Source organism: Stenotrophomonas sp. SMYL41, from assembly GCF_036319965.1.
GTDB classification, from domain to species: Bacteria; Pseudomonadota; Gammaproteobacteria; order Xanthomonadales; family Xanthomonadaceae; genus Stenotrophomonas; species Stenotrophomonas maltophilia_R.
On record NZ_JAWIRX010000003.1, the window covers coordinates 170930 to 227906 of the forward strand.

Here is a 56977-nt window from a genome sequence, read left to right on the forward strand (position 1 = left end):
GGCTTCGCCGGCTGGGCCAATGCGAACGGCTGGGATGTGAAGGCATTGATGGAGTACGTCGGCTGGCGTGACGTGCACTCGGCCATGCGCTACCTCGATGGCGGCGACCCGTTTGCGCGCCAGCGCATCGAGGCGAGCCTGCCACCGCCGGCGTTACCCGCACCCTGACCGAATGAGGCTTCAATGGCGTCGATCGAACGGACCGCGTATCCCCAGTTCAAGCGCAATCCCGTCGTCCGGGAACTGGTCGCCGCCTATACGCCGACCGACGCCGAATTGGCCTTCATCACCGACAATGCTCGCCAACCGGGCCATCGATTGGCGTTGGCACTGCTGCTGAAATCCTTCCAGCGACTGGGCTACTTCCCCGCAATCGATGAAGTGCCCGCTGCGGTCGTCCGGCACCTCCGCAACGCGCTGCGGTACCGGGTCCAGACCAAGCCCGCCGACATCGCGCCGAACAAGCGCTACCGCTATTTCCAGCGCATCCGGGATTATCTTCAGGTTCGGGCTTACGCCGACGGCGGCCTCGACGTGGCCGCCCGCGCCATCCATGAAGCCGCCGCAGTCATGGACAATCCGGCCGACCTGATCAACGTGGCGATCGAACAGCTTGTCCGCGATCGCATCGAACTGCCTGCGTTTTCCGCGCTGGATCGCCTGGGGCGCCGGATTCGCACCTTGGTCAATGGCCGTTACTTCGCCCTCATCGACGCGCGGTTGACGTCGGAGGAGAAGCAACGGCTGGACGATCTGCTGGTCGTCACCGACGCTCGCATCAAGAGCCCGCTGCAGGCCATCAAGCGGTTGCCAAAACGCTCCTCGCTGCAGCACTTCCAGGAACTAATCGACCATATCGCGGCGTTGGACGAACTGGTCAGCAGCGAACTGCATCTGGCGGACGTACCGGAACTCAAGCGCAAGCACTTCGCGGCCGAAGCCCGGGTGCTGGACGCTGCCGAGTTGCGCGACTTCGGCCCGGCCAAGCGACACGCGCTACTGCTGTGCCTGATCCATCGCGCCCGGGTGCAAACCCGCGATGACCTGGCGGAGATGTTCATCAAACGCATGGGCAACCTCCATAACCGCGGCAAAGAGGAACTGGAGCGACTACGTGCGCGCTATCGCGAGAAGACCGAGGCCATCGTCGCCACGATGTCGGATGTGATCCAGGTGCTCGACCGTCACCCGGGCGACACCGATGCGGGGCGGGAAATTCGCCGGTTGGTCAGCACACGCGGGGGCGTTCAGACCCTGCAGGCCGATTGCGACGCGATCGCCGCACACAGCGGCGACAACCATCTACCACTGCTCTGGCCGTTCTATAAAAGCCACCGCGCCACCATCCTGCGCATGGTGCGCATGCTGGACCTGGAATCCACCACCGAAGACCGTTCCTTGATCAACGCGATCGAACTGATCCTGTCGCAGGAGCGCGCCCGCGGCGACTGGCTCGACGAACCGGTCGATCTGGCGTTCACGACCCAGCTTTGGCGGAAGACCATCACCCATCGCACCGAGCAGGGCGAGGAGCGCATTCGCCGCCGTCTGTTCGAGGTATGCGTGTTCTCGTCGCTGGCGAACGAGCTCAAATCCGGTGACGTGGCCGTGCGTGGTTCGGAAACCTACGCCGATTACCGCGAACAGCTGCTGCCCTGGGAGCAATGCGAACCGCTGCTGGACGACTACTGCCGCCAGGTGGGCTTGCCGACCTCTGCGGTGGGATTCGTCAATGCCTTGCAGTCCAAACTGATACAAGTCGCGGACCTGACCGATCAGGGTTACCTGGAGAACGGCCAGGTGATCATCGGCGACGACGGGTTGCCGGTACTCAAGCGCCACAAGGCCAAGGACATGAGCAGCGGTGCCCGCGCTTTGGAAACCGCGATTCTTGCTCGCCTGCGCGAACGCAGCGTCATCGAGATCCTGTGCGACGTGGCCCACTGGACCCGCTGGCCACGGCATTTCGGACCGCTGTCCGGATCCGACACCAAGATCGACCAGCCCACCGAACGCTACGTGCTGACGGCATTCACCTACGGCTGCAACCTCGGCCCGGCCCAGGCCGCCCGGCACCTCCGTGGCGCCGCTTCCGCGCACATGCTGTCGTTCGTCAATCGTCGTCACGTGGATGCGAACAAGCTGGCAGCGGCCTGCCGCGACGTCATCAACAGTTACGCCGGCCTGCAGCTTCCCAAATTCTGGGGCGATGGCAAGCGTGCCGCAGCCGACGGTACCAAGTACGACCTGTACGACCAGAATCTGTTGGCGTCGTACCACATCCGCTATGGCGGCTACGGTGGCATTGCCTATCATCACGTCTCGGACACCTATGTGGCGCTCTTCAGTCACTTTATTCCGTGCGGCGTCTGGGAAGCGGTGTACATCATCGACGGACTGCTGAAGAACACTTCCGACATCCAGCCCGACACCGTTCACGCCGATACCCAAGGTCAGTCGCTGCCGGTCTTCGGGCTATCGCACCTGTTGGGCATCCAGCTGATGCCGCGCATCCGCAACTGGCGCGATTATCGGTTCTTCCGTCCGGACGAGGACAGCCGCTACGAGCACATCGATGCGCTGTTCCGGGAGGACATGGACTGGGACCTGATCGAGACCCACTGGAAGGATCTGATGCAGGTGGTGCTGTCGATCAAGTCCGGCAAGATCGCCGCCTCGACGCTGCTGCGAAAACTGGGTAACTACAGCCGCAAGAATCGCCTGTACCAAGCCTTCCGGGCGCTTGGCGCCGCAGTGCGCACGTTGTTCCTGCTGCAATACATTTCTGACCGCGAACTGCGTGAGCAGATCACGGCCTCCACCAACAAGGTCGAAGCCTATAACGGGTTCTCCAAGTATTTCTTCTTCGGTGGAGAGGGCGTCATTGCCGATAACGATCCCCTCGAACAAGAGAAGGCGGTCAAGTACAACGACCTAGTCGCCAACGCCGTCATCTTTCATAACGTGGTCGAACAGACCCGCATCATCAAGACGCTGATGCGAGCAGGTTGGAAGATCACCCCGGAGGACGTGGCTGCACTCAGCCCCTACGTGACCAGCCACGTGAAGCGCTTCGGCGATTACCTGATCGACGTGGACGCTCTTCCGGAACCGTACGAAATCGAATTGGCCTTGGCCGCGTAGCGTGGGTCAACTTGTACTGCCGCAGCAGGGGCTGTGTTGCTGGATGGGCGGGCACGGCACCGTGCCGTAGGAACAGAACACACAGCAATCGCCTTCCTTGGGGCGCAGCAGAGTATGGCAAGCCGTGCACTCGTAGAAGAATTGACACGCCGTGGTGGGCATGGTCTCGGTCGCCTGGTGCCCGCATGCCGGGCATGCCAGCGTGCTTTGCAACTTCACCTCAGCCACCGTTCGCGTCCGCCTTGGCGGTGGCCGGAAAGCCAGCATCGGTGATGGCCTTCGCGATGGCGGCCGCGTCGGTGCGCTCGGCATCGAAGGTCACGGTCACGGTGGCGCCCTGAGTGTCGACACGGCGCGCCGTCACGCCCGGCACGTTGTCCAACGCCTTTTCGATCGTGATGCTGCACGCCGGGCAGGTCATGTTTTTCACTTGTAGGACAACTTGCTTTGGGGTAGCCGCCCAAGCCAGGCCCATCCATGCCGTGAATACCAAACCGAGAAGGATCTTGCGCATGGAGACTCCTACAGGAACCAGCCGATGTAATAAGGGAAGAGCAGCAGCATCGCGATCAATCCTGTGGCAATCCATAACCAGCGCCGACGGCGTCGCAATTGCATCGGATCGACGCAGGCTCCGTCGTTCCGGCAACGTGACGCCGGGCGATACAGCGTCCAGAACGCCCAGCCCAGGCACGCCAGCGTGGCAACGCTGAACCAGGGACGCCACGCATCCAAGGCGGTGAGGTTGGCGATCCAGGCCCCGCTGACACCCATCAGGACCAGCACCAAGGGCACGACACAACACACGGACGCGCCAATAGCCGCGACCGCGGCGCCCAAGAGGGCAGGTAAGGAGGACTGTGCGGGACGTTGGGCCATACCCGCATGTTAATCTCCGTACCTGAGTACGGAGTCAAGCCGATGGCCACCCACGTAATGACGATCAGTCGGCTGGCCGCGGCCGCTGGTGTGCATATCGAAACGGTCCGTTATTACCAGCGGCGAGGCCTGCTGCCGGAGCCTGAGCGCCCAATGGGCAGCGTGCGCCGGTACGGCCCCAACGAAGTCGGCCGGCTTCAGTTCATCCGTCGAGCACAGACGATGGGATTCAGTCTCGACGAGATAGCGGGGCTGCTGGAGGTCAAAGGCCAGCGCGCCTGCGAGCAGACGCGGCAACTGACCGAACAGAAATTGGCCGAGGTGCGCCGACGCCTTGACGAGCTAAGACAATTGGAAGTCGACCTTGAGCATTTGGTGGAGGAGTGTCGCCACGTGGTGACAGGCGCGCCATGCCCGACGCTCGATCTGTTGGCGCAACCAGTCGAGAAGAAAAATATCGGCTAACTCATTACCCTGAAAGAATTATTTGAGTTTTGTGGGGCATTTTTACACGTATCTCGGCTGAACCCCGGGTTGTTCTGCACAAACGGCGCCTTCTTATCGAGCACGTTTTCAACGCCGGCGGAGATATCCCATTTCTTCTTAGTGCCGTAGCTCAGTTGCAGGTTGTGGTACACCACGCTGGACACATGCGAGCCGATCGTGCCGGGCACGGCGATGATGTCGTCCGCGCTGCCGATGTACTGCGCCGAATAGACGCCGGTCCAACGGTTCTTGCCCATACGCAGTGAGCCCAAGCCACGCCACTGGGTGTAGCTACCCAAGCCGCTGGTGATCTTGCCGGCGTACTCAATGGTGGTGGCCCCGGGCGTGAGCGCCCCCAACCCACGCGGGGTGAGTCTGGAGGTCCTGGAAGCCCTGCTGGATCTGGTCATGGCGTCGGGCAAGGTACGTGTGGTCGACGTGGCGGAACTGTGTCCGCCCCTGGATCCGGATCAAGCCACCGCACGTGTGGCCGCGCGTTTGATCCACCGCATGGTCAGCGCGCAGGCTCAGTGGGGTGACACCGGCTGGCAAAAGGCAGTGAGCTAGCGGGAGCGCTCAGCCAGAAGTTGTTTCATCTGGGCGATCTCCTGCTTCTGCGAGGTGATGATCTCCTGGCAGAGCTTGACCAGCTCGGGATCCTTCAGGCGGTTTTCCTCGCACATCAGAATGGCGCCGGCATGATGGGGAATCATGGAGCGGATGAACTGCCGATCTGTCACCGCGGCCTGCGTGCGAATTCCCCACCAGCAGAACAGCATGAACACCACGGTCACGCCGGCCAGGATCAGATTGCGCCGACGATCGGGGTACATGCTGGACATTAGCCAAAGCTCGATCAACAGCATCGGCGCGGCCATCAGCCCTGCCATGTAGAACTGGTTGACGTTGTGATAGACGTTGGCCAACTGATCGACCATGGCATACATCAGGGCGTACATGGCCAGGAACGACAAGGCCATCATCAGCAGCAGGCGACCGTAGTGGCCCTGATGCGTCTGACCGGAACTTCCGTGCGAGGCGTGTTGCTCTGAATGCTGCGTGTGCGTGCTTTCGTGCTTACCGTGCGAAGAAGACATGTCGATCTCCGTGGGAATGGCAGAACATCGCCGAATCCCGGGAGCCAATGAACCAGCCCCCGGGGAGATAGCAGTTACATACCCTTGCCGGCAGCGAATTCCTGCGGGCTCAGCTTGCCGTCCTTGTTGCCATCAAGCATGCCGAAGTGCGGCGCGAGCTTGTGCTTGGCCAGTTCTTCCTTGGACAGCGCGCCATCCTTGTTGGTATCGAGCTTGGTGAAATCGGCATCGGCCGCGGCCGGCTTGTGCTGACCATGCTCCTGCTTCTTGTGGTCCATCGGCTTGTGCTGACCGTGGTCGGTGGTGGGCGTGGTGGTCTGGCCGCCGGCGAAGGCCGCGCCCGCCATCAGAAACAGGGCCATCATCGAGAGGGAGGCATAACGCTTCATTGCAGTACTCCTTGTGGGATATGAGCCATCAGTGACAGGAATGGCCGCGCGCAGGCTCATCGGCGCGGTCAGGGGGGGAGGTGGCAACAACGGTGGAGCCGGACAAACGCAAGGCATTGGTGACCACCGAAACCGAGCTCAGGCTCATGGCCAGGGCCGCCATCATCGGACTGAGCAAAAGGCCGAAGCTGGGATACAGCAGGCCGGCGGCGATAGGCACGCCGATGGCGTTGTAGACGAAGGCGAAGCCCAGGTTCTGCTTCATGTTGGCCACCGTCGAAGACGAGATGGCACGGGCTTGCACGATGCGCCTCAGATCACCCTTGACCAGGGTGAGCTGGGCGCTGGACATGGCCACATCCGTGCCCGTCCCCATCGCGATGCCCACATCGGCTGCCGCCAGGGCCGGCGCATCGTTGATGCCGTCGCCAGCCATGGCCACACGACGACCCTGGGCTTTGAGTTGCTGGACCAGTTCGGCCTTGTCCTGAGGTTTGACGCCGCCACGCACATCCTCGATGCCCAGCGTGCGCCCCACGGCCTCGGCCGTCGCCTGTGCGTCACCAGAGGCCATCACCACGTGCAGGCCATCGGCACGTAGCAGGTTCAAGGCAGGCAAGGTCGTGGCTTTGATGGGATCTGCTACCGCAATGGCGCCGGCCAATCGTCCATTGACCGCCAGGAACATCACGCTGGCGCCTTCCTTGCGCAGACGCTCGGCGCTGCTCTGCAAGGGCGCAACATCAGCCCCTACCGATGCCATCAAGCTTTGGTTACCAAGCACGACATCCTGATCGGACACGCGCCCGCGAACGCCTTGACCGGTGAGCGAATCAAAATCTTGGGCGGTCACCAGGATCAAGCCACGTCGCTGGGCTTCAGCCACGATAGCCTCGGCCAAGGGGTGCTCACTGCCCTGCTCCAAGCTGCCAGCCAAGCTGAGGATCTGATCAGCATCGAAGCCGGCGTAGGAGAGCGTGTCGCGAAAGGCTGGACGCCCCTCGGTCAACGTACCGGTCTTGTCCACGATCAACGTGTCGATCAGACGTAGCTGTTCGATCGCCTGAGCATCGCGGAACAGGACCCCGACCTGCGCAGCGCGGCCAGTGGCGACCATGATCGACATGGGGGTAGCCAAACCCAAGGCACACGGGCACGCAATGATCAGAACCGATACGGCATTGAGGACGGCAAAAGTCCAGGACGGTTCGGGTCCAAACAGGCCCCATCCGAAGAACGTGAGCACCGCCGTGGCCAGCACGGCCAGGACAAACCAGTACGCCACCTTGTCCGCCATACGCTGCATCGGCGCGCGGGAGCGCTGGGCTTGGGCTACCAACTGCACAATCTGCGACAGTACCGTCCCGGATCCGACTTTGTCCGCCCGGATGACCAAGGCGCCCGTCCCGTTGAGCGTGGCGCCTATAACGTGATCACCGACAGCCTTCTCCACCGGAATGGGTTCACCGGTCAGCATCGACTCATCGACACTGGTGCGGCCTTCGATGACTTCCCCATCGACCGGCACCTTCTCGCCCGGTCGTACGCGAAGCAGATCACCCACGTGCACGTGATCCAGCGCAACGTCCTCTTCGCCCCCATCGGGTTTGACGCGGCGAGCCGTCTTGGGCGCCAATCCCAGCAGGGACTTGATGGCCGCCGAGGTTTTGGAACGCGCCCGCAGTTCCAGCAGCTGTCCGAGCAGGGTGAGCGAGACGATGACCGCTGCCGCCTCGAAGTAGACCCCTACCCGTCCATGCTCGCGGAAAGAGTCCGGAAACAGGCCCGGTGCCACGGTGGCCACCACGCTGTAGCCAAACGCGGCGGCCACGCCGATGCCGATCAGCGTCCACATGTTGGGGCTGCGATTGCCGATGGACTGTAGGCAGCGCTCAAAGAAAGGCCACCCCGCCCAGAGCACCACCGGGGCGCTCAGCACGAGCTCAATCCAGGTGCGTGCCTGCGTGGACAAGCCGGGCAGACGATGTCCCAGCATGGCCAAGACCAGGACGATCAAGGTCAAAGGCAACGTCCACCAGAAGCGTCGGGTGAAATCGCGTAACTCCGGATTGTCGTCCTCCTCCAGCGAGGGCATCTCCGGCTCCAGCGCCATGCCGCAGATCGGACAGGTGCCGGGACCTGGCTGACGAATCTGCGGATGCATCGGGCAGGTGTAGACCGTGGCGTGGGTACCGCTGGGTTGGGCCACCGCTGCTGGGGCGGTCACTTCAACTTGCTGGGGAGCATCGTCCGTATAGCGGACGGGATTGGTGATGACCCGTCCATCCGCAGCCTCGACAGGGGCTGCGCCTGCAGAATGGTGATGGTCATGGGACGACGGTGAGTTCATGCCGATGCTCGCTTTAGTGGGGATGGACTGCCAAGGCAGTGTGCCATTGCGGGTTACACAGCTATTCGGGGCTGAGCGTCCCGAGCACTGAAACAACAATCAGGATCAAGATGGCCAGCGCGGCCTCAGCCGTAACACTCTGCCGCAAAGCCCGCACCTCCTGCGCGGGATCTCCGCTGGTCAGCGCTCGTTCCAAGCGCGGCACCAGCGTCCATCGGTGCAGCGCTCCCAAACCCAGCATTCCAGCGAACAGGGCCAGTTTGAAAAGCAGCAACTTCCCGTAGGTGCTCTGGAACAGGGCCGAAAACGACCACGCGGTGAGATCCCCGTAGTGCGCGATGCCGGACACGATGAGCGCACCAACGAAGATCGTTCCCAGCGTCGAAAAACCATGCAGAAAGTCATGCGTTGATCGCAGACGCCCGCTGCCGTTCGTCTCTTTGCCGCGCAGCAGCATGGCAAGGAACATCAGGACCGCTGCGATCCAGCCGCCTGCCGCGAGAAGATGGACGATGCCTGCAGCAAGCCGGACCGCGCCTGCCAAGCCCTCGCCAGCGGCGGCGTGGCCGTTCCATGCCAGCGAAGCGAGTGCGCCGCCCGCCAGCATCGCCCCCAGCGGGAAGGCGGTCTCCACCTTCCCGCGGCGACGATGCCATCCGAGCACGAACATCAGAGCGACCAGCAGCGCGCCTCTCGCCATGGCTGCCCGGCCCGCGGACGTCTCGAGCAGATACCAGCCAAGCGATGCGCGATCAACCTCGGCAAGCGGCATTCCCATGATGCCCGCGGTCTTGAAGACGACATCGAGCCCGGTGAGCACGAGACCGGCTACGGCACCCGCCAATAGAACGCCCATGAGTGACCACCCGGCCAAGGCGTCGGCGAGTGCCGATCGACGCGACCCGTACCAACCGAAGAGTGGAACCCCGAAAAGAACCATGATGACAAGGTATTCCAAGAATCTCAGTGCATAAGCCGACAGGTCGAACATTCGCGACTCCTCAGCGCACCGTGAAGCTGAAGCTGCCCGGCATGGGGTGGTTGTCACCACCGACGGCGCGGTATTCCACGGTATAGACGCCCGGAGCCAGCGGTCCAGGCAACTTGGCACGCAGGGTCTTGCCGTTGTTGACGATCTCGGTCGTGAAATTCTCGATCGGCATGGTGGAACTGCCGTGCTTCATGAGCAACTTGAGACGCGACGCCCGCGGAATCAATGTCTCGTTGAACACGAGATCGATCTGGCCTGGCGAGGCCACCACCGCATTTGCCGCCGGTGTGGACTGCTGCAGCGCGGCGTGGGCGTGCGCGACCTGCAGCGAAAACTGCCCGGCCGCGATTGCGAGGACGAGCGCGAAGGAGCGAATGACGTTGGACGACTTCATATGGATAAATCCTCATTGGAATGTGATGCAAAGCCCGTTCGGGAGGGGCCGCGCTGTGTTCGATGCGACAAGCGTTAGATGTCGGACTGTCACTGAAACCACGATTTGTCGGATTTTCTTGATACTTCCGCTTTCGCGAGACGAGGATCCCACCGGCTCAGGCGGGATCCTCGACGCATTACGCTGCCATGGCGCTGCAGCTTTCCGCGCAGCGGCGACAAACTTCGGCGCAGCGCGTCATCTCAGGGTCGTTCATGGCGTCGCATGCATCGGCGCACTGGCGGCAGATCTCCGCGCAGGCACCGCAAACCACGTCGTGAACGCTGGCACCGCGCAGCATCGCGTCGGCACTGGTTGCGCAGGTATCGGCACACGTCGCCAACAGGGCGATGTGCTCCGGGGCCGCGTGAACACCTCCTTTGGTCAGGCAGTAGTTGATGGTCTCCAGGCAGATCGCATGGCATTGCGTGCAGTTGTCGATGCACTCGTTCATGGCCTGGGGCCGGTGTGCTGCGGAATGGTGAGTCATGTAGTTCTCCTTCTTCCTCGCGGGCGAGAATCGGCGCGCCCGCAACACCGTCCCCTGTTGCTGCGACGGATCAGTGCTGTGCGAACGGTTCAGTGGTTCCGTCGCGATGGATCAGCTCGACCGTGAACGGCTGCTGGCGTCCCTCCGGGACCTCCATGCCCGGAGAACCAAGCGGCATCCCTGGGAGGACCAGGCCGCGTGCGTTCGGCTTTTCTTCGAGGAGACGCTTGATGTCCGCGGCCGGAACGTGGCCTTCGATGACGTATCCGCCGATCTCGGCCGTGTGGCAGGAGCCCTTTGCATAGGGGACACCCAACCGCTCCTTGACCAGACCCAGGTCATCCATGTCGTGCACATCCACGGTGAATCCCGCCTTCTGCACGTGGTCGATCCAGACACCGCAGCACCCGCAGGTCGGGGTCTTGTGGACGGTCATGCGTGGCAGGGCTGCTGGAGTCGCGTCGGCTGATTGGACGACAACCTGTGCGGAGGGCGAGGTTGTGGGTTGCGCGGATGAAGCATCCTGGGTGCAAGCACCCAGACCAGCCACGGCAAGGACCACAAAAGTCAGACGGTGCAATGTGAGCGTAGTCATTTCAATCTCTCGACTCAGCGCTTGGTCCGCGAGGACCAGTGGATGTGGACGATCCGCCAGCCGTCCGCGGTCTCCTTCAGCACCATCGTCTCGGCGCTCTGGACGGTCAGTGGCTGGCCGTCCTTCTGGGCATGCAACTCGCTTTCGGTTCCGACCCACGCGAACTCGCCAGCGGCTCGTGCGCGCTGACGGAGCAGCTGGCGATGGGCGCCCTTGAGGAACGCCGCATCGCTGACTGCGTGATGGCCCATGTATTCCTCGCGGCTGCGTTCGGCGCCCCCGGACTCGAGGATGAGAACGTCGGCAGCGAGCAGGGCTTCGACCGTGGCCAGATCGCCGCTAGACAGGGCCCTGTTGAAACGCTCCGCTACGGCGACCGCGGCCTCTGCAGTGACTGGGACGTCGACGTCCGCAGATGCCGCGGCAGCGGGGTGATGTGCGTGCGGCTGTGTCGCCTGCGCCATTGCGGGGGACACGACGGCCAGTGCCAGTGCGAGGGTGAACGAGATTGCTGTTGCGTTCATTGCGTGGGCTCCAAGGAGATCAATGGGTGTGCGCATGGCCGTCATCGGCCACGGGCGTGTGTGGTGCAGGGTGCGACTCCACCTTGCCGTCGGGATGGCCGTGGCTCACCAACCCGACTTCCGTGTCGCTGGGTGTCGGGCCGTGGTGATCGTCGTCCACGCCCGGCTGGTGCGCATGCGGCATGGAGTTGTTGCCCGGCTCGAATAAGGCAGGGTGATCCTCGGCCTTTTCGTCGTCATGGTGGCCTTGCGTCTCGCCGCCGCCATGCGAATGGCCCTCGCTGCTGTCGACAAGTTCCTTGTACGCAGTCGCGTCCAGCGTGGGCAACTTCTGCAGGAAGGCCGACATGTTCCATATGAACTCATCGTCCATGCTGCCGCCCCAAGCGGGCATGCCGCTGGCCTTGATGCCGTGCTTGATCACCCAGAACGCCTCAGCTGGAGCGACCGGCTGTTTGCTTAGGTTCGGTGGCGCGGGGTATACAGGCCCTTGCTCATCTCGGTGGCCGCCGCGTCTGGTGAAAGATGGCAGGTCACGCACATGGCGTTGTAGTTGCCCGCACCCTGGCGGATACGCTCAGGATCATCAAGGTTCGTGGGTAGCTGAAGCTTGGCGGCGCGCACCTCAATGGAACGCTCGCGCGCCGTTTCAAGTAGCGCATACACCGGGCGACTATGCGGATCGTCGGCGGCCACGTTGTACACGCCCAGAGAGACCGTGGCGGTTGCGACCACCGCAACCAATCCCAAGCCGGCACCGAGCCATACCCACATCTTCTTGTTGGATTTCATTGTCAGTTCCCCTTAGAACCAGGTACGAAGGCCGATGACCAAGCGCGTGTCTTCAAAGGACTCGCCATGCTCGCGTCGCATGTCTGCGGTATTGCCAAACGCGCGCTCGTACACCACGCCGATGTAGGGAGCGAACTTTCGGGTGAACTCATAACGAAGTCGTAGCCCCGCCTCAGCGGTACTCAGACCCGAACCTATCCCGCGCAATGGATCGTTCTTGCCATAGGCGGTGACTTCCACCAGCGGCTGCAAGATCAGCCGGTTGGTTAGCAGCAATTCGTACTCGGCCTCGACATTGGCGGCCGTCTGGCCCCCTTCGCCGAGATAGGCTGTGGCGGACACTTCGAACTTCATCGGCGCCAAGCCCTGTACACCGATAGCGGCGAAGTTCTGCGATGCCCCAGGCTTGAAGTCATGACGCACACCGGCCACCACATCCCACCATGTGGAGATACTGCGGCCGTAGAGCACTTCCAGATCAGCCGACTCGGTCTGACCATCCGTGCGTTCGCCTTCACTGCGGAGCCAGACGCGATTGAGGTCCGTACCGATCCAGCCCTGGGCCTCCCAGCCCAGCCCGGTGCCCGGATCGGCATCCCAGGTTTCCAGGCGATTGAGCAGCACATAGCTTTTGATCGAGTTGTCATGCACCGGATGCGCGTGTTCCGGCGCGATGGCCGCCTTGCGATCCGCGTCCGTCACCGCGGGAATCGGGGTGCGCGGCTGCGTTGGCGCTGCAGGCCCGTGTCCCATCTGACTGTGGTCCATGCCCTCCATTGATTGCATTCCCGCTTCTGGTGTAACGGGCGCGGGCGAATCATGGTCCATCTGCGAATGGTCCATCCCCTGCATCGCAGGCGTGGCCGTGCCGGAGGTGTCGGCCGCCGCGGGCTGTGCCATCTGACTGTGATCCATGCCCTGCATCGACTGTGTCTGCGCTTTGGGCGTTGCGGGTGTGCTCGGAGGCGCGCCGTGCCCCATCTTGGAATGGTCCATCCCCTGCATCGCAGGCGTGGCCGTACCAGAGGTGTCGGCTGCAGCGGGCCGTGCCATCTGACTGTGATCCATGCCCTGCATCGACTGCGCCCGTGCTGTGGGCGCCGCAGGTGTGCTCGCGGGCGAGCCGTGCCCCATCTGCGAATGGTCCATGCCCTGCATGGCAGGCTCGGCTGCTTTAGCCGGCGGCGCGGCGTGGCCCATCGCCGCATGATCGATCGTCGCTTCGCTCGTCTTGGCCGGTGTTGCAGGCGTTTGGGCTGGCGCAGGTTTTGATGTAGGCGCCTGATGTGCAGAGTGATCCTGAGTCTGCGCGCCCTGCTCCATCGGCATGGAGCCGTGCTGCATGGATTGGGCGCTGGCCGCATTGGCCAGGGCCAGCGAGATAGCCAGCGTCAGCGCAGTCAGGGTGGTATCGCGTCTATTGATGTTCATTCGTCGACCCTCACCGTGCGCATCATTCCGGCTTCCATGTGATAAAGCAGGTGGCAATGGAACGCCCAGCTGCCCAACGCATCGGCTCGCACGCGATACGTCCGTCGGCTACCCGGCGGCATATCCACCGTGTGCTTGCGCACCATGAAGTTGCCGTTGTCGTCCTCCACGTCACTCCACATCCCGTGCAAATGGATGGGATGGGTCATCATCGTGTCGTTAACCAATACGATGCGCATACGCTCGCCGTAGTTCAGCCGCAGCGGCTCGACATCGGAAAACTTCTGACCGTTGAAGCCCCAGGAAAATTTCTCCATGTGTCCGGTCAGATGCAGCTCGATCTCGCGACCGGGGTCGCGTCCGTCAGGGTCTTCAAAGGTGCTCTTGAGCATGGAATACGTCAGTACATGACGGCCGTTATCGCGCAGGCCATTACCCGGATCATCCAAGCGCGAACTCACGCTCATGGCCTGGTTGTCCAACAGGGGATTGTTGGTCTCGCTGGCCGGGTGTGATTGCATGCCCCCGTGCTGCATGCCTGCCATGGCACCATCGCCGGCGGCGGGCATCGCATGGCCTGCATGGGCCGAGGTCGCGTTACCGCTGGCAGGTGGGGTCATGCCAGGCATGCCCATGGCCGCACCACAGCCGCCTTCCATGCCCTTGCTGCCGCCAGCCATATCCATCGATCCATGATCCATGCCCATGTCTGCCATCGTCAGCAGCGGCCGGGGATCCACAGACGGAACGGGCGCGCGTAATCCTTCGCGCACGGCGAGCGTGCCGCTGACGTAGCCGGTGCGACCGGAGTCTTGGGCAAAGATGGTGAATGCGTCCTGCCCGGAGGGCTCCACGATCACATCGAAGGTTTCTGCGACCGCGATGCGGAACTCGTCGACGGAAACCGGATGGACATACAAGCCATCTGCCGCCACCACGGTCATCTTCAGCCCCGGAATACGCACATCGAAGTACGTCATGGCAGAGCCATTGATGAAACGCAGGCGCACCTTCTCGCCACTGCGGAACAAACCGGTCCAGTTGCCCAGTGAGGTCGTGCCGTTCATCAGGTAGGTGTAGGTGTTGGCGTTGACGTCGGACAGGTCTGTGGGCGTCATCCGCATCACGCCCCACATCTTGCGATCTTCCAACGTTGCCGACAGGCCGTTGCGCTTCACATCGCGCGCAAAATCGCCGACCGTGCGCTTGTAGTAATTGTCATGGCCCGGCATCTTCTTCAAACGATCGAACAGGGCCGTCGGGTCCAGGTCTGTCCAATCGCTCAGCATCACGACGTAGTCGCGATCGAAGCTGAAGGGCTCCGGCTCCAATGGGTCGATGACGATCGGGCCATAGAGCCCGGCTTGTTCCTGGAACCCTGAGTGGCTGTGGTACCAGTAGGTGCCGCCCTGATGCAGGGTGAACCTGTAGTGGTAGGTCTCACCACGTCCGATACCGTCAAAGCTCAGGCCCGGCACGCCGTCCATGTTGGCCGGCAAAATGATGCCGTGCCAATGGATGGAGGTGTCCGCGCCATGGATGGAGTTAGCGGGCAATGCATTAGAGACACGCAAGTTGACCGTGGTGCCTTCCCGCCACCGCAGCAACGGCGCCGGAACGGACCCGTTGACCGTGATCGCGGTGCGGGTCTTGCCGGTGAAGTTCATCGGCGTCTCGCCAATGGTCAGGTCGAACTCGGTGCCCGACAGTACGTTATGTTGCCCCGGCCCCTTGAGCGCCCAACTGGCTTTGGGCCAGAAACCTAATCCTGCGACTGCGCCTCCCAAGGCCAAGCCTTGGACAAATCGCCGCCGCGAAGGCAGCAGCGGTCCACCGAGTGGACCACGAAAATCATCATGCGACATGAGAATGCTCCAAGCGTCGTGTTGCCACCGGCGGGCGGTGGTACAGAGCGGGCGGCTGGCCTAAACAGGCATGCCACACCAGCAGCGCCATCGCGGCGCCTAGGGACGCTTAGCCGATCGGTGGTCGGATCAGATGAGGCAAGGCAGGTGCCGCATGCCCGAGGGGCAGCGGCATGACATCCAGGCCCAAGGCCAGTTGCACCGAAACATGCAGGCGCGCAGGAAGTGCGCTCGCGCAGGCGTGTACGCAGGCGCACCGGCACGCAGAAGACTTGCAACAGTCGGGACCGGCATGGTCGCCATGCCCAGTGCCAGCCTTTTCAATCGATGTGGCATCGGGATGATGCTCAGCACTGTGATGGGCGATGCAGTCTTCGACCACTTGCACCGCGGCAGCCACTTCGCTGGCTTGCTCTTCCATGACCGGGCTCATACTGACGGACGCAAACGCCGACCACGCGCCGTTGAGCACGAGCATGGCGATCAGAAGCAGTCGCAGTAGTAGTGAGGAGGCTGACACGGGCGACATGGTAAACCACTTTAGACAAGGCGCGCGTGTATCGGTCGTGAACAAAATCTCAAGCAGGACTGAGATGCCGCGACTTGTCAGTCGCACTAGCCACGGCTATTGCAGTTCCCTCCAAGAGCACCCGAAGGGCGGATTGAGGCGAAGAGTTGCCCATAGGGCGAGCGCTTGTTCGGTTTACTTCTCGGGCGTGGCCTCGATCAGCGTCACCAACTCGCGCTTCTGCTGCTTGCTTAGCGAGCCCCAGCGCAGGAGCAACTTGGCCAGCAGATCATCGTCGGTGTAAAGGAAGGCGGCGGGGATCCCCAACGCTTGGGCCAACCGCTCAGCAGTCTCCAGCTTGGGCTCGTGCTTGCCACGCTCGTACTGGTTGATTCGGGGGCTGGCTACGTGAGGATCCAGACCGGCCCGGATGCCCAACTCCTTCTGCGACAAACCCGTGTGCAGGCGGGCTTGTTTGAGGCGTCGAGCGAAGGTCGGTGTTGAGTCGACGGACAAAGTCACGCGCGCACCCCATGGAGACCCCATAAGGATGGCGGATGTACCCTGGCTTGCATACTAAGATATTCTTAGCTTTGAGGCAACCGGCGACACCGGTAGCGCCGTCACCGCCAGGAGCCACGCCGCTCCCTCATCCCCGGAAACCGAATGCCCGGAACCTCGTCAATGACGCCATCTGGGGGCGCCAGCATCGAGGAGTTGGGCCTTCGTGGCACCCTTTTCCTGGCCGCACTGTTGGCCGCGCAGCTACGACGCATACCGGTGGCGCCCACACGCCGCTCTACCTTGCTGGTGCTGGACGCGCTGCGAGACTTGGCCTTGATCCAAGTTCCCTGGCCAGCGGATCGATGGCAGATCCGACCCGATGCTGAGGTCACGCCCATCGAAGATCTGCAATGGGCTTTCGCCTGCCTGCCGGTGCTGCCGATCTGCAAGCACGACGTCAGCGGCTGAGCCAGCGGTTAGAACCGCTGGCCAAGCGCCGCTCGCATCCTACCGATGCGGCCATGGCACACACCCATCTTCTGCGCTTGGGCTTCCTAGCCGATCCGCACGATCCGCAACGGCAAGCCGAGATCGTCAAGGGGTTCAATACGTTGCTGCGTGAAGTCGAGAGGCTGCCCGATTACCCGGTGGAGTCGCTGTGCGAGACGATTTCCGTGTTTGCCCAACTCCCGTTCACGGTTGAGGGGATCGATGCCATCGCCGATCGTGCTGGCGAGTTGGTGGGCCAGCGCCTCGGCGCGCACGCTCAAGCGCGCCAGCTATTGGACCGCGCAACACACAAGGTAGAGAAGAAGGCGCCGGAGGAGGCCTTGCGCTTGCTGGGGCGTGCTATTGGGCTGCTGCAGCGACAGCACTCCCGTGAGCTTTACCTAGAAGGAGCCTGGATCGCCTCCCAAGCGTATTGCGAGGTGGGTTTGTTCTGGGCAGCCCGCGCGCACTTGCTGCTGGGCCTGAGCCGTTCGTTGCGCAGCGTGATCGAGGATGCGGAGATCTCTTTCGACTCGCTCAACTTCGCATTGCGGTTAGCCTGGGTGGAGTTGGCGGCCGGTCGCTTGCCGCTGCTGCTGGAAGCCTTGGCGTACGCCGATGTCATGGCCAGTGCACTGGACTTGTCCGACCACGCCAAGACGGCTTACTTCGACGAACGGCAAGCCATCGAAGCTCGCTTGGCCTGGGCAATCGCACAAGCCACACCTGAGCACGCGCGCGCTATCTCAATCGCACCGCCTATCCTGGCCGAACGTCAACTGGACTTGGCCGAGCAGGTCACCTTGGCGTTGCTTGGTCACCCGCAACAAGCCTTGAAGGACATGACCGATGGGACCGACTTGGCCGCGATCCAGGCGATGGATTGGAAAGCCGACGCAGGTCGCATCGAGTGGGAGGCAGGCCTCGCCCAGACGCTGCGCACACGCATCGTCGGGTGCGAAGTGATCGCTGAAGGTGTCACCACGTACGAATCGCATGCATTGGTGATGGCGATTTTCGCAGCCCTGGAAGGATTTGCTGCCACGGCCTTTGCTGATCGTCTGGCCCCAAGCAATGATCGCCTGCTGGTCAAGGTGGATGACTCCCAACATTCACGCTCGCTATCTGTGTCCCTGGACGAGGACGAATGCGGTGATCTAGTCCTGAGACTGGGCTTTGCCCGCGGGACGCTGTCGTCCTATGCAACTACAAAGGAGTTTCAGAAAAAGGCAGTCGAAGCGGTGGCGTACATCATCGTGCATGTTTGCACACCGGTTGGCCGCACCGACATGAAGCGCATGTTCTCCCAGGACGCCGTGCACGAGCGCGCCTTCAACCTGCTGCAGGCCGTGGCCTTGGACGACAGCTCTCTCCGCTCACCGGGTCTGGCCGCGCTCTGCCCGACGGATTGCGCGCCGGTGGAACTGCTAGATGGCGGCCGCTTCAAGGCGGCGGCGGATGCGGCGAGCGAGAAAGGCATGTGGGAGGTACCGATGCAGACCGACGCGCCTCCGGCTTACCTGCTGCAGTTCAACCATCGGCAAACGCGCATGGTGGGGGTGATCAACAGTCCTCTCGGCGCTGCGTCATTTCGAGATCGAATGGGGCGGCCACCTGCCCGCCACACCCGACAGCGTCGCCCGCTACCTGGCTGAGCAGGCGCCCTTGCTGGCCATCAACACCCTCAAGCAGCGTCTGGCGGCGCTGGCGCATTGGCACGGCGAACACGGCTTCGTGGATCCGACGCGTGCCCCCCTGGTACGCAAGGTCCTCAAGGGGATTCAGACCCTGCACCCACGTGTGGAGAAGCAGGCTACGCCCCTGCAGTTGAGCCAACTGACCCAGGTAGCCGACTGGCTGGATGCGTCCATTCTGGCCAGTCAGGGCCGCAGCGACCAGGCTGGCGCCTTGAGGGCCATGCGTGACCGGGCTCTGGTGCTGCTGGGCTTCTGGCGGGGATTTCGCGGCGATGAGCTGATCCGCCTGCGGATCGAGCACCTGACCATCGTGCCCAACGAAGGCATGATCTGTTTCCTGCCCCGCAGCAAGGGCGATCGGCAATCCCAGGGCAACACCTACAAGGTCCCCGCCCTATCGCGCTTGTGCCCGGTCACTGCCACTTCGCAATGGCTGCAGGCCTGCGCCATCACCTCCGGTCCCGTGTTTCATGGCGTCGACCAATGGGGACATCTCGGCGAGAAAGCGCTGCACCCCAACAGTCTGATCCCGCTGCTACGCGATCTGTTCACCTGCGCCGGACTGGAGGCGGTGGCGGGCTACAGCAGCCATTCGTTGCGACGTGGGTTTGCCGGATGGGCCAACGACAATGGCTGGGATGTGAAGGCCTTGATGGAATACGTGGGATGGCGTGATGTCCACTCTGCCATGCGTTACATCCAGGGTCGTGACCCGTTTGCACGGCACAAAATGGAGGCTGGCCTGCAAAGCCCCCCAGGCACTACCGTGGCGTTGCCTGGTCCGGCGGCCGAACCACCGCCGCAGATCACCCTCGTACTGCGTCTGCTGCTGACCCCGTTCACGCCCAAGGGACGCGGCGTTGCCAAGGCCCGAGCCCGGATGGAAGCCATGACGTTGGCACCTTACCGGGCGCACCGCCTGGACATGGACGGCACCCAGTACCAGCTGACCGCATCACCCGCCGACCCGCACCTTGGCAGTCCTCCAGGCCGAAGGCGTAGAATTGAATCCGGAAGTGTTAGGGGGCCTGTCCCCTTACCGGACCAGTCATATCAACCGGTTTGGCGACTACACCCTGGACCTTGAGCGAGAGGTGGCACCGCTTGAGTTTACCGAGATTATGATCGAACCAACGCTCAAATAGACTCTGACAACATTGAAGCGATTACAGGTGACGTATGCCGAAGAATGAGAGAACCGGGGCGAAAGTGGCCAGCAAGGCGTCCAAGACCCTGCGAAACAGTGCTGCGTCGAAGACCACCAAGTCTCTTGCCGGCAGTGCGCTGTCTCAATCGCGCACCAAGAACAAGTCTTCCGAACGCGCAGCATCACTGGCATCCAAGACGCTGACCAGCAAAGGCAGCTCCAAGAGTGCGAAAAGCTTAGCCGGCAGCGTGCTGACCCAGCGTTCGGCAAGTGCGTTTCCGGTCAAGTCCTTCGCCATCATCGGCAGCACGCTGTCGAAGTCAGAGCGTAGCGCTGCGGTCCGGAAAGTGGCCAAGAAGAAGTAGCCGACCATGGCAAGGACTAAGGCAGCAATCAACCCTGACTACGTCTTCATCAATTGCCCTTTCACGACAGACTATCGCGCCCTGTTTGATTGCATGGTCTTCACTATCCTGGCATGTGGCTTCCAACCGCGCTCCGCGCTAGAGGCGGCTGATGGCGGGGATGTCAGGATGGATAAGATTGTGCGTCTTATCAAAGAGTCGACCTACAGCATTCATGACTTGTCGGCGGTGGCGCTTGACGACACAAACAACCTACCCCGATTCAATATGCCGTTTGAGCTTGGGATGGTAATTGGTTGCAAGAAGATCGCTGGTCGCGCCTATGCCTCACGCTCGGTGCTTATCCTCGAACAGACAAAGTACACGAGTCAGAAATGTCTTTCGGATATCGCGGGCCAGGATCTGAAGGCCCATGGCGGCCAGCCGCAAACGCTGTGCCGAATCGTTCGCTCGTGGCTGGTGGCCGAGTCAGGCAGGTCGAAGATTCCTGGGCAAACGGCAATATTCAACGCCTATACAAGATTCTCCGCAGAGCTTCCCGACATCTGTGGCGCCGCAGATCTGGAGTACGAGGAACTGATTTATCCGGACCTCGTGGGCTTGGCCCAGCAGTGGCTGCAAGAACAGGCCAAAGCTTGAGGGCGTTCGCACTAGAGATGCGATTTACTGGGATCGAAGTGCGCAAGAATCCAATCGAATCAGCTAGTTGAGCGCAACTAGGCTGTTTTTCTCACGAATCCCTGCCGACCCTCGGACGTGCCTGCCGCGCTTACGCAGCGAATGGAAGGACTGATGGAAGGTGAAGGCGCGGCCCAGCGCGTCAATGGAGATATGCGTCCCACCCTGCGTTGCCTGTTTCACGGCCTCACCGACCTGAAGCGGCGTCAGACCAGTAGCATTGATTGTGAACTGGGCTCCCTCTTCCTTTGCCTTTTGAAGCTTGCGGTCATCGACATCTACGGCGACCACCAACGCGTCACTCGCACTGGCGATCTGCACTGCAGACAGTCCAACACCACCACAGCCATGAACTGCCACCCACTCGCCCGGTCGCGCCCTGCCCTGCGCCTGAACAGCGCGATGCGCCGTCATGTATCGACATCCCAAGGCCGCAGCAGAAACCGTGGATACCTCGTCAGGAAGCTTGATGCAGTTGAGATCAGCAGAGGTCACCGTAACGTATTCTGCCCAGCCACCATCGCGCATAACCCCTGCTACAACCCCGTTGTCGCACAGGTTCTGGAGACCTGCGCGGCAGTGCGGGCAGGTGCCGTCGGATTCATGAAAGGGAGCGGTCACACGGTCGCCGACCTTTACACTGCGCACCTGGTTCCCTACCTCAACCACAACGCCACCGATTTCATGTCCGGTGTTCGCGGGCAGTCGCAGATTGAGGCCGAGCCATGTCATGTCCTGGTTCCAGAAGTGCCAGTCGCTACGGCAAATGCCGCTTGCCTCAATCTTGATGATGGCCCCGTCTGGACGGGGACGCTCGATCGGCATCTCGATGACGTTCACGCCCCCCCCGGAAGGCGGTCATTTGCGCAATCCGCTTACGGCTTGTGCCGGCAGTAGCCTGCGAAGTGTGTGCGCCGCTTCCCAAGCCGTTATGGTTCCTAGGCGTTGCTTGAGCCAGCACGGCGGCTGCGGGCGCGGCGAGGAGGCCGGCCCCTACCATTTTTAGGGTCTGCCGGCGTCCGGCCTGGGTTGTTTCTGTCGCAGTCTCTGATGGGTTGTCGCTGGAGTTGTGCATTGTTGGCCATCCATTTAGGGCGATTGACGTATCAGGCGCTCAAGGCGCGCGACACCACGCTCCGAGCGTATCCATTCGGCCGCACCCATTACATGCCGTCATTGCGAATAGGCTGCTGAGTCAGACCGATGAATCACCGCGCCGCCCCCCTCGTGCAACCGGGGGCGATTCAGTGACGGCGCCTATTTATCAGGATGGCTCAGTAGTGAGTCCTTGCCTGCGGGCTTAATCCCGTGACGACAGCCTCTTAGGATCATCTAAGCCGCATAACGTCGGCTCCCCCTTCTACGGACGATCCATATTCGATGTCGCACGAAGATTCCTGCCAGCGTGAACGCACATGCCTCGGCGATGGGCCGGAAGCGGGCCGCAGCACAACGGCCGTTGAGCAGGAGCTGAGGGTCCTCCTGATCCTTAGTGCATTGATGTCGTTTGCATCAATCTCAACAGATATTTACCTTCCCGCGCTCCCGAGTCTGGTGGATGCGCTGCACACTACCGCAGCTTCGATCGAACTGACGTTCTCCGGCTTTTTGATTGGATTCAGCCTAGGCCAACTGATATGGCCCTTTGAGTGACCGAGTGGGCCGTCGCCGCCCTACTGCTGTTGGTTTGGGTCTGTTCGTAGTGGGCTCCGCGGGATGTGCCATGTCTACTACTGTTGAGCAGTTGACGGCGTGGCGCGTACTTCAGGCGTTGGGAGCCTGCGTGGGGCCGGTTCTATCAAGGGCGATGGTTCGCGACCTCTATGGCCGCGAGCAGGCTGCCAAGAAGCTGTCCACCCTAATCTTGATCATGGGCATTGCGCCGCTCGCCGGACCATTGGTCGGCGGTCAGGTGCTGGCGCTTGGCTCCTGGCACGAAATTTTTTGGCTACTTGCGGGAATTGGGCTGGTCACGGGTGCTTCGCTGTTCTGGCTTCCGGAAAGCCTACCTCCCCACCGGCGAGCACGCGCGCCATTGGTGCACGCCCTGAAGGACTATTGGATCCTCATCCAAGACCCAAAACTAGTCGCGTATGCGATGTCTGGAGCATTCTTTTATAGCGGCGTGTATGCCTTTATCGTCGGGACGCCGTTTGCGTATATTGATTTCTACGGCGTGTCTGCCCAGGCCTATGGCTGGCTGTTCGGCATCAATATTGTAGGGATGATGGCCGCGAACATGGCTAATGCCCGGTTGCTGCCACGTTTTCACAGTGATCAGATTTTCCGCGTGGGCGTAACCATACTTCTCGCATCAGGCGGGGCAATCGTAATTACCGGTGTGACCGGGATTGGGGGGCTGGCCGGCTTGGTGATTCCAGTACTCGTATACGTATCGATGAATGGCCTGATCGTGGCCAACTCCGTCGCCTGCGCCCTGGCAGATCACCCTCAGCGCGCCGGAGCGACGTCCTCGCTCTTAGGGGCGCTTCACTACGGGAGTGGAATATTCAGCGCCGCCTTGGTGGGGTGGTTCTCCGATGGGACCCCCGCGGCCATGGCGATAATCATGGGCGCAGCGGCCGTGGGGAGCTCGGCGTCGCTTGTTGTCCTGCTCGCCCTAACGTGGATCCACCGTCGAGCCTGCCAATAACAGACACGTGTAGAGCGATGGGTCCTGAAATGTCCTCGCTTACCAATTTTCAACGTAAATCAATCCAGGATAAGTAACATGCCCAGCATTAAATTGAAGAGCGCCGCGCTTGCCGCGGTACTTGGTGCAACGACCATGAGCGTAGACGAAGCCGACTACCGCAAGAATCCCTTTACCCTGGCCTATGAAGGAGCCATCACGGATAATGCACCTGGAAAAGTGAACATGTATCCGGTCAGGTACGTGCTTAATGGCCTGGAAATTGCGGCAAATGTGTACACTCCCGTAGGTTATGGGCGCGACCGCAAGTATCCGACAATCGTTGTCGCGCATCCAAATGGAGGTGTAAAGGAACAAGTGGCTGGGCTCTACGCGCAGCGTCTTGCTGAGCAAGGGTACATTGCCATCACGGCCGATGCCGCATACCAAGGCGGTTCTTCCGGCTCTCCGCGCTATGTCGACAAGCCGAAGAATCGCGTTGAGGACATCCATGGCATGGCAGACTTCATCTCCAATTATGCCGGCGTGGACGCATCACGCTTGGGATTGCTGGGTATCTGTGGTGGCGGTGGCTACTCGCTGAAAGCTGCCGAGTCGGACAAGCGCTTCAAAGCCGTTGCCACGATCAGCATGTTCAATTCCGGCCGCGTTCGCCGGAATGGATTTATGGACTCGCAGATTCCTACCATTGGAAAGAGACTGCAGGAGGCTGCCCAGGCGCGAGCGACTGAGGCTGCAGGTGAGGAAGTCCCATATGCGAATGCCGTTGCACTGACCGACGAGCAGGTTGCCAGGTTGCCGTTTGAAATGTACCGGGAGGGGATCGTGTATTGCACCAAGACCCATGCGCACCCAAACTCTGAGGCTCGCTACACGCTTAGCAGCATGATGGACCTGATGACGTGGGATGCAACTGATCAATTGGAGCTTCTTGATCAGCCGCTTCTCATGATTGCAGGCAGCCGGGCCGACAGCCTCTACATGTCCGAGGAGGCGATTCAAAAGGCCACCGGCACCAAGGACAAAGAGCTTGTCCTCATCGACGGTGCCTCGCATATCCAAACGTACTGGGTGCCGGAGTATGTTGATCAGATCTCGGATCGCCTGAAGAGCTTCTTTGGGCGAACCCTCTGATTGAATAGCCGTGATCGAGATACGTTGGCTTTCCGGTGCTTCTCAGTGTCAGAACAGGAAGGCAAAAGAACTGGGTCAACGCAATCGAGCTCAGCAGGAGTCTTGAGCGAGATTCGACAGGCCTACGGGGATCGGGTCTTAGGACCGGGTCCTCCGTTCCAGGGCTGTGAAGGCGTTATGTGGATGGTCCATCGATCGATTCGATTGGCCAAACTCTGATCTGCACTCCATCGCAGCCAGCTATCTCCATGCCCCTTAAAGTGAGGCGTTAGTTCGTGCGACTTGGCGTTTCACGTCGCAAGTCACAGCAAACTTGAACGGCTGTTGGCTCCTGAGATTGGTTGGATTGCAGGAGGCCAGAAATCTTCCTGGCGTGGAAGACATGCACAAGAAGCTCGAGAGTTCAGGCCCGTGGCCCGAGCCTCTCTTAGCAGCAGTGCCCCAGAGTGGCTGCACGCAGGTCATGTTGTCGACTTTGGCGCGTCTCTTACCTGATCACAATGTGGTTCGTGGATGCACTGCATTATCATTCTGCAAGTGCTCTGTCGCCGCTAGAACCATTCGGCGCAACGTCAAGTTGGCTGCTCCCCTGCTCCCCTGCCCCCCGGCAGGCAAGCGTCAAGCTTCGCCCGGATGAAGGCTGCGCGCCCAGAGCTCTATGAATTCCTCTTGAGCTCTGGTCTCAACTGCGCCGGGCCTGGCGTGTCGCACCATGTGGATGGCATCCGACGCCTTCTTAGCCTCTCCAGACTGTAGCAAAAGCATGGCAGCCACCGTTCCAGCGCGTCCGAGTCCGCCCTTGCAGTGGACCACGACCTTTTGTCCACTTCGCATGTCGGCGACGAACTCTGTACTTAGTTGTAGCCAATCTTGGAGAAGCCTGTCATCTGGTGCTGCTCCATCAGTGATTGGCAATCCATACCATGAGATGCCCTTCGCCGCCGCTACCTCCGGTAAGCTCTCGATTCGAAGGTCTTTGAACTCCCAAGGTTCAAGCAGGGAGATCAGATGCTTAGCACCCCAGTGGCGAATCGCCAAGATGTCCGCTTCTAGGTCTCTCGCCCACGCTCCAGTCATGGATACTTCCTGGTACTTGCCGGGCGCAAATGTCACGCCAATGCCCCCTCCGCAGGCCCCGACGGGGAGTCCTGCAATCAGTAGCGGGTGGCTCAAACTGGTGCGCATCATATCGGCTCTCCCAACCTGCCTGAACGCGTTGCCTTGTGCTTTGGAGCGTTGCAGTCCATTAGCACCACAGCAAGGATATCGTAATTGCAGATATCGGAGAACCAGATGGAGTTGATGACGCTGCGTATCGGAAAGTCAGATAGACAGGCGGTGGGCAGGTTGATATCCTGACGGTTGGTATCGCGATTTGAGGGCTCTGTGGCCTATGTCGTTAGCCAACCGACCCTCATCCCGCCTTGGCCTGAACTGGACAATTTCGTTCGTTCAATAGGCCCCTTTCTTGCGTGCGCGTGGTGCGCGCTAGAACGCTCGAGAACCGCGAGTTCACCAATAGCTGCTGAAGGATTGGCCTCGCAGGCGCTTGACACGCTTGCGACACTGCGCGTGCTTCATCGGGTGCCAATCGAACGTTCTCGGCTTGCTGCAAGATCTCTGTATGAACCCCTAGCGTGGTCCTACAGGTCTCCGTGGTCTAGCAGTGACTTAAACCTCGAAGCGGCATTGACCAGATCACTGACCCAGTGGTCGGCCGAGTGCGCGCCCGATGTGAGGAGGAGTCTGGGTGTTTCAATCGCATCCACTGAAGCTCGAGCGTATTTGGCAAACCTTCTGCGGAAACATCGGCTGGAACCACAGCTTGGAGACAGGCTTCAGTCAGTTGGATCGCCTGAATGGCACGCACTCAGCTTAGGGCGAAAGCGCTACGTACTGTGGGCGAGCATGCGAAATTCTGCGTCGGAGTTCATACAAAGCGGTCTAGATGAAGATGCCGCGAGGCGAGCACTGGATCGCGAGATCAAACGCAGATGCATCTGGTTGGCTGGACGAGATCAAGCTGGAACCCTCGACCTGAAGGATTTTTGCTTCTTGCCAGGTCAAGGTTGGCGACGGCCGTTGATCCTGGATGTTGCGATGGAGACTTTCCTGCCGTTGGGCATGAGCTACTGGCTGGAAGCTAGCAGCAGCTGGAAGCTCTAGTGCTGGAGGAAATACTCCAATCCCGGGGGTGCGCCAAGTACCCAGGAATTTTGGCTAGTGGTGTGAGGAGCCGACTTGCTGTCGATGCGACGTATGGGGGGGCTTAGGCCACGATTGCCGTGGGTATAACACCCCATTCTGCATTGACGGATTTCCTGCGTAGCGTTGGATCTTGCTTGAGCCTGTTTGGCCTTGGAGACCTATCGTCCACGGTATGCAAGGGAGCCTTGGCGTCGTCGAGGATCAGCTTGCGGCTCTGCAGGCAGTGCCTGAGCCACTCCATGTACTCGGACACCACCGTGATCGTGCCGGTGAACGGCGCCGGTCGCTCGCTTCGGCGATATCGGCTGCTCCCCGGCAAGCAAGGGACACAAAGCAAGGCCGTGAGGAACCACTGCCCCAAGCAAATCGTACGCAGCGAGGTCCTCGGGATTAAGGCGATGTCTGCGCAAGGGCTACTGAACCTAGCTCATGAATGCGAGCGGTTCTTTCAGCCTCCACTGGCGCGCCGATCGCGCGCCGCGCGTCGCCTTCGCGCGCACAGCAGCCGCTCGGCGTGCACCAGGTCGTCCAGCGAATCGATGTCGCACGCGATGCCGGCATCGCTCAGCGGCAGGTCCAGCACCTCGCCGTGTTGTCTGCACGCGCGCACGATCGCCGCAGCGCCTACGTCGCCCGACAGGCCTACCAGCGACTCCAGGTATTCGCGTCGGAAGCCGACCGGGTGTCCTGGGCGCTGTCGATGGTGGGGGACGACGATGGCGTGGTCTTCCAGGGCGCGGGCGACCCGCTGCAGCGACGTCGCGCGAACCAGCGGCAAGTCGCCGGGCAGAACGAGCCACCCGAAGGCGCCGGCCGTCGCCCGGACGCCCATCGCGATCGAATCGCCCATGCCCGCGGTGCGTCCAGTCGGGCGCACTAGGTGCCAGTCGAGGCCCGAGGATTCGACCGCACGCAGGACGTGCCACAGCACGGGCTTGTCATCCAGCAGCGCATCGAGCTTGTGCGTCGTCGCGCCCGAGGCGAGGAATCGCTCGCCTCGCCCCGCGGCCAGGACGATTACGGTGAGTCCGGTGGCCGTGGCCGGCGCGGGCATCAAAACGCCTCTGTCTTGCCGGGGACGCCGTTTCGCGCCGCGGCCACGTCGGCTAGGACGGACAGCGCCAGCGAACCGGCGTCACGCGCCTTGGGGAAGATGCCGATCGGCGCCTTGATCCGGGCAATGTCCTGCGCGAGATAGCCAAGTCCGGCCAGCGTTCGGACGCGCACCTGGTGCGTCCGGTGGCTGCCGAGCGCACCGATGTAGAACGGCATGGCCGCCAAGGCGGCCTGCAGGATGGGCAGCTCGCGGTCAAGGTCATGGAAGAGCAGGACGACGGCGGTGTCCGCGTCGATCAGCGCAGACAGGGCGCCCGGTTCGGCGCCGTCACTGGCATGGACCTCGTAGCCGGCGGCCTGCGCCAGCCTGGCGGTCACCTCGGCTTCGGCGGAGCGGCCGAGGATCAGCACACGGGTGCAGGGCCGGTAGCCCACCTCGAAGCGCTGGCCCTTCCAGCCGGTGCCCACACCGTGAGCCAGGCTTTGCAGGGTCTGCTGCGCGGGATCGTAGCGCAGGCCTGCTGGCCTGCGCTGTTCCGCCGCCGCCAAGACCGCCCACAAGGGTTGCGCGCAGCGCAGCCTGTGCAGGCTCAGCGTGATGCCGCCGCCACAGGGCAGCACGATGTCGATGTACGGTGACCCCTGGCCGTAGCGCATTTGCCGGTCGCCGCCCAAGGCGATGACGTCGAGGGCCTCGAAGGCGACGGCGCGCTCGACGCAGCCACCCGAGACGAAGCCGCAGTACAGGCCATCCTCCCGCACGGCCATGTGCGCACCCAGCGGACGGGCTGCGCCGCCGCGGATCTCCACCAGGGTCACCAGGACCGTCGCCACGCCGCCAGCGAAGGCATCGGCGGCGAAGCGCAGCACGTCGAGGCTGTCGTCGGTCAGGAACGCTGGATGTGGCGTAGGCGCTGGCAGATCGTGGTTGGCCATCTCGGCCGGGGCTTGTTGTGGCACTTCATCACCGTTGGCACAGCGGACGCTCGGGGCATGACGGCATGCGCCATCGTGCAGGCCGGTTGCGGGTCGGCAATCGGCCGGCGAGAGCATCGGTGGAGGTTGGTACGCGAACCGCCGCGCACGTCGTCGGCGCGACCGCGGCGCACGCGCCAGCCACGCGCATTGCAGGGCCCCAGGTGTGGCGGAGGCTGCGCCCAGGGCCACGTCGCTCAAGCGAAGGTAGGCATCCGCTTGAGCAGCTTGTCCAGCGTCACGGGGTAATCGCGCACCCGCACGCCGGTGGCGTTGTAGACCGCATTGGCGATGGCCGCGCTGACGCCGCACAGGCCGAGTTCGCCCACGCCCTTGGCCTTCATCGGCGAAGATGCCGCATCGGCCTCTTCGAGGAAGATCACCTCCTGCTCCAGGATGTCGGCGTGGACCGGGACTTCATAGCCGGCCATGTCGTGGTTGACGAAGAAGCCCAGCCGCTTCTCCACGGCCAGTTCCTCCATCAGCGCCGCGCCCACGCCCATGGTCATCGCGCCGATGACTTGGCTGCGCGCGGTCTTCGGGTTGAGGATGCGGCCGGCAGCGCACACGGCCAGCATGCGCCGCACGCGTGGCTCTCCGGTCGCCATGTCCACGCCGACCTCGACGAAGTGCGCGGCGAAGGTCGATTGCTGGACCTTCTTGTCCAGATCCCCGAACTCGATCGAATCCTCGACGGTGATCGTGCCCGCACCGGCGGCCTGGGCCAGCGGCACGCTGCGGCCGCCGACGCGCACCTGCCCGTCGGCGAACTCCGCCTGCTTGGGGTCGAAGCCAAGCCGCTGGGCCACCGTTTCGCGCAGCTTGACGCAAGCCGCGTACACGCCTGCGGTGGAGCTGTTGGCCCCCCATTGGCCGCCCGAGCCGGCCGAGACCGGGAAGTCGGAATCGCCCAAGCGCACCACGACCTGCTCCATCGGCAGGCCCATCATCTCGGCGGCCGTCTGCGCGATGATCGTGTAGCTGCCAGTGCCGATGTCAGTCATGTCGGTGTCGACCGTTACGATGCCACGCGGGTCCAGATGCACGCGCGCGCCGGACTTCATCACCAAGTTGTTGTGAAAGCCCGCGGCCACGCCCATGCCGACCAGCCAGCGCCCGTCGCGCACCTGGGCCGGCCGGGGATTGCGCAGGTTCCAGCCGAAACGCTCGGCGCCGGTGCGCAGGCACTGGACCAGCTGGCGCTGCGAAAAGGGCCGGTCGGGATTCGACGGATCGACTGGGTGTCGTTGCGGATGCGAAACTCCACCGGGTCCAGGCCGAGCTTCTCGGCCATCTCGTCCATGGCCACTTCCAGCGCCATCAGGCCCGGCGCCTCGCCTGGCGCGCGCATCGCATTGCCCTCGGGCAGATCGAGAACTGCCAGGCGCAGCCCGGTCAGGCGGTTCGCGCCGGCATAGAGTAGATCGGTCTGCTGGACCGCGCTCTCCGGCTTGCCGCCGGGCAGGTTACCCGACCAGCTTTCATGGGCGATCGCGGTGATCTTGCCGTCCTTCTCAGCGCCGATCCGCAGGTGCTGGATGGTGGCTGGCCGGTGTGTGGTGTTGTTGGCGACGAACGGCCGCGGCAGCGCCAACTTGACCGGCCGCTTCGCGGCGCGGGCGCCGAGGGCCGCCAGGACGGCATCGCTGCGCAGGAACAGCTTGACGCCAAAGCCACCGCCGATATACGGCGAGACCACGCGCACGTTCTGCTTGGCGATGCCCAGCGTGGTCGCCAGCTCGCTGCGGCACCAGTCGATCATCTGGTTGGAGGTGCAGACGGTGAGTTTGTCGCCGTCCCAGGCGGCCGTCGAGGTATGCGGCTCCATCGGAATGTGCGACTGGTCGGGCGTCGTGTAGGTGGCGTCGAGCTGGACCGGCGCGGCGGCGAATGCCGCGGCGAAGTCGCCCAGCCGGTTATCGGGTGCGCGCTCCTGCGGGCCGGTGACGGTGGGCTTGGCCTTGGCCAGATCGTAGGCGCCGGGTTCGCGGCGATAACGCACGCGCACCAGCGCGGCGGCGGCGCGCGCCTGCTCGAAGGTCTCGGCGACGACCACCGCGATGGCCTGGTGGTAGTGCTGGATCTCCGGGCCGCCGAGCAGCTTGGCGGTGTTCATCGCCCCCTTGTCCAATCGGCCGGCGTTGTCGGCGGTGACGATGGCGAGCACGCCGGGCGCGCGCCGGGCGGTTCGCACGTCGATCGCGTCGATGCGGCCCTTGGCGATGGCCGAGCCGACCACGTAGCCGTATGCCGCGTTGGGCACCGCGTCGTGCCATTCGTAGGCGTAATGGGCGGTGCCGGTGGTCTTGAGCGGACCGTCGATGCGATCGTGGGCGCGGCCCACGACCTTGAGCTGGTCGATGGGGTTGTCGGTCGCGGGGGTGTCGAATTTCATGGGCATGGGCTCACCCCTTCGCCTGCGTCAGCACCGAGGCGAGCGTGCGCTGCGCCAGGATCAAATTGAACTCGTTCTCGTGGGTCGGGCGGGCGCCGGCAAACAGGCGCACGCTCGCCGCCTGCGCGCCGCGCGGCAGTTCGGCCTCCGCCGCCTCGACCCGCCAGGGCTTGTGGGCGACCCCGCCCAGGGCCACACGGCCGCTGCCATCGCGTTGCACGACGGCGGCCACCGACACCAGTGCGAAGGCATAGGACGCGCGGTCGCGCACCTTGCGATAGACGTGCGTGCCGCCCAGGGGGCGAGGAAGCGTGACCGCGGTGATCAGCTCGCCCTGCGCCAGCACGGTTTCCCGATGCGGCGTATCGCCCGGGGCGCGGTAGAACGCGATCGGCACCTTGCGCTCGGTGCCGTCCGGGCGAATCGTCTCCACGACGGCATCGAGCAGCCGCATCGCCACCGCCATATCGCTGGGATGGGTGGCGATGCAGGCCTCGCTGGCCCCGATGACCGCATGCTGGCGGCTGAAACCGCCGACCGCCGCGCAGCCGCTGCCGGGGTTTCGCTTGTTGCAAGGCTGGTTGGTATCGTAGAAGTAGGGACAGCGCGTGCGCTGGAGCAGGTTGCCGGCGGTCGTGGCCTGGTTGCGCAGCTGGCCGGAGGCGCCGGCGAGCAACGCCCGCGAGAGCACGCCGTAGTCCCGGCGGATGCGCGCATCGGCGGCCAGATCTGTGTTGCGCACCAGCGCGCCGATGCGCAGGCCGCCGTCCGCCATGGGCTCGATCTTGTCCAGCGCGAGGCCGTTGACGTCGATCAGGTGCGCCGGCGTCTCGATCTCCAGCTCCATTAGATCGAGCAGATTGGTGCCGCCGGCAATAAACCGGGCGTCGGGTGTGCGCCTGGCGCTGGCGGCGGCTTCGGCCGGGGTGCTTACGCGCTCATAGGTGAAGGGCTTCATGCGCGGCTCCCGGCGACTTCGGTGATCGCGGCAAGGATGTTGGCGTAGGCCCCGCAGCGACAGATGTTGCCGCTCATCCGTTCGCGCAGTTCCTCTGCCGTCACCAGGGGTTGTGCGACCAGGTCGGCGCTGACGTGGCTGGGAATGCCTTGCTCGATCTCCTTGAGCACTGCCACGGAGGAGCAAATCTGGCCCGGCGTGCAGTAGCCGCACTGATAGCCGTCGTGCTTGACGAACGCGGCCTGCATCGGATGCAGCTTGTCCGGCGTGCCGAGGCCTTCGATAGTGGTGACCTCGGCCCGCTGGTGCATGACCGCAAGCGTCAAACAGGAATTGAGGCGCCGGCCATCGACCATGACCGTACAGGCTCCGCATTGGCCGTGGTCGCACCCCTTCTTGGTGCCGGTGAGGTGCAGGTGCTTGCGCAGCGCGTCGAGCAAGGTGGTGCGGGTGTTCAGCTCCAGTTCCTGAGTAGCCCCGTTGACCTTCAGGGACAGGCGCGACATCTGCGGCGGTGGAATGGGAACCGGCCCGGTGGCCGCCAGGGCGACGGGCGCTGCCAAGGCCGCGGCCGACACCGCGCCGGCCTTCAACAGTTCGCGCCGGGACAGGCGCAGGTCAAAGGAGCCTCCGTCATCTGCAAACTCGGTCAAATGGTTGGCTGCCGTGCGCAGATGCCCTTGGTCGGCATCATCGCTTTGGTTGCTCATGCGAGGACTCCAGTTTGAAAATTTAAGAATTGGCTGCGCTGGACCTCTACCGCTGATGATGCGGTTCCAATACGTCTTTCTGATACTAGGCTGGGTTCTGGCTCACAGTAACTACCTCAGCCTGCAAGCTCTATTGAGCTGAACTCATAAATGACGCCAATCCAGCATTCGCAAACTGAATCCCTGCAGCGCAGCTATGGGCTGGCCCCTGGCTTATCGGTAGTCGGCGCTGGCCGTCAGCTCGCTCCAGGTGTTCAGTTCTTCGGTGAGGCTGCGCAGCTTTTCGCCCACCAGCTGCAGGCCGTCAGGCGGCACAGGGCGCGAGTCGCACCGGAGCACAAGCAATGGCCAATCAACAGGAAATCATCGACCTCTCCAGGCAGAAGTGGCTCTGGATGTCCCAGCGCAATCTCGACGAGTTGTCGAAGCTCTTCCATGACGAGGCGGTGTTCGTCCACATGGGCGCGACGTTCTCGAAGGCGCAGGAACTGGACGTCATAAAGAGCGGGTACATCCAGTACAAGCACGCGGAGATATTCGAGACGTCCGTGCGCTTCATCGGCGACACGGCCATCCTGCTGAACCGCATCCGCATGGACTCGATCGTCGACGGGAAGGAAGTCAGCAATCCTTTCCAGGTGACCGAGGTGTACGTCAAGAATGGCGGTGCCTGGACGCTGGGATCGCTCTCGTTCACCCGCTTGGTCACGCACTGATCGGCGTGGGCATTCGGTCGCGGCCCCCTGGACGCGGCCGGACTGCTCGGCCCACCTCGCTGGCGATCTGCGCGGATCGCGTCCGCACGTTCGCCGCGAAAGGTAGCCGGAAATGAAGCGCGCGCACCAGCGCAGCATAGAGGGGGGGGGCGGCGATGCTCACAGCATCTGACTCCGTTGGAGATTCCTACGCTGTGGACGATGTCCCTAGCACTCGTTCAGTCGGCTGCGGATTGCCTCCATGGCATCGTCTAATCCGGCATCATCCTCCAGGTAGGGAGAACAAAAGAGTTGCACTGGGATCCAGTAGTGCTCCTGTCCCGGATGGACGTAGGGGGCGTAATCGTCCAATAGCCATGCAGAGCCGATGGCCGGGGAGACGTTTGACAAATCCTTCGTCTGCCCAGCCCAGTCGATGTATGGCAAGTTGGCAAACCATCCGGGGACTGCTCCTTCGCGAGTCAAGAGATCGGCGATTTCACGGAATCTTGATTCTGGGACTGTGGTGAAGATGACCAGCGCCTCAAAGAGCGTTTTTGCCGACTCGAGAAATTCGTAGAGGCCCGGGCGCGGAATCTGGCTTACCGCGTTGGAGATCAGCGTTCCTTCTAAGTCCATGGCGAGGATGGTCGGTCGCATTGATTGAGGTCTCTGTTAGATGGATGGCGGCATAAGCATCGCTGCCAGCTTCAGCCGAGAGCGCATGAACCCTCGGCTGGGCTGGTGGCGTCAGATATCTTCGTACTCACGCGCTTGCTTGAGCTGGCTCTCAAGGAAATCAATGCGCTTCAGGTGATCGGCACCCAGGTAGGCTTTGCCCGCATTGTCCCGTTCGTGACCAGCTTCTTATCGACCAGTGCTGCGGCTGCCAGGATCAGAGTTGTCCTGGTTCCGGCCTTGGTGATGAAACGGTATTGACGCTTGCTCATGCGTTCCCCCTGTTGATGAGGGAGGCAGGATATCGGGTTTTTAGATATCGGAGAACTGGATATAGCTTCTTAGGCCGCTCAAGCAAGGCGCGGCCGTGTCGAAGTCCATCCATCGCAAAGAGTACGCTGCCCTAATTGAGGCTGTTCGCGAAGCGCGGCTAGCTGCCGGTCTAACCCAGGCTCAAGTGTCGAGCATGCTGGGCCGCAGCCAGTCGTTCATCAGTGACGTCGAGACAGGCAAGCGCAGGGTTGATGTGGTGGAGCTGAGAGATATCGCCCGCCTAACAGGCCTTTCGCTGCGCAAGCTGATCACTAACTTTGAGAAGCGAATCAAAGAATAGAGCCCTTTCGTGGCGTACCAGTAGGCTCATACCAGGTGCCGGCCGAACTCTGAACTGCGGGAAACAACCATACGAGTTCGCACCCCGCTGCTTTCTCATCTCTTCCTTCTTAGGAACAGTTCCTTGATCTCCTTAAGTGCGGCAACTGCAGTGGCAGATTGCCGAGCGAAATCGTCAAGTATCGGATGGGTGTATTAATGTAGTTGAGTGAATCCAATGCCTTATAGCGCGCTCTCTCTCTTTGGCGCGGTGCGGCGTTGCTTGCTTTGCTTGCTTGTCGGTGCCGTGTCCGCTCTCCTTAGTCGGAGCGCCTCCGTAACACGCCGGGTGGTTTCCTTCAGTGACGTCAGCTGCGCCTCCAGGCCATCAGCCCGCGCAGTCACGCCTTCCAAGCGGCGCAATGCCTGTTGCTCGCGGTTGGCGGTAACAATGGCTTGTTGTTCGCTCTCCCGCAATGATGTGGTCAAGGCTATGCGCTCCCGCCCCCACTCCTGCTCGGCTGACCGCAATGCCTGACGATGCCGGTCAACCTCCGTGTGGGCACGATCCTCCACTGCTATGACGTGCGCCTGGAGCGCCCTCCTCTCTCCTTCGTGAGCGGTCGTGGCCTCGCCCAGACTTCGGCGTACGGCATCCAGTTCTTGCTCGAGTCGCTCGGCCCGTCCATAGGCCCCATCGCGTTGGCGCAGCAGGTCCTGCACTTGTGCAGTCAGCTGGGAGACCTGTGCCGACAATTGCTCCGCGGTTGCGACGGCGGACTGAGTCTGGACCTGAGCCTCCCGTTCGCGCTTCTGGCTGGCCTCAATCGCCAGCGCCAAGGTCGCCCGCTCCCCCTCCAGCAGGCGCTCGCGTTCATCCAGTGCGTGTCGGGCCGAGTCGAGCTGGGTCTGAGCGAGCTCGCCGGCATCCTGCAGTGCGGCCTGCCACAAACGATGGCTCAGGTGCGCTAGCCGCTCTGGGATGCCCGGAACCGCCGCCTCAATGGCGCGTTGGCGCAGACGCAAGCCTACGGTCTGCCACCAGGTTTCTAGCCAGCGGGTGACGGTATTAGGCGAACCGGTGCCCAGGTGGGCGCGGATTCGCTCGACGGTGGGACGTTCGCCGGCGGCGATGATGTCGTCCGCTGCCTGGTGCACATCCAGTTCGCTGATGCCCTTGGCCATAGGGTGTCCTTCTGCGGAGCCGTGGGAATTGGTAGGCTAGGTCTGATAAGGAAGATTTATCAGATGTAGCTCAACCAAATCATAGTGAACAATACGTAGTACATATGAATACTATCATTTCTGCGTCTAGGGAACTGGTTTCGGGACTGGTTCCGGAGCGGCTGGCCACCTCCGCCGCAGAAGCTGTGCGGGACATCCTGCAGGAGGCCGAAGCGCCTAACACCATCCGCAGCTACGCCGGCGCCCTGCGCTATTGGGCGGGCTGGTTCGAAGGGCGGTATGGCAGGCCCATTGCTCTACCCGTCCCCCCGGCGGCAGTGGTTCAGTTCATCGTGGATCACATGGGGCGCTCAGGCGATGCGGGGCTTCGCTGGGATCTGCCTGCAGACCTGGATAGCGCCTTGGTGCATGCGGGCCTGAAGAAGAAGCCTGGGCCGCTGGCGTTCTCCAGTCTGGTCCACCGGGTGGCGGTCCTGTCGACGGCCCACAAGCAGGCCCGCCAAGACAACCCTTGCGAGGATCGAGCCGTCAGAACCCTGCTATCCAAGGGGCGCCGGGCTTCTCACAAGCGAGGCGAGCGTCCCGCCAAGAAAACCGCGTTGCTGGCCGCAGATCTACGTGCAATGGCGGCCACCTGCGACACATCCCTCAAGGGCAAGCGCGATCGCGCCCTGCTCTACTTTGCCTTTGCTAGCGGCGGGCGCCGCCGCAGCGAAGTCGCCGAGGCGATGGTGAATCACCTCACTCGACTGCCCGAAGGCGGCTATACCTATCACCTGGATCACGGCAAAACCCTGCAGTCCGGGCCAGTGGCCGGCAGCAGTCCTGACAAGCCCATCCTGGGCGAGGCAGCCGCCGCACTGCGGGACTGGTTGGACGTTGCTCAGATTACCGACGGTCCCCTGTTCCGGCGCGTCTGGCCGCGGTCACTGGGCGGCGCGCTCAGCGGCAAGGCAGTCGCGGCCATTGTTAAGGACCGGGCGCGGTTGGCCGGTTTGGACGGGGACTTTGCCGGCCACAGCCTGCGCTCGGGCTTTGTTACCGAAGGTGCGCGGCGTGGGGTGGCCCTGCCGGCGCTGATGGCGATGACCGATCACCGTTCCGTGGCCAGCGTGATCGGATACTTCCAGCAGGGCGGCGTCGGCAGCAACCCCGCCGCGCGCCTGATAGATGAGGACTGAGCCGCCGCCCAGCCAGCAGTCCGCGTTGAATGTGCCCCGCTCCGGCCCTATCCTGCGCGAGACGCGCACCATCCACGACAGGGATCAGGGGGCAGCATGAAGCTAGTCAAGGCACGGATCCGAAACTTCCGTTCTTCAGAGGATTCCGGAACGTTTGATGTCGGAGATCTGACCTGCTTGGTCGGCAAGAACGAGGCGGGCAAGACTGCAATTCTAACGGCGATGTTTGGCACCCATCCCATCGCCGACCAGTTTGCTTACGACACGGTGCGCGACTACCCCCGCCGCTTCCTCACGCGGTATGAGGAGCGCCACGACGGCGAATCCGCACCGGTTGCCACCCTAACCTGGGAGCTCAGCCAAGAAGACCAAAAGGCGGTCGCAGACGTCCTGGGTGCTGGCGCGTTAAGTAATGCGACCGTTGACGTAACGACAGATTACAGTGGCCACAGCACTTGGAGCATTCAAGTCGATCCCAACGTGGTGCGCGCTTTTCTGCTCGACCAGCACGGCGTGGCAGGCGAAGAGCGGCAGAAGTTTTCCACGGTATCGCTGGACCGACTCGTAGCCGAGATAGATGGGCACCCCGAGCTGTCTGACGAATTGCAGGCGGTCAAACGGTCCATCGGTGGCTTCCGCAAGGGAAAACCAGCGCTGGCGGCCATCGATATCCTGCAGAAAAGGATGCCGGCGTTCTTCTATACCTCTCACTTTGATCGCATGTCCGGGGAGATATCGCTGGACAAGCTGTCTCGTGACACCCAAAGCGGCGTGACGGTCTCCCCGGGTGACCAGATTTTCCTCGACTTCCTCGAGTACGCCGGGACGTCGGTCAGCGAATTGCAGTCCAGCACACGCCTGGAAGAGCTCAACGCACGTTGCCAAGCCGCCTCCAATGAAATTACCGATGAGATCTTTGAGTTTTGGAGCCAGAACGACGCGCTTAGTGTAGAGATAACGCTCGCCCAAGGCCTCTCCGAAGATCCCGCGCCCTTCAATGCCGGGACTGTAGCCAAAATTCGCATTCGAAATGACAATCACAAGGTTTCGGTGCCCCTGTCTGAGCGCAGCGCCGGATTCGTCTGGTTCTTCTCTTTCCTGTCGCAGTTCAAGCAAATGCGAAAGAAGAACCCCGGCGCGATCATCCTTCTGGATGAGCCTGGATTGACGCTACATGGAAAGGCGCAAGCTGATCTGCTCCGCTACATCATCGAACGTTTGCTCCCCGACCACCAGGTCATCTACAGCACCCACTCGCCCTTTATGGTGCCGGCCGATCGTCTTGCGGACGTTCGCGTCGTCGAGGACGTTGTCACCTACGATCAGCGTCGCCGCCCCACCGTGAAGGGCACACAGGTCTCCGCAGACGTCCTGAGCGTCGATCAGGACACGCTGTTCCCCCTCCAGGCCCATCTCGGTTACGAGGTTACCCAAAGCCTGTTTGTGGGAGCGCATACCCTGTTGGTCGAAGGTCCTTCGGATGTGCTCTATCTTCAGGCGGCATCGCACGCGCTCAAGCAGCGCAAGCGCCAAGGCTTGGACGGCCGGTGGGTGATCTGCCCGACAGGCGGTATAGACAAAGTGCAATCATTCGCCTCGCTCTTCTCTGGCAAGGGCATCCACATGGTCGCCTTGTGTGACTACGGCAATGGCGACAAAGGCAAAGTCCAGCGGCTGAGGGAGTCTCAGATCATGAAGGCTTCCGGCGTCTTGGTGGCCACGGATTTCACCGGAAAGTCGGAGAGCGACATCGAGGACTTCTTCGCACCTGCCGTCTTCGCCGACATCCTCAACGGTGCCTACGGCCTGAAGGGAAAAGGGCAAATTTCCGCCCGGCAATTCAGCCAAAACGGTGCACTGACGCGCCAAGTCAAACAGGCCGAAGCACTGTTTAACGTCATGGGGGCTTCCGTTCCGCCCCTGGATCATTTCACCCCTGCCAATTGGCTCATCCAGAATCAGCACGTGCTGGCCGAGGAAACTATGGCCATCAACGAAACGCTGGACCGCTTTGAGAAGGCTTTCGTTGAGATCAATTCGGCGCTAGGGGGCAGTACGTAGATGAACCCCCGGCAGAGCTCCGCGCTGGCAGCAGCTTCCTCTGCCTATGCGCACCCAACAGAGCGCGGGCATCGGCGGGCCCGCTCCCGTGGCAGGAAATCGTGCGCTACAAGTGCGCACCTTCCCTGCCATTCTGGTCATGCGATTCCTAGTGCGCAAAGCGCGATTCAGACGCGCCAAGTCCAGTCTGATCCGTTAATGCGGTAGGCGTTCGCCCCAGCTCAAGGGCCACGCTTCGCGACCTCTGACATGCTCTCGAGACAGTAGGTGCACCGGAACTGACAAGAGACCGCCCAAAGGCCATCTCCACACCTCCGCAGTTGAGGGGGGGGGTAATTTCTGACTATTGCCAGTTGAGCTAGCCGCTACCGGAAGCGTGACCAGCCAGCAAGCCGCCTCCTACCCATCCGCTTAGCCCGATAACGTCGTGCTATCGCGACAGACAGCGCGAGCAAGGTGCTGCTCATCCGAAACGTTCTTACGCCTCATGCCCCCTCACTCCTGATGAACGGAGGAACTACTCCCCTCTGCGGGGCAATTTCTCACAGCGTCAGTTGACCAACCCTGTGCGGATCCCGGCGTTGCTCCAGCCCTTAGGTCTGCAAGACCCTCACATCAGTGGGTCCGGCTAACGATTCAATCGCCAAGCCGCGTACCCGATGCCAAACCGTCTTGGGGACAATCCGCTGTCGACTACGACCGTCGAGGATCTCCTTGCCCCACGCCTTTAGTGCTGTGCGGGTGGCAACGAACCTTGCCGCTTCTACTGATGTGGCATCCGGTCTGAGCTTGTACCCGGGAGAGAGCCCGTGGAGGAGGTCATCGCCCAGGGAGCCGTCCAGCATCATTCGCAATCCTGAGGTGTCCCCAGGCTGCTGATCTCCAACCTCCCCCTCGTCTTCCAGCCGCGTCCGATGGACCAGGAAATCATCTGCGGTGGCCAGCATGTCCATCAGAGTTGGGTTGATGATCACGTCAGCTGAACTCGCCAAGGGAAATACGTGCCTATGAAAGAATGCGATGAGGGAGGATCGCATGAGGAATGGAACGCCAGACGAAACCGTCATGAGTAGGATTCCGTGAAGGTGGGCACCGACCTCTAGACACGTCTGCTGATCGCCGTTTTCGCGAGCGTCGCGTAGCACCCAGACTGCTGCGCAGAGCGCTTCAATGCCGTCGACGCAGGCAGCTAGTTCATCAAGGCAAAGGTCTTGGAGTGCCTTGGCCTTAAGGAACCCCCGACCGCTCGCGGCCCGGTTAAACAACGCATCGAAAACAGCGGGTGCTAGCTGCCTCAGTGCATCGTCATCTGCATGTAGGGGGCGGGAGCAGTTGAGCAATCGCCAGTAAGGTGCGTCAATCCAGTCTCTCGCGCCAGGAGTCAGCGGATCAAGCTGATTGAGTGTACGGACAGTTGGTCGATGTAAGCCGGCGGCATATCGCGACCATTTGTTCGTTGTATAGCCGTCCTTCCCTGGAATGTAAGTCGTGGGTTCCAAGCACTTCCCTACAGCGTAAGCGGTAAGCGGGCATCCGCTTTCGTTCGTGCCCACGCTCAGTCGAACGGCTTCAAACCAAGCTCCGGTCTCAAGCACACATATTTGCCTGTCTGCAAAGCGAACAGGGTCCCCAGCCTCCACACGGCTAAGAATCACGGCCGCGCGCTTGAGGTCATATGTTGCGTAACCCTTATCGGACATCAGGGCGTCTCCAATGAGTGGCCCAGTAGTACCAGAGTAAAGTTCGCGCTCAACTTTACTCTAACCCCTCCAGTCAAAGGTGGTCTACCGTTGTCTAGACGAACCTGCGTGGAGGTGGTCAGTGAGTGGCGCGCTATCAGCTAGCCGGTCGTTTTCCAAAGAGGATCTGGAAGAGATCCTGGCCCGGGACTTGCTTTATCGCTATGGCCCACTACTCGGTCAAGACGAGCTTTGGCGCGCCCTCGGTTACATGTCCTTGGACGGCCTGCGCCAGGCGCAGGCCCGAGGAACTGTTCCAGTCCACGTATTCAGCTTAGAGAGGCGGCGCGGTAAATTCGCACTGTCACGGGATGTGGCCCACTGGCTCGCCTCTCAGTTCCTGGCTCCTGACCAGGCAGTACCAACCTAAGGCTCCTTGAGAGCACGTCTGCGATCCATGGCCCGCCGCAGCCATGATCGAAACAGGTCAATGCGCCAACCTAACACGGGCGCCCCAAGAGCATGTTGTAGCGGCAGACGCCAGAAATGAAAACGCCCGGCGGCAACCGGGCGTGGAGTAGCTCTAGGGCATGCATTCCAAGCCCGAAACTACTCCCATTTCGCCCCTTCGTCCACCCCTTTCTTTCAGAAAGTTCGGGTGCGGGAAAGAGCTGACTGGAGTAGGAGAATGTCTACGAAATCGGAAGCATCTCATAAGGGTGCACCTGGGTCTGCAGAACCTGATTGCCGGCTAGATCGGGTGCGTCATGACTAGCCCCCGTTCTGACGCCACGCAGGCCCCGTCTCACCTCCCCTATTCACCGAGGAGCCTCTCGCCCAGGGAGCAGATCAGGCTTGATGCCTATCACTTCCTCTCGCCGAAGAACGGTGGCCGGACCATCGCCGTTGTCGAGCCCTGCCGACTGGCCTTGGCCTTGGAGCTAGAGTTTGACTTGTCGGTGGCGAGCTACGTGGAGCGTCCTCGCACTCTCGCCATCGAAGGCCGGGAGATCGAGCTTTGCTTCTGGCTGGCCAAGACGGATGGCGCGGAGAGCTTCATCGCGTTCCGACGGCAGACTAAGCCCACCACCTACGCAGAACGCGCGGAAAACGCGGCTTGCGCCAAGCTCATGGAAGCAGCGAAAGTCGCTGGAATCGCCCTGACCATCCGTAAGCCGCAGTCACTGCTCACGGCTCGGGTCGCCAATGCGACACGCCTTGAACTTCTACCGTATGTCCAGTCTGCGGCCGACCTCAAGGCCGTGGATGTGTTCATTGACGCTGTTTGCCTTCACATGAATGCCAACCCCTTGAGTTCGTTCTACGGCATTGAGACCAGTCTGAAGGGTACGTTCGACTGGCGGGACGTTCGGTGTGTTACATGCCTGCTAATCCATAGGGGCGTACTCAGCATCAATTTCAGTGAGCGCCTCACCACGAGAACACAGGTGCGCCTAGAGGTCGCAGACGTATGAGCATGCTCACTCTGAAGCAAATCTCATCATGGGATCTGATTGCTCCATCTCAGCTGTCGCCGAAAGCCTATCGAAGCTACACGGCCCGATGCGAAGCCCTTCAGGCCGTAGCCGCAGGCGCTTCTATCGCATGCGCAGCTAGGCGTCATGGGGTCAATCCTGGCACGTTAGGATCCACAATCAGAAACGCGTTGCAGATTGCCCCCGACGGTAGGCCTTGGGGTTGGCGTGCGTGCTTGCCGCACAAAGTTCGAAACAACATCGTCACCTCACCCGCAGACTTTCCCAAGTTGGCAGGCCCCGGAGCCTTCAAGAAGGTGCTGAAACTGCTCCCCGAGCTTGAAGAGCGACTGACAGCCTACTCAGGGCAGCTGCCAAAACGGAACATTCCCAGCAGCACTTTCGAGAACTTCTTCAAGAAGATTAAGTCCCTCATTCGCAAGAGGGTTCCAGGTGATCGCTACCCTGCAAACGACACAACTTGTGCCCGACGTAGCATCGTGGAGTTCATCAAGGATTCTCGCCGCGGCACACCTTTCGTCGACGAAGACTTTGAAGTGGAAGACGCTGTCAGCGCCGGCCAGTTGCAGGAGGTCTTTGCTCTCCAATACGGCGATTGGGTCCAATACGATGGTCACAAACTAGACGTCTCCTTCTCCGTGGAGGGCCATGATGCCGATGGCAATCCGTTCATGCAGAAGATCGACTGCGTTTGGCTTATCGCTGGGTGCTTTGCGCTACTCCGCATGTGCTGCAGTTGGACACTGGCATTCGCAACGAACTACAACGGCGCCGACTTCAACACCACTTGCGCAAACACACTTCGGAAATGGGAGCCCAAGGAGCTGGTCTGCCCACGCATGAGGTACGTCCCTGGTAGCGGAATCGGCACTGCACCTGCCCTCGGCTTTGTAGCAACCGGAGCAATCACGAGCTTAGACAATGCTATGGCTCACCGCCTTGGTGTCAACCGTCAGCGCATGACATCGGAATTAAGAGGAGTCATCCACTACGGCACAAGTGGAGTTCCGGAAACGCGCGGCCTTCTTGAGGCGTGGAACAAGCGCAAGGAAGAGACTGCAATCCGCCTACTGCCTGGTGCGTTTCGCCCCCGGGGCAAGGAAGCAGAGAAGAGCCTTACCAATGGCAGCGATCCGGATGACTACCCTCTGCAGAGGGATGCACTGGAGGATCTCATGGATGTGATTATTGCCGCGTCGAACGTCGAAAGCCACGGGTCTCACCAAGGGCGCGACCCTTATGAGGTCCTCCGGAACTACGCAGCATCCGGCGGCTGGCTTTTCGCGACACGAAACAACGAGGAGCGCGCAGTTGCCATGTCGCTCATGAGCACTCGAGCCCGGATCAAGGGGAGCAAGAAAGATCGCCGGCAGCCCTATGTTCAGTTCAAACACGCACGATATCGGTCAGTCGCACTGAATAATAGATGGGACCTGGTGAGCACTGACTACTCTGCTGAAGTCGACATCACTGACGGCCGGACAATGTACCTCTACACCGAGGAAGGAGAGCTGTTCGTCGTGCTTCGCGCACTCCGTCCATGGGCAAGGACGCAGCACAGCCTCGCCTTGCGCAGCCTAATCCACAGGCGGGTCGCTCGAGGTGACATTGATCTATTGGGCGTCGAGGATGCAGTTCTAGCCTATAAGGACCACCTGCGGGCACGCTTCCGTGACAGCAAAGAGGCGGCTTCGATTCAGGTGCAGCACAAGAACAGCTTCGACGCGGCCGAGTCTCCTGAGGCACCCCCGAAAACGATCGCCAACAGTCCACTTCAAGGCACGCCTCAAGCAGCCAACATCGCGGAACTGGTGATTCCCCTTTCGGGAAGGGTGAAGCTTGGTAGGAGGGGGCATAAGCAATGAATGTCAATCACGAAGTGAATCTCGATCCGGGCCTGGGAACATTCAAAACAGTTTTTTCTGAAAGGGGGGAGCCCATTATTGAAACCGTCGCGATGGAAGAGGCCCTGACCAAGATCGTCCTTGCGATTGAGAAGGGATACCGCGGCATTGGGTTGCATTCACAAACTCGCTTTGGCAAGACATTTCTTTCCCAGTACATCTGCAAAAACCTAGATTGGTGTCCATTCAGTTGCGTGGCCGTGTCTGCAATTGTTCGCGCGATTGGCATCACCGAGTCTGCATTTATGGATTGGACGATAGCCCAGCTGGGACAGCGACCTATCGCGAGACAGTCGGCCCAGAACAGAATTGATCGTGTCATCAATACCATCGAGATGATATTGAACAACGCCAACGTGGATCGACTGCTCTTGGTCATCGATGATGCCAATTTGATTGAAACAGCAGCGCTGCAGCATTTCGCAACACTTGATAACGAATTGGAGAAGCGTGGGAAAACGATCTTCGTAATTTTTCTGTTCCAGGATAACCATACCTCGGACAAGCAAGAGGCGATCAACAAGCTCCATGCCCCGCCTCAGATCAGAGGGCGCTTCTTCACGCAGTTTCATCAATTCCATGGTATTCGCTCGGCGAAAGACCTCGGCGTCTTTCTTGAGCGGTTTGAAGACGACGCTGAGATGGCCCCTGGGGCCGGCGCAACGTTACCCAGGAGTCTGGCACCACACCTCTACGATGGCGCGTTCAGGATTGCCAAATGCAGCCAAAGACTGTGGGATTGCGGGGTACAGCAGAGAGCCGCAGCCGGCCGGAAGGAGTTCGATGAGTGGCCGCTGCAAGCAGTGAGCGTTATGGCTCACTACATTGCAAGACGGATCATCACCAGGCCGGGCTTTACTGAGATGACAGACAGGGATCTCAAGATGGCCATCGGGTACTCCGACCTCGTTGAGTACGACAGTGCCTGTGCGGAGCTGAACTTCACCCCTGATCGGGGAAATCTGGCTGCCCCTGAGGGGGGCATGGAGTATGGCGATGCCTGACGGACGTTCGTTCGATGCGATTCTTCACCATTCGCCTGACCGGCTGCTGGGCATCTCACCTTTAGGATTTGTGGCTCAGACTCTCAGGCTCAACTGCTTAGACTGCCATGACAGTTTGGGCTTGCTAGGGATTAGGCCAAGGTACTCGGATGATTGGTGCAGACACCTCTGTCATTCACACAGAGCACAGGCCGCGATCGTCGACAAGGTGCCGGCGGCCAATGCGTTGGCGCCATTGTGGGACCCACGGAAGTGGCAAGCGCTCAATGGTGCGGCTGCTCAATGGAGGCCCTATCTAACGGCCTGCCCGGAGTGTCTCAAGAGCAGCTATCACTCTATGCTATTCCAGCTACCTTGGGTCAATCAGTGCCCTTGGCACCGGGTGCGTACGGTCGCTCAGTGCGTGTCTTGCGGAGCGTCCCTCTGGAAATCATTTCAATCTGACGCTGCGCCTTTCATCTGCTCTTGCGGACGCGACCATGTTCAGCCATCCATACTCCTCTCCGATCCTGAGGGGAAAGAAGGAGCGCGGGAATTCCATGTGCGGCGATACCTTACGTGGGCTGATGAAAGTCGCTCGCGTCGGGACCTCTTTGGCTGCGAGGGAGACTCCCGCGTGACTGAAGCGGCCTCTGGGTTGTTCGTTCCACGAGGAGCTGCTTGGCATGGAGGAACTAGGGGAAGTTCAGGCCCACTCGTTCGCTCGTCGGTGGTAAAGCACCCATGCACGCCAGAGCAGTCCTTGTCATCAGAAGCTCTAGCGGGTTTGGCACCAGCTATCGCGGATGCAGCGGAGTTTTTTCTAGAACTCCCTCGGGAAATGGGCAATGCCCTTGAGAGGATCACATTCTCCATTGCCTCAAAATTCCCTGCGGGTGACTTCTCTGAACGTGAAAGGCGTCTGCTAGGCATGTCGACCACTGATGATTCGCCGCGCCGATTCCCAAGGGCCCACGTCGTCCTCCTGGTTGCGTATGCTGTCCATGGAAGGCTCTTCTTAGACGGGAGGGTGCTATCACGATCCGCTCAAGCGACATTGCGGGAGATAGCCGAAGCAATTTCCATGCGCACCGGTGAGGGTTCACGACTGGCGACTTACTATCGCGCGTTTAGCCGCATCCTATTCAGGGCCTATGCACGGGCCGCATTTCAGGCCTTAAGCGAGGTTGAATACTCCGCATGCAAGAGGCCACCCCCGCCGCTGCAACCTATTGCGCTGACACGAAGCCGGCTGCGCTGCAGCGACGTAAAGCTTCTGTGGATGCCGAAAGCGACCTCAAAGTGAGCGCTCTAGCGCCGCCCGGCCTGAGCAAGGGCCGGGAGACTTGCCATGCGTACTGGCATAACATGTGCCTCACTAGATCGCGCCGGGAGTGGTGAACCCATCTGGTGGCCCTAAAGGCGTAGCAGCTCGCTGAAATGTTCTGCAATGGTCAGTCGGAAGTCACTTTCTTCCGCGATGCTCCTCGGAGCATCAATAACTTCTACAATGATATCTGGCGCATCAGAATGTTCTGCAATGAACATTCTTGAATCACAATCTTCTGCAATGCCCGACGCAGATCTGCCCTTGGAACTGAGGGGTCGCACCTTGTAGATCAATAAGATGCACGCTGCAGACTACTATGCGACGAACATGTATGACGACAAAGAAGTGCCCTCCCTCAAGCCAACAGACGCCCTTTTTCTGACCAACAATCGCCCCTGACCCGACGGGCGACCGAAAAGATGCCCTCTGGAACCACGAACTGACTAAAGGCTGCCCCGAAATGGAAGGCGGAGGTACTCGCTCGCTTTATGGCACACCGGCGTTCGCGTGTCTGCGCGCTGCAAACGACCAACCACCTTTGATGGCAGCCTGGTGTCGATCCCGGTATGCTTGTCCTATGACCTGCCTGGCCTCGCTCGACCCTCGAATACCGGCGTGATCGCTTAGATCGATCACGCCCCTGTTGCTCATGTTGGTCAGAGCGCCGGCCTTATACCCCGGTGAGAGCACGCGCCAGATAAGCGCGTACACGTCGGTTCGATTCCGACCAGGGGCACCACCACCAAGCAGGACTTCTTGTCCTAGAGCGCAGGTGCAAGATGGTGAGTTCCCGTTCCGAAAGCCTCCACCCAATCTTGGTCGCCGCTGCCCGCAAGCGCGCGAGGTTGGCGGAGCACTGGTTGACGGCCGCGGAAGTATCTAGGATCGTCGATCCTGCACATAAGAACTCGCTGCCGACAGTAGCAACGAAGCTCCGCCGGCAGTGGCGGCTTCTCGCAGCATACATGGATCCGCCGTCGTCCCATTACCGCTACCCCGCATGGCAGCTTGGGGAAGATGGCCAGCCCGTCAGTCAGTTGTACGACATTCTGACGGTCTTGCGAGAAAAAGGGCCGTTTACGCCGGACGATCAGGGTCGCACGACCGGCTGGGGTGAGGTGGAGTGGTTTATGAGTTGCAACGCTTTACTGGACGGCGCGACCCCTGAGGAGGTTCTCAGGACCGATCCTGCCGCGGTCTTGCGTGCGGCGCTCATCGAATTCAATGAGGAAGAATAACCTCTATCTATTCGGTGCCTGAGCGTGAGTGACTCCTGATTACCGCGGACAAGCCACCCTAGTAGCCGAAGAGACTTGCCCGCCTTGCCGGGGAAGTTCGCCCGTAGATCTGAGAGCCCTCGGACAAGATGCCCTGGATTCGCTCGAGCTACTGAAAAGACGCCCTGCATTGACGTGAAATCCTTAGAGCTGGTACCTCTACCAGCCTTTGGGGTCGCAGCGTGCGCCCTATTGCTTGGGGCGCTTCCGAGTCGTAGGCGAAGGAACCCTTTTGGACCGCTTTAGTGCCACTTCAAGCTGAGCCGGCAAGTTTTGAAGCGCTGAAAGTTGTCCCTCGAGAGCGTCACACTTCCCGCGCAGGATATCCGCAGACCGGCTGGCGGCTGCTGCCGCCGATTGGGCGGCCTGGATATCCTGACGCAGCTGCTTCTCAAGGGCCCTGTGTTCTTCGGATGTCTTGCTTAGCTGCGTCTGGAGTTCCTTCACCTCCTGGCGTGCTCGATCAACATCGTTTAGCGCCCGATTCTCGACAGATCTGACGTACTCGGTCCAGTCTTCCCGCTCAGATTTCGCCGTCTCCAGGGCGTCATGAAGCCGGACATCGAGTTGCTGTCTCGCTGTCTCGGTTCGGTCGGCTCTTCGACGCTCGAGATCGCGCTGCTCTGCAAGTTCAGAGATCTGCAGCTGAAGCTGGTCGACCAGGTGCTGTAGCTCTGAAGCTTGGGCCGTTGCAATTCTCTCCCCGGTGATTGCAACGTCACGCTCTTCCCGCATTTGCGCCAGCTCTTCAGCCGCAAGTCGGGAACTAGCCGCCAGCGCATCACGCTCGGCAGCCAGGGCCTGCTCGGACGATGCAAGCTCTTGACGGGCGGCCTCCTGGGCATGCTTCAGCGCCAACTCCCACCATTGCCCGGCAAGTTCTGCCAACACCGCTGGCGCATCTTCCAGGTCCGGACGCGCTGGCTGCAGGCGCGTGCCAAGTCGGTTCCACCATGTCTCCAGCCAGCGGGTCACCGTGTTCGGTGAGCCTGTTCCCAGGTGAGCCCGGATACGCTCTACGGTTGGGCGTTCGCCCTTGGCGACCAACTCGTCGGCGGCGGTATGGACGTCAGTTTCGGTGATGCCGCGGGCCATGCGAAGTCTCCTGTACTGGCACCCTACTCTGCTGATAACGTACTTGCGATAAGTGATGATTATCGCGGGTACGGACTTCTAAGCGTAGCGTACATTACATAGTATGAAAGATAATTCTACAATTCCCGCACTTGCCGCGACGGCCACCTGCCTAGCACTGCCCGAACAGCTGACCCAACAGGCTGCCGATGCGGTCCGCGAGCTGCTGGCCGAAGCCGCAGCCGAGAACACCACTCGCAGCTACACCAGCGCCCTGCGCTACTGGGCTGGCTGGCATGCGGCGCGCTACGGCATCGAGTTGACCTTGCCGGTACCCGAAGCCACCGTGCTGCAGTTCGTAGTCGATCACGTACAGCGCCGCTCGACCGACGGCGAATTGGCTTGGGAACTTCCCCCAGCTGTCGACCAGGCCTTGGTGGCCGCTGGCCTCAAAGCCAAGGTCGGCCCGTGGACCTTGGCCACCGTGCGCCATCGCGTTGCCGTGCTCTCCACCGCGCACCGACTCAAGCACGTGGCCAATCCCTGCGAGCAGCCTGCAATTCGCACCGTACTCAGCCGCGCGGCGCGGGCCGCGGTTAAACGCGGCGAGCGCCCACGCAAGAAGACTGCGATCACCCTGGCCGAGCTGGAGGCCATGTTGGCCACCTGTGACGACAGCCTGGAAGGAATTCGGGATCGCGCCCTACTCTGCTTCGGGTTCGCCAGTGGCGGCCGCCGGCGTAGCGAGATCGCCGCTGCCGACCTGCGCGACCTGCGCCGGATTGGCGAGGCGGGCTATATCTACCGGCTGGAGCACAGCAAGACCCAGCAGGCCGGGGTTACGGCCACCTCGACCCCGGATAAGCCGGTGCTCGATCGGGCCGCCCTCGCCCTCCAGGGCTGGCTGGATGCCTCAAGCCTCGCCGAGGGGGCTATCTTCCGGCGGCTGTGGAAGCAGCGGGTCGGCCCTGCCCTGTCCCCAGCCGCCGTGGGTGAGATCGTGCAGCGGCGGGCACGCCTGGCGGGGCTGGAGGGGGATTTTGGCGGGCACAGCTTGCGGTCTGGGTTCGTGACCGAGGCCAGTCGCCAAGGCGTGTCGCTGCCGGCGATCATGCAGTTGACCGAGCATAGGTCGGTGTCGAGTGTCGTGGGGTATTTTCAAGCAGGCGGAGCAACAGCCAACCCGGCTGCCCGCCTGCTCGAAGACTGATTAACGCGATGCTGCCAACTCGAGGTCACAATTGCTCATACTTGTGCCGGATAGGAGTACAGCCCCTATTCCGAGGATCTCCATGCGTTCAATTTCCAATGCGTTCTTTCACCAGGCCGAAATTACCCAGATAGATCGATGGGAGCACGGTCCACTCGAGCTCGCGTTCCTGTCCGAGCCAGCGACAGGTCGCCTAGAATGGACAGCCCACCTGCACAATTGGAATGCCACGCAAAGGGCCGGATTTGTGCGGTCGGGAGAAGCCATCGAAGGGTTGAAGCCGTTCGTTCCTTACCTCGAGGAACGGCGCAACCCGAACATGATCCTGGTGCCAACCTACGGCGGGAACTCCGAGCTCGACGTCATGCTGGCCGGCCTGTTGCCCGACGACATCCTGGCCAAGGCTGGTCTCGAACGCCGACGCTCTATGATGGGCCTGATGTACATGCACAACGACTTGCCTGCAGACTACGGTGCGCGGGCACGAGCTGCATTTGCGCACTACATCTGGACGCGCTTGTCTCCGCGAGCGCGTTTGGGTCAAGGCGCCTTCAACGCGCGCTCGCCACTGCGACTGCTCGCCGGCGACACCCCATACTGGGCACACCGCCTATATCGCCTGGCACTGGCCAGGCGCGATGAATTCTTCGCTCCCACGACGCACGAAGACGAGACCTGGAAGCCGCTCGCAGAGTTACGCGCCGGTATCTTGGCCGGCCTGCCTGAGGAAGAGAGACACCTGTTCGATATCCAGCGGCCTCTGATGGGCGGCGACGTCTGGGACGAGTTTGATGCCGACGAGCGCGAGGAGGTGCTTCAGAGCGCGATCGACGGCGACGGTGTCCTCGAGTCGCTCGATCCGGTGGTTGAGCTACTGCACCGCCACCGGACGCACGAGGACTTCTCGGCCGCGAACTCCTGGATCAAAGAGGATTTCGAGCGCAGCTTCTATTCCAAACGGGCGAAATTGAAAGTCGACTTAGTCGAGACCATCGACGATGCACCGGCTTATGCGCTGGAGCCCAACGAGCCGTACGAGCAGGTTCTGTTCCGCGATGTGATCGCAATGCTCGATCAGAAAGAGCGTCGCCTTGTGATAGCCCTGCGGCTCGGCAAGAGTGCCTCCACCATCGCGCGCGAGTCGGGTCTGCGCGGCCACGCGTCGGTTTCGCGACGCATCGCCGCGCTCAAGACGAAGGTCGCCCGACTGCTAAATTGAGCTGAAGCGCCAGCGCAGGTCCCTGTTCATGGATGGCGGACTTGGCGGCGGCATAGGGATCTTGGGTGCATCCGTTGAGGGCGCGCAAGGCCCGAGTCGGAATGGTCTGCTGGGAGAGCCACTTGGGCGGCCCGACTTCGGCAACAACTTGGGCACGCTCTGCATCCGCCACCGTCATTTTCGGTGCTGTCCCTGTCGCTGGCGAGATTCCCGAAGATTCGGACATCTTCTCGGAAAAGCAAGGATCGCTCGTCACCGGCGCTTTGGCGACCGCGGAGTCACATGCCGATGGCCATCCCAGCGGCGCCCCGTACGCGCCGACCTTGCCTCGGTGCGAACCATGGCGCCTCCAGAATCCATCGCTCCGTAGCCCGCTACGTCCTACCTGCTGGCTCGAGCCAAAACCGGCAGCTGAAGTTGTTGAGCCGACGATGGAAGGCGTCGGCGCGCGCCTGGAAAGTTTTCGGGATCGCTGCGCCGTCGCCGCCCTGCCGAAAGTACTCGGCAAGCGAATGGAGCCCGTTGTTCATTAGTTGCTCCCACTCGCGCCAAAGCTCGTCCTGCAAATCCTGCGCACGCTGACTGGCGCTCGGTTTTCGCTTTGGGGCCGGCACTGGGTAGTCAGGGCGTGGATCATGCGAGTGAGTGAACGTGATAGTACCGTGCGCCCACTCGGCCTCGGCCGACGGGCGCCAGCGGTAGTGCACCCGCACCGACAGCGTCCTCGTGAAATTGCTCGGTGGAATGATTTGGTCGTCGACGAAGAAGCGCTGACCTTCCTTTTCCTGCGTCTCAACCCGCTGCTGCATCTGCCGAACCGCGTTGCCCAAGTTGCTGCCGGCACGGCGGGCGCGCTCACCGGTGTCAGCTAACTTCTTCGTCGCCTTGGCTCCCGCGTAGGCCTGTAGCGCCACATCGAACTCGCGAAGCCTGGCGGCGATAAACGGCCCGCAACTGTCCAGCCGTAAGTCGCGCAATGGCGATCCTAGTCGCCGGGCGTCCAGGGAAGCTGAAATCTCCCGATCCAACGCCTGCACATTGACCTCTCGCAGGGCCTCTTGTTCATCGCGAGGAATATTGATGACGCTCAACTCGGACTCCGTATATTGGCGGTGCGGGATGCCGCGATTCTCTTGGTTGGTGGCATGTTCTAGGAACTTGCGCGCGTGCTCGAGAGCGGGGTGTTTGTGTAGATGGCCGGCACATTATCGCTGCGCGCGGGCGCGAAGTCTGGCCAATCCGGGGGGGGGGGGCTTGTCCCGGGCCTGGCGCTCCCGCAGGCTTGGCCCGAACCGCGTCGCCAAGCGGGCCTGCGCCGTCGCGAGGCCGCTCGCGGCCCTCGTTCGGCTGGTCTCGGCATGCCCCCTCCCCTGCTCGTTGGCCCGGAGCCGGCCGACTGCTTCCGGGCCAAGCATGGTGAGTCGGGCCTTCAAAGCCTTGAGGGTGGTCGCCAGGGAGTCGCTCTAACCACACTGATGGTCCCGACCGACCATCGGTCGATCACGCAGGCGAAGGACCACTTTCAGTCCGCCAGCACCCTGGTCTCGATTAGCGCCGTCGCGACTGCTGAGATGGCGGTGCGGCTCGCTAGGGTGCCGGTAGGCAGTTCGGTAGCTATCGTTCCGCCAACGGCATGTTGCTCGGGGACCGCCGATACCATGCCACTCGCCCACAGCAAGTACTGGGACGCAGAAGATGTCGAAGCAGACACCGGAGCCGCATGGCTGGCTCTGCTCGCCACCGCACACACGCGTTGACCATATCCCGAAAGGAGTCCGTGTAGACGTTCACCGTCTTGAGGGAATGCTTAGCCTTGCCCATCGCTGTCCGCCAGAGTGCGGATGGGCCATAATTGCATGAAGCTTTCCTCTCTTAGCAAGCCATGTCCAGCTCCTCGTCCCCAGAAACCTTGGAAGCCATCGGCCTGAGCGTTGCCTTTGAAGCGCTGCGCGATTTGGTGAACCGGCTGCTGATGGAGTTCTTGCCCTTGACCGGCCACCCCGGGGAAGTGCAGGTGCTCTTCAAATCGACGCCCCATCGCGATCTGTTCTACATCCGCTTGCTGGACTTCGTTCATGAGGGGGGTAGCAAGGCACTTCTAGGCGAAAAGATGTCGTGCCTGGAGGTGCTGGAGCGGGCCGGCGCCAACCCGAGGTTATCCGGCGCGGGGCACGCTCACGCTCTTGCCGACGCCGTCGCAGATCTACGCACTTGGCTCGATGAAGTGATTCATCCAAAGTTCTGGCTGGGAAACATAAACGTCCATGCGAGGCTGTCAGTCACCCGTCTGCAACTACTGAAAATCGCGGGGAATCAAGCCAAGCACAACCTGGCGCGCCTGACGGGCGTTGCGCAGCAGGTGCAAGCCCTGCTTGCTGAGCATGGCCACAACGTTCCATTGGCCCAGATCCCGTTCGCGTTGGATGACTTCCGTGAGCACTTGGGAGAGAACGTCTTTATCTACTACGGAAGCTGGCTGGCAGAACTGATCAATAACATCACATGGGCGTTGTATCGCTACATCCAACCCGTCTACCACCGGTCGGTGGTCTATGAGGACGGACCGATACCCGGGATGTATCGTTTTCTTCCTCTTCCGGGAGTGGCCCCCGATTCTCCCGAGCACTGGTGGTTTCATCGGCTGCTCAATGAAGCTCGGCGCCCTCCCCCCGTCCCCTCTTTCAAAGCGTCGCGCCTCCTGAAGGAACAGTCATCGCTGGAATGGGAGGACGAAGAGCACATGGGTCCGTAGCCGCTTCTTATTCTCAAGGAGCGGGGCTGATCCAGACCGTCCCAATTGCGGGTGATAGCCTGTCGCCCTCAACCTTACCCCCGATAAATCTTCATAATCTCCGTCCCCGCTCAAGGCCCGCACTCGGCCAGAAGCGGACTATCCAGTTGCCGAGCTAGCGAATAAGTCTGACGGCCATGCACACAAACAAGGACCGACAGTTCCCTGTGGGTGCCCGGGCTCCTTGGCGAGAGGCCGTGTGCAGCATGAACAAGCCTATGCACATTGGCAACCAGTTACATAGTCTCGGAATTAAGCCTTTCTACCAAGAGCTGGAAGGCCTTTTGCTCTAGAGCTCCCTTCGATGCTTCCAGATAGGGTAGCCATTGAGCGGTCACTACGTCCTCACGAAACACATTGTTATGAGTCAGCAATGCGCTCCGAATTTGACACAGCTGAGGATGTTCCTTGGCGAAGCCAGATTTTCCGGCGGCGCCAAACAGATCGTCCTTCGCCAGAAAACGTATGCCGCCGTCTGGAATATACCTAACCCACTCATCTTCTTCTGAAATAGTATTCAAGACTCGCCCTACGATGCCTCGATCAATAAAATCACCCCAATCGAAATTGGTTGTGAGTATCGAACCACACAGGATTACGCACTCGAATTTCTCTGAAATATCACCGGCATTGGATAGGTAACGCCCCACTATGTAGCTCCCGAAAGAGTGCGCCACGATGGAAATTGGACCCTCATATTCCTTTCGGACATCAATCAGCCAGGATCTAAACCCCTCAACGATTTCAGCCTTCTCCTCCTCATTGCGAAGGACGTTTGCAGATCGATACCCGTACACATAGGGAGCAACAGCCCATCCTGACGTGCTCGCAGATAGACACAGACGTGGTAGCCATCCGTCCGCATGCGTTCGAATCCCGTGCAACGGTACGATAACCCCCTTCGTTGTCTGCTGCTTCGACCAACGCCGGCCCAAGTATGCAACCTTGACTATCTCAAGACTCTGTGACGACTGCTCAGGCCTGTAGAAGGTTTGTACTGAGCTGTGCATCTTTATCTGGACCAAGCCGTGCCTAGCGCCGAATCGGGTGGTCCCCAGTAATTCAAGGTATGCACTAGCGATCTCGGGCTGGTCCTCCGCAAGAAGCTGCACATCGAGCATGAGGCCATCTATGTCGTAGCGTTCCCGACCGTGTGGGACCTGCGAAGATGTGGCGAAAAAGATCACTACATCCAGGTCATTGGGATCATTTTTGCGCGAGACGAACGACCCTCCGACGACAATTGAAGTTGCCCCAGCCTCCTCGGCCCATTCGTAAATATCCAGGAATGGCTTGAGGAATTTCGAGCGAGCCATCTCTTGATAATGGCCGAAGGTCTTCTCGGGACTGCTACAGAACTCCGCAATGAAGTCTTCCTTGCTTATGATGTAAGTTCCCGGCAGCAACAGACCCTCTTCAAACGTGAGCGAAATCTGATCCATCAATTCAATCTCCAACAAAGCAATGGAATTGTCGTGAGCCGCGATGAGAATTATACCTGGGGCTCGTTGATCGCGGCCGGAAGTTCGGGAGTTGATTCAAGCACTGGGTGCGATCCGTAGTTCGGGGAAGGATAATGCTCGGCAAGAAGGGTGCAACTGAAGAGCCCTGCTCCCGACATGGAGGGTGGTGGATAGCAGTTGTTTCCTAGAAGAAGCGTAAGCGTCCGAAATGGCCACTCTCGCCCGTAAGCGCAGACCCCTCTACTCCCGATAAACATCCCTAATCCACGGCTGACCTTGAGCCTGCAGCGGCCCATGACTTAGAGACAGACTACGCCAATGGTCTAAGTGCCCAGGGTCAGCGAAGCTAGCCTGCCCTCATTTCGGATGCCTTAGGTCACTTTAAGTCGATGCATCGTCCGCGCAGAAGATCCGATGCATCGCACCCAGCAAAGCTGCAACGCGTGGGTCTGCCATGCGGTAGATGATCGACCGCGATTCCCGTCGGGTCGCAACCAGCTTTCGTTGACGGAGTTCGGCCAGCTGCTGTGAGAGTGCCGGCTGCCGAATGCCGGTCGCTTCCTCGAGTCCGCCCACCGTCATTTCACCTTGTGCGAGCTGGCATAGCAGCAATAGGCGCGAAGGTGTGGCCATGAAGCGCAGCAGCTCGGCTACTTCAGGCACGCGCTCCTTCATCGTGGCTAGATCTGACGGGCTGAACGGAGGGCTGGTCACGTGCGCTGGCAACTTGCGAGTCGTAATTGTGGTGGGAAGGCACCATGGGCCTTGACTCAATCTACCATGGACTCCATAGTTACATATATTACGAAACTATGTATACGTTAAATCAACCAGTTTATCGGGAGCCAGCCTTGAACTCATCCTCAGTCGTAGACTCCCCCTTGGAGCAGGCTGTCCGCCTCGTCAACGATGCGCGTGCCGGCCTGCTCCCCTCGCCTCATGTAAAGACCTTCTTCGATCCTGCCACTTTCACTGCCAGTCACGTTGTACGCGATCCATCTTCGTCAGCGTGCGCCATCGTCGACAGCGTCCTTGACTTCGACATGGCCGCAGGCCGCACCTCCACCGCCTCCGCGGCGGCGTTGGTGGACTACGTGCGGGCCGAGCGCCTGCAGGTGCAATGGCTGCTGGAAACCCATGCGCATGCCGACCACCTCTCCGCGGCGCCATGGCTGCAGGGCCAGTTGGGAGGTACGCTGGCCATCGGCGAGCGAATC

53 protein-coding genes, 1 tRNA gene and 4 pseudogenes (2 of these 58 cut by a window edge) are annotated in these 56977 nt (G+C 61.2%); 26 read left to right on the forward strand and 32 right to left on the reverse strand.

Annotated features, from left to right (window positions below; all coding sequences use genetic code 11):
* Both V3B30_RS04870 and V3B30_RS04875 read left to right on the forward strand, forming a co-directional pair.
* Positions 1-147: pseudogene (locus tag V3B30_RS04870) on the forward strand (site-specific integrase); its annotated part reaches 789 nt to the left of the window's first position; the annotation flags it as partial.
* Between the two features lie 36 nt (positions 148-183).
* Entirely contained in the window at positions 184-3144 is a 2961-nt protein-coding gene (locus V3B30_RS04875; protein WP_107379589.1) for a Tn3 family transposase, read from the forward strand.
* 6 nt (positions 3145-3150) lie between these two features.
* Here the strand turns inward: V3B30_RS04875 and V3B30_RS04880 are convergent, their stop codons facing one another.
* The 3 genes from V3B30_RS04880 to V3B30_RS04890 are packed head-to-tail and all read right to left on the reverse strand — an operon-like array spanning position 3151 to position 4023.
* Positions 3151-3411 (reverse strand): GDCCVxC domain-containing (seleno)protein, encoded by a 261-nt coding sequence (locus V3B30_RS04880; RefSeq protein ID WP_088375505.1) that lies wholly within the window; start codon positions 3409-3411, stop codon positions 3151-3153.
* Positions 3365-3658: a cation transporter gene (locus tag V3B30_RS04885; protein ID WP_046430611.1), complete on the reverse strand. Its 294-nt coding sequence runs from the start codon at positions 3656-3658 to the stop codon at positions 3365-3367. The genes V3B30_RS04880 and V3B30_RS04885 overlap by 47 nt, the downstream gene beginning before the upstream one ends.
* 8 nt (positions 3659-3666) lie before the next feature.
* Entirely contained in the window at positions 3667-4023 is a 357-nt protein-coding gene (locus tag V3B30_RS04890; RefSeq protein ID WP_046430614.1) for a mercuric transporter MerT family protein, read from the reverse strand.
* Positions 4024-4065: 42 nt separating this feature from the next.
* On the opposite strand from V3B30_RS04890, the gene V3B30_RS04895 reads away from it, so the two are divergent.
* Positions 4066-4488, forward strand: coding sequence for a MerR family transcriptional regulator (locus tag V3B30_RS04895; protein ID WP_046430629.1), 423 nt, complete (start codon positions 4066-4068; stop codon positions 4486-4488).
* Here V3B30_RS04895 and V3B30_RS04900 read toward each other — a convergent pair.
* On the reverse strand, positions 4485-4808 hold the full coding sequence (locus V3B30_RS04900) for a TonB-dependent receptor (RefSeq protein ID WP_234368020.1): 324 nt from the start codon (positions 4806-4808) through the stop codon (positions 4485-4487). The two genes, V3B30_RS04895 and V3B30_RS04900, sit on opposite strands and share 4 nt — an antisense overlap.
* Before the next feature lie 46 nt (positions 4809-4854).
* Here V3B30_RS04900 and V3B30_RS04905 point away from each other — a divergent pair, with 46 nt between their 5' ends.
* The gene (locus tag V3B30_RS04905) at positions 4855-5076 is read left to right on the forward strand and encodes an arginase family protein (RefSeq protein ID WP_234368021.1); all 222 of its coding nucleotides are present in this window, start codon (positions 4855-4857) and stop codon (positions 5074-5076) included.
* Here the strand turns inward: V3B30_RS04905 and V3B30_RS04910 are convergent.
* The 14 genes from V3B30_RS04910 to V3B30_RS04975 all read right to left on the reverse strand — a co-directional run bounded on the left by V3B30_RS04910 (position 5073) and on the right by V3B30_RS04975 (position 16520).
* Positions 5073-5606: a DUF305 domain-containing protein gene (locus V3B30_RS04910; RefSeq protein WP_049395165.1), complete on the reverse strand. Its 534-nt coding sequence runs from the start codon at positions 5604-5606 to the stop codon at positions 5073-5075. The genes V3B30_RS04905 and V3B30_RS04910 overlap by 4 nt on opposite strands.
* Positions 5607-5680: 74 nt before the next feature.
* On the reverse strand, positions 5681-5995 hold the full coding sequence (locus tag V3B30_RS04915; RefSeq protein ID WP_049395166.1) for a hypothetical protein: 315 nt from the start codon (positions 5993-5995) through the stop codon (positions 5681-5683).
* A gap of 28 nt (positions 5996-6023) precedes the next feature.
* On the reverse strand, positions 6024-8345 hold the full coding sequence (locus tag V3B30_RS04920) for a copper-translocating P-type ATPase (protein ID WP_262082605.1): 2322 nt from the start codon (positions 8343-8345) through the stop codon (positions 6024-6026).
* Positions 8346-8406: 61 nt separating this feature from the next.
* The gene (copD, locus tag V3B30_RS04925; RefSeq protein WP_017354978.1) at positions 8407-9336 is read right to left on the reverse strand and encodes a copper homeostasis membrane protein CopD; all 930 of its coding nucleotides are present in this window, start codon (positions 9334-9336) and stop codon (positions 8407-8409) included.
* Between the two features lie 10 nt (positions 9337-9346).
* Positions 9347-9730, reverse strand: a complete 384-nt coding sequence (copC, locus tag V3B30_RS04930; RefSeq protein WP_005413416.1) for a copper homeostasis periplasmic binding protein CopC — start codon at positions 9728-9730, stop codon at positions 9347-9349.
* Positions 9731-9908: 178 nt separating this feature from the next.
* Complete coding sequence (locus V3B30_RS04935) at positions 9909-10259, reverse strand: four-helix bundle copper-binding protein (RefSeq protein WP_012480213.1); 351 nt, start codon at positions 10257-10259, stop codon at positions 9909-9911.
* 70 nt (positions 10260-10329) lie between these two features.
* Positions 10330-10695: a DUF411 domain-containing protein gene (locus tag V3B30_RS04940; RefSeq protein ID WP_019184727.1), complete on the reverse strand. Its 366-nt coding sequence runs from the start codon at positions 10693-10695 to the stop codon at positions 10330-10332.
* 173 nt (positions 10696-10868) lie between these two features.
* Complete coding sequence (locus V3B30_RS04945; protein ID WP_012480215.1) at positions 10869-11378, reverse strand: nuclear transport factor 2 family protein; 510 nt, start codon at positions 11376-11378, stop codon at positions 10869-10871.
* Between the two features lie 19 nt (positions 11379-11397).
* Entirely contained in the window at positions 11398-11919 is a 522-nt protein-coding gene (locus V3B30_RS04950) for a cytochrome c (RefSeq protein ID WP_234368022.1), read from the reverse strand.
* Positions 11838-12170: a hypothetical protein gene (locus V3B30_RS04955; protein ID WP_234368023.1), complete on the reverse strand. Its 333-nt coding sequence runs from the start codon at positions 12168-12170 to the stop codon at positions 11838-11840. Before V3B30_RS04955 ends, V3B30_RS04950 begins: the two co-directional genes overlap by 82 nt.
* 12 nt (positions 12171-12182) lie before the next feature.
* Positions 12183-13601, reverse strand: a complete 1419-nt coding sequence (locus V3B30_RS04960) for a copper resistance protein B (protein WP_107379591.1) — start codon at positions 13599-13601, stop codon at positions 12183-12185.
* A complete protein-coding gene (locus V3B30_RS04965; protein ID WP_107379592.1) occupies positions 13598-15466 on the reverse strand; it encodes a copper resistance system multicopper oxidase in 1869 nt (622 codons plus the stop codon). The genes V3B30_RS04960 and V3B30_RS04965 overlap by 4 nt, the downstream gene beginning before the upstream one ends.
* Before the next feature lie 109 nt (positions 15467-15575).
* The gene (copL, locus tag V3B30_RS04970) at positions 15576-15995 is read right to left on the reverse strand and encodes a transcriptional regulator CopL (protein WP_107380821.1); all 420 of its coding nucleotides are present in this window, start codon (positions 15993-15995) and stop codon (positions 15576-15578) included.
* Positions 15996-16169: 174 nt separating this feature from the next.
* Positions 16170-16520 carry a helix-turn-helix transcriptional regulator gene (locus V3B30_RS04975; RefSeq protein ID WP_107379593.1) on the reverse strand — a complete coding sequence of 117 codons (351 nt, stop codon included), beginning with the start codon at positions 16518-16520 and terminating at the stop codon, positions 16170-16172.
* Positions 16521-16640: 120 nt separating this feature from the next.
* Between V3B30_RS04975 and V3B30_RS04980 the strand changes: the two genes are divergently transcribed.
* The 6 genes and pseudogenes from V3B30_RS04980 (at position 16641) to V3B30_RS05005 (ending at position 20815) form a co-directional block, all read left to right on the forward strand.
* On the forward strand, positions 16641-16946 hold the full coding sequence (locus V3B30_RS04980; RefSeq protein WP_239496571.1) for a hypothetical protein: 306 nt from the start codon (positions 16641-16643) through the stop codon (positions 16944-16946).
* On the forward strand, positions 16889-18622 hold the full coding sequence (locus tag V3B30_RS04985) for a hypothetical protein (protein WP_159054960.1): 1734 nt from the start codon (positions 16889-16891) through the stop codon (positions 18620-18622). Before V3B30_RS04980 ends, V3B30_RS04985 begins: the two co-directional genes overlap by 58 nt.
* Positions 18543-19631 (forward strand): annotated as a pseudogene (locus V3B30_RS04990) (site-specific integrase); the annotation flags it as partial. The gene V3B30_RS04985 and the pseudogene V3B30_RS04990, both read left to right, overlap by 80 nt.
* Position 19632: 1 nt before the next feature.
* A pseudogene (locus V3B30_RS04995) lies at positions 19633-19809 on the forward strand (Tn3 family transposase); the annotation flags it as partial.
* Between the two features lie 34 nt (positions 19810-19843).
* Positions 19844-20176, forward strand: coding sequence for a hypothetical protein (locus V3B30_RS05000; RefSeq protein WP_199849295.1), 333 nt, complete (start codon positions 19844-19846; stop codon positions 20174-20176).
* A gap of 6 nt (positions 20177-20182) precedes the next feature.
* On the forward strand, positions 20183-20815 hold the full coding sequence (locus V3B30_RS05005; protein WP_107379595.1) for a hypothetical protein: 633 nt from the start codon (positions 20183-20185) through the stop codon (positions 20813-20815).
* A 63-nt stretch (positions 20816-20878) separates the two neighbouring features.
* Here the strand turns inward: V3B30_RS05005 and V3B30_RS05010 are convergent, their stop codons facing one another.
* On the reverse strand, positions 20879-21694 hold the full coding sequence (locus tag V3B30_RS05010; protein WP_107379596.1) for an alcohol dehydrogenase catalytic domain-containing protein: 816 nt from the start codon (positions 21692-21694) through the stop codon (positions 20879-20881).
* A 540-nt stretch (positions 21695-22234) separates the two neighbouring features.
* Between V3B30_RS05010 and V3B30_RS05015 the strand changes: the two genes are divergently transcribed.
* The 3 genes from V3B30_RS05015 to V3B30_RS05025 all read left to right on the forward strand — a co-directional run bounded on the left by V3B30_RS05015 (position 22235) and on the right by V3B30_RS05025 (position 24641).
* Positions 22235-22507 carry a hypothetical protein gene (locus V3B30_RS05015; protein ID WP_199849296.1) on the forward strand — a complete coding sequence of 91 codons (273 nt, stop codon included), beginning with the start codon at positions 22235-22237 and terminating at the stop codon, positions 22505-22507.
* Positions 22508-22511: 4 nt separating this feature from the next.
* Entirely contained in the window at positions 22512-23507 is a 996-nt protein-coding gene (locus V3B30_RS05020; RefSeq protein WP_199849297.1) for a multidrug effflux MFS transporter, read from the forward strand.
* 78 nt (positions 23508-23585) lie between these two features.
* On the forward strand, positions 23586-24641 hold the full coding sequence (locus V3B30_RS05025; RefSeq protein ID WP_107379597.1) for an alpha/beta hydrolase: 1056 nt from the start codon (positions 23586-23588) through the stop codon (positions 24639-24641).
* A 618-nt stretch (positions 24642-25259) separates the two neighbouring features.
* Here the strand turns inward: V3B30_RS05025 and V3B30_RS05030 are convergent.
* The 6 genes and pseudogenes from V3B30_RS05030 to paoA form a co-directional block, all read right to left on the reverse strand.
* Positions 25260-25718 carry a cyclin-dependent kinase inhibitor 3 family protein gene (locus V3B30_RS05030; RefSeq protein WP_239496572.1) on the reverse strand — a complete coding sequence of 153 codons (459 nt, stop codon included), beginning with the start codon at positions 25716-25718 and terminating at the stop codon, positions 25260-25262.
* Positions 25719-27297: 1579 nt separating this feature from the next.
* Entirely contained in the window at positions 27298-27903 is a 606-nt protein-coding gene (locus V3B30_RS05035; protein WP_107379599.1) for an NTP transferase domain-containing protein, read from the reverse strand.
* Positions 27903-28841 (reverse strand): XdhC family protein, encoded by a 939-nt coding sequence (locus tag V3B30_RS05040; RefSeq protein WP_107379600.1) that lies wholly within the window; start codon positions 28839-28841, stop codon positions 27903-27905. Before V3B30_RS05040 ends, V3B30_RS05035 begins: the two co-directional genes overlap by 1 nt.
* A 236-nt stretch (positions 28842-29077) precedes the next feature.
* Positions 29078-31275 (reverse strand): annotated as a pseudogene (paoC, locus tag V3B30_RS05045) (aldehyde oxidoreductase molybdenum-binding subunit PaoC).
* Between the two features lie 10 nt (positions 31276-31285).
* Positions 31286-32233 carry a xanthine dehydrogenase family protein subunit M gene (locus V3B30_RS05050; RefSeq protein ID WP_107379601.1) on the reverse strand — a complete coding sequence of 316 codons (948 nt, stop codon included), beginning with the start codon at positions 32231-32233 and terminating at the stop codon, positions 31286-31288.
* The gene (paoA, locus tag V3B30_RS05055) at positions 32230-32844 is read right to left on the reverse strand and encodes an aldehyde dehydrogenase iron-sulfur subunit PaoA (protein ID WP_234368037.1); all 615 of its coding nucleotides are present in this window, start codon (positions 32842-32844) and stop codon (positions 32230-32232) included. The genes V3B30_RS05050 and paoA overlap by 4 nt, the downstream gene beginning before the upstream one ends.
* A 443-nt stretch (positions 32845-33287) precedes the next feature.
* Between paoA and V3B30_RS05060 the strand changes: the two genes are divergently transcribed.
* Positions 33288-33659, forward strand: coding sequence for a nuclear transport factor 2 family protein (locus tag V3B30_RS05060; protein WP_107379603.1), 372 nt, complete (start codon positions 33288-33290; stop codon positions 33657-33659).
* A gap of 207 nt (positions 33660-33866) precedes the next feature.
* On the opposite strand, the gene V3B30_RS05065 is transcribed toward V3B30_RS05060, so the two are convergent.
* Together V3B30_RS05065 and V3B30_RS05070 are read right to left on the reverse strand one after the other, a co-directional pair.
* A complete protein-coding gene (locus V3B30_RS05065; protein WP_107379604.1) occupies positions 33867-34298 on the reverse strand; it encodes an NIF family HAD-type phosphatase in 432 nt (143 codons plus the stop codon).
* A 149-nt stretch (positions 34299-34447) separates the two neighbouring features.
* Entirely contained in the window at positions 34448-34588 is a 141-nt protein-coding gene (locus V3B30_RS05070; protein ID WP_159054961.1) for a hypothetical protein, read from the reverse strand.
* Between the two features lie 95 nt (positions 34589-34683).
* On the opposite strand from V3B30_RS05070, the gene V3B30_RS05075 reads away from it, so the two are divergent.
* The gene (locus tag V3B30_RS05075; RefSeq protein ID WP_107379606.1) at positions 34684-34929 is read left to right on the forward strand and encodes a helix-turn-helix transcriptional regulator; all 246 of its coding nucleotides are present in this window, start codon (positions 34684-34686) and stop codon (positions 34927-34929) included.
* Between the two features lie 221 nt (positions 34930-35150).
* On the opposite strand, the gene V3B30_RS05080 is transcribed toward V3B30_RS05075, so the two are convergent.
* Positions 35151-36092, reverse strand: coding sequence for a DNA-binding protein (locus V3B30_RS05080; RefSeq protein WP_329809623.1), 942 nt, complete (start codon positions 36090-36092; stop codon positions 35151-35153).
* A gap of 104 nt (positions 36093-36196) precedes the next feature.
* Between V3B30_RS05080 and V3B30_RS05085 the strand changes: the two genes are divergently transcribed.
* The 7 genes from V3B30_RS05085 to V3B30_RS05115 all read left to right on the forward strand — a co-directional run bounded on the left by V3B30_RS05085 (position 36197) and on the right by V3B30_RS05115 (position 47964).
* A complete protein-coding gene (locus V3B30_RS05085; protein ID WP_107432011.1) occupies positions 36197-37273 on the forward strand; it encodes a site-specific integrase in 1077 nt (358 codons plus the stop codon).
* 96 nt (positions 37274-37369) lie between these two features.
* Positions 37370-39334: an AAA family ATPase gene (locus tag V3B30_RS05090; RefSeq protein WP_107432010.1), complete on the forward strand. Its 1965-nt coding sequence runs from the start codon at positions 37370-37372 to the stop codon at positions 39332-39334.
* A 2446-nt stretch (positions 39335-41780) separates the two neighbouring features.
* Complete coding sequence (locus V3B30_RS05095) at positions 41781-42488, forward strand: hypothetical protein (protein WP_329809620.1); 708 nt, start codon at positions 41781-41783, stop codon at positions 42486-42488.
* A gap of 236 nt (positions 42489-42724) precedes the next feature.
* A complete protein-coding gene (locus V3B30_RS05100) occupies positions 42725-44374 on the forward strand; it encodes a hypothetical protein (RefSeq protein WP_262082601.1) in 1650 nt (549 codons plus the stop codon).
* Positions 44371-45417: an ATP-binding protein gene (locus V3B30_RS05105; protein ID WP_262082600.1), complete on the forward strand. Its 1047-nt coding sequence runs from the start codon at positions 44371-44373 to the stop codon at positions 45415-45417. Before V3B30_RS05100 ends, V3B30_RS05105 begins: the two co-directional genes overlap by 4 nt.
* 1945 nt (positions 45418-47362) lie before the next feature.
* Positions 47363-47465, forward strand: a tRNA-Ile gene (locus V3B30_RS05110).
* Between the two features lie 43 nt (positions 47466-47508).
* Positions 47509-47964 carry a hypothetical protein gene (locus V3B30_RS05115; RefSeq protein ID WP_262082599.1) on the forward strand — a complete coding sequence of 152 codons (456 nt, stop codon included), beginning with the start codon at positions 47509-47511 and terminating at the stop codon, positions 47962-47964.
* Positions 47965-48192: 228 nt separating this feature from the next.
* Here the strand turns inward: V3B30_RS05115 and V3B30_RS05120 are convergent, their stop codons facing one another.
* A complete protein-coding gene (locus tag V3B30_RS05120) occupies positions 48193-49098 on the reverse strand; it encodes a DNA-binding protein (RefSeq protein WP_262082598.1) in 906 nt (301 codons plus the stop codon).
* A 103-nt stretch (positions 49099-49201) separates the two neighbouring features.
* Between V3B30_RS05120 and V3B30_RS05125 the strand changes: the two genes are divergently transcribed.
* Positions 49202-50287: a site-specific integrase gene (locus tag V3B30_RS05125; protein WP_262082597.1), complete on the forward strand. Its 1086-nt coding sequence runs from the start codon at positions 49202-49204 to the stop codon at positions 50285-50287.
* Positions 50288-50369: 82 nt separating this feature from the next.
* Positions 50370-51506 (forward strand): hypothetical protein, encoded by a 1137-nt coding sequence (locus V3B30_RS05130; protein WP_262082596.1) that lies wholly within the window; start codon positions 50370-50372, stop codon positions 51504-51506.
* 374 nt (positions 51507-51880) lie between these two features.
* Here the strand turns inward: V3B30_RS05130 and V3B30_RS05135 are convergent, their stop codons facing one another.
* Complete coding sequence (locus V3B30_RS05135; RefSeq protein ID WP_262082595.1) at positions 51881-52597, reverse strand: hypothetical protein; 717 nt, start codon at positions 52595-52597, stop codon at positions 51881-51883.
* A 791-nt stretch (positions 52598-53388) separates the two neighbouring features.
* Here V3B30_RS05135 and V3B30_RS05140 point away from each other — a divergent pair.
* Positions 53389-54258: a hypothetical protein gene (locus V3B30_RS05140; RefSeq protein ID WP_262082594.1), complete on the forward strand. Its 870-nt coding sequence runs from the start codon at positions 53389-53391 to the stop codon at positions 54256-54258.
* Between the two features lie 275 nt (positions 54259-54533).
* Here the strand turns inward: V3B30_RS05140 and V3B30_RS05145 are convergent, their stop codons facing one another.
* On the reverse strand, positions 54534-55739 hold the full coding sequence (locus V3B30_RS05145; RefSeq protein ID WP_262082593.1) for a hypothetical protein: 1206 nt from the start codon (positions 55737-55739) through the stop codon (positions 54534-54536).
* 402 nt (positions 55740-56141) lie between these two features.
* Positions 56142-56435, reverse strand: coding sequence for a metalloregulator ArsR/SmtB family transcription factor (locus V3B30_RS05150; protein ID WP_126928434.1), 294 nt, complete (start codon positions 56433-56435; stop codon positions 56142-56144).
* A gap of 248 nt (positions 56436-56683) precedes the next feature.
* On the opposite strand from V3B30_RS05150, the gene V3B30_RS05155 reads away from it, so the two are divergent.
* On the forward strand, positions 56684-56977 hold the start of the coding sequence (locus V3B30_RS05155; RefSeq protein WP_329809632.1) for an MBL fold metallo-hydrolase. The gene runs 576 nt beyond the window's last position; the window shows 294 of its 870 coding nt (coding positions 1-294); its start codon is at positions 56684-56686; its stop codon lies off the right edge, out of view.

Coding starts and splice junctions, on each gene's coding strand:
- V3B30_RS05065 (WP_107379604.1), bottom strand. CDS start 34,298: ATGCGACCGACCATCCTCGCCATGGACTTAGAAGGAACGCTGATCTCC.
- V3B30_RS05120 (WP_262082598.1), bottom strand. CDS start 49,098: ATGGCCCGCGGCATCACCGAAACTGACGTCCATACCGCCGCCGACGAG.
- V3B30_RS05095 (WP_329809620.1), top strand. CDS start 41,781: ATGACTAGCCCCCGTTCTGACGCCACGCAGGCCCCGTCTCACCTCCCC.
- V3B30_RS04945 (WP_012480215.1), bottom strand. CDS start 11,378: ATGAACGCAACAGCAATCTCGTTCACCCTCGCACTGGCACTGGCCGTC.
- V3B30_RS05140 (WP_262082594.1), top strand. CDS start 53,389: ATGTCCAGCTCCTCGTCCCCAGAAACCTTGGAAGCCATCGGCCTGAGC.
- V3B30_RS04885 (WP_046430611.1), bottom strand. CDS start 3,658: ATGCGCAAGATCCTTCTCGGTTTGGTATTCACGGCATGGATGGGCCTG.
- V3B30_RS04975 (WP_107379593.1), bottom strand. CDS start 16,520: ATGGGGTCTCCATGGGGTGCGCGCGTGACTTTGTCCGTCGACTCAACA.
- V3B30_RS04985 (WP_159054960.1), top strand. CDS start 16,889: ATGGGCTTTCGCCTGCCTGCCGGTGCTGCCGATCTGCAAGCACGACGT.
- V3B30_RS05000 (WP_199849295.1), top strand. CDS start 19,844: ATGCCGAAGAATGAGAGAACCGGGGCGAAAGTGGCCAGCAAGGCGTCC.
- V3B30_RS04875 (WP_107379589.1), top strand. CDS start 184: ATGGCGTCGATCGAACGGACCGCGTATCCCCAGTTCAAGCGCAATCCC.
- V3B30_RS04980 (WP_239496571.1), top strand. CDS start 16,641: ATGCCCGGAACCTCGTCAATGACGCCATCTGGGGGCGCCAGCATCGAG.
- V3B30_RS05060 (WP_107379603.1), top strand. CDS start 33,288: ATGGCCAATCAACAGGAAATCATCGACCTCTCCAGGCAGAAGTGGCTC.
- V3B30_RS05025 (WP_107379597.1), top strand. CDS start 23,586: ATGCCCAGCATTAAATTGAAGAGCGCCGCGCTTGCCGCGGTACTTGGT.
- V3B30_RS04955 (WP_234368023.1), bottom strand. CDS start 12,170: ATGAAATCCAACAAGAAGATGTGGGTATGGCTCGGTGCCGGCTTGGGA.
- copD (WP_017354978.1), bottom strand. CDS start 9,336: ATGTTCGACCTGTCGGCTTATGCACTGAGATTCTTGGAATACCTTGTC.
- V3B30_RS04965 (WP_107379592.1), bottom strand. CDS start 15,466: ATGTCGCATGATGATTTTCGTGGTCCACTCGGTGGACCGCTGCTGCCT.
- V3B30_RS05125 (WP_262082597.1), top strand. CDS start 49,202: ATGAAAGATAATTCTACAATTCCCGCACTTGCCGCGACGGCCACCTGC.
- V3B30_RS04935 (WP_012480213.1), bottom strand. CDS start 10,259: ATGACTCACCATTCCGCAGCACACCGGCCCCAGGCCATGAACGAGTGC.
- V3B30_RS05085 (WP_107432011.1), top strand. CDS start 36,197: ATGAATACTATCATTTCTGCGTCTAGGGAACTGGTTTCGGGACTGGTT.
- V3B30_RS05080 (WP_329809623.1), bottom strand. CDS start 36,092: ATGGCCAAGGGCATCAGCGAACTGGATGTGCACCAGGCAGCGGACGAC.
- V3B30_RS05105 (WP_262082600.1), top strand. CDS start 44,371: ATGAATGTCAATCACGAAGTGAATCTCGATCCGGGCCTGGGAACATTC.
- V3B30_RS05015 (WP_199849296.1), top strand. CDS start 22,235: ATGTCGCACGAAGATTCCTGCCAGCGTGAACGCACATGCCTCGGCGAT.
- V3B30_RS04960 (WP_107379591.1), bottom strand. CDS start 13,601: ATGAACATCAATAGACGCGATACCACCCTGACTGCGCTGACGCTGGCT.
- V3B30_RS05130 (WP_262082596.1), top strand. CDS start 50,370: ATGCGTTCAATTTCCAATGCGTTCTTTCACCAGGCCGAAATTACCCAG.
- V3B30_RS05150 (WP_126928434.1), bottom strand. CDS start 56,435: ATGAAGGAGCGCGTGCCTGAAGTAGCCGAGCTGCTGCGCTTCATGGCC.
- V3B30_RS05005 (WP_107379595.1), top strand. CDS start 20,183: ATGGCAAGGACTAAGGCAGCAATCAACCCTGACTACGTCTTCATCAAT.
- copC (WP_005413416.1), bottom strand. CDS start 9,730: ATGAAGTCGTCCAACGTCATTCGCTCCTTCGCGCTCGTCCTCGCAATC.
- V3B30_RS04915 (WP_049395166.1), bottom strand. CDS start 5,995: ATGAAGCGTTATGCCTCCCTCTCGATGATGGCCCTGTTTCTGATGGCG.
- V3B30_RS05050 (WP_107379601.1), bottom strand. CDS start 32,233: ATGAAGCCCTTCACCTATGAGCGCGTAAGCACCCCGGCCGAAGCCGCC.
- V3B30_RS05040 (WP_107379600.1), bottom strand. CDS start 28,841: ATGGCCAACCACGATCTGCCAGCGCCTACGCCACATCCAGCGTTCCTG.
- V3B30_RS04880 (WP_088375505.1), bottom strand. CDS start 3,411: ATGCTGGCTTTCCGGCCACCGCCAAGGCGGACGCGAACGGTGGCTGAG.
- V3B30_RS04890 (WP_046430614.1), bottom strand. CDS start 4,023: ATGGCCCAACGTCCCGCACAGTCCTCCTTACCTGCCCTCTTGGGCGCC.
- V3B30_RS04910 (WP_049395165.1), bottom strand. CDS start 5,606: ATGTCTTCTTCGCACGGTAAGCACGAAAGCACGCACACGCAGCATTCA.
- V3B30_RS04920 (WP_262082605.1), bottom strand. CDS start 8,345: ATGAACTCACCGTCGTCCCATGACCATCACCATTCTGCAGGCGCAGCC.
- V3B30_RS05090 (WP_107432010.1), top strand. CDS start 37,370: ATGAAGCTAGTCAAGGCACGGATCCGAAACTTCCGTTCTTCAGAGGAT.
- V3B30_RS05145 (WP_262082593.1), bottom strand. CDS start 55,739: ATGGATCAGATTTCGCTCACGTTTGAAGAGGGTCTGTTGCTGCCGGGA.
- copL (WP_107380821.1), bottom strand. CDS start 15,995: ATGTCGCCCGTGTCAGCCTCCTCACTACTACTGCGACTGCTTCTGATC.
- V3B30_RS04895 (WP_046430629.1), top strand. CDS start 4,066: ATGGCCACCCACGTAATGACGATCAGTCGGCTGGCCGCGGCCGCTGGT.
- V3B30_RS05070 (WP_159054961.1), bottom strand. CDS start 34,588: ATGAGCAAGCGTCAATACCGTTTCATCACCAAGGCCGGAACCAGGACA.
- V3B30_RS05035 (WP_107379599.1), bottom strand. CDS start 27,903: ATGCCCGCGCCGGCCACGGCCACCGGACTCACCGTAATCGTCCTGGCC.
- V3B30_RS05030 (WP_239496572.1), bottom strand. CDS start 25,718: ATGACTGGAGCGTGGGCGAGAGACCTAGAAGCGGACATCTTGGCGATT.
- V3B30_RS04940 (WP_019184727.1), bottom strand. CDS start 10,695: ATGACCGTCCACAAGACCCCGACCTGCGGGTGCTGCGGTGTCTGGATC.